Origin of the sequence: Mesorhizobium sp. M7A.F.Ca.CA.001.04.2.1, from assembly GCF_003998485.1 — a bacterium.
Classification (GTDB): Bacteria; Pseudomonadota; Alphaproteobacteria; order Rhizobiales; family Rhizobiaceae; genus Mesorhizobium; species Mesorhizobium ciceri.
This window is the reverse complement of record NZ_RZQT01000055.1, coordinates 1-40,521: the sequence shown is the minus strand read 5'-3', so window position 1 is coordinate 40,521 and position 40,521 is coordinate 1. Positions and strand designations below refer to the sequence as shown.

35 protein-coding genes, 2 pseudogenes and 1 riboswitch are annotated in these 40,521 nt (G+C 63.1%); of the genes and pseudogenes, 15 read left to right on the top strand and 22 right to left on the bottom strand.

The window, feature by feature from the left end:
• From EN955_RS18640 to EN955_RS18625, 4 genes and pseudogenes are all read left to right on the top strand, one after another.
• Nucleotides 1-1,482: pseudogene (locus EN955_RS18640) on the top strand (helicase); the annotation flags it as partial.
• A 16-nt stretch (nt 1,483-1,498) separates the two neighbouring features.
• Nucleotides 1,499-1,885 carry an RNA-binding S4 domain-containing protein gene (locus tag EN955_RS18635; RefSeq protein WP_013529181.1) on the top strand — a complete coding sequence of 129 codons (387 nt, stop codon included), beginning with the start codon at nt 1,499-1,501 and terminating at the stop codon, nt 1,883-1,885.
• Between the two features lie 234 nt (nt 1,886-2,119).
• Complete coding sequence (fdxA, locus tag EN955_RS18630) at nt 2,120-2,458, top strand: ferredoxin FdxA (RefSeq protein WP_013529180.1); 339 nt, start codon at nt 2,120-2,122, stop codon at nt 2,456-2,458.
• 367 nt (nt 2,459-2,825) lie between these two features.
• Nucleotides 2,826-3,407, top strand: coding sequence for a CarD family transcriptional regulator (locus tag EN955_RS18625; protein WP_013529179.1), 582 nt, complete (start codon nt 2,826-2,828; stop codon nt 3,405-3,407).
• 166 nt (nt 3,408-3,573) lie between these two features.
• Here EN955_RS18625 and EN955_RS18620 read toward each other — a convergent pair whose 3' ends face one another.
• Nucleotides 3,574-5,343 (bottom strand): ATP-binding protein, encoded by a 1,770-nt coding sequence (locus tag EN955_RS18620; protein ID WP_024502941.1) that lies wholly within the window; start codon nt 5,341-5,343, stop codon nt 3,574-3,576.
• A 130-nt stretch (nt 5,344-5,473) separates the two neighbouring features.
• On the opposite strand from EN955_RS18620, the gene EN955_RS18615 reads away from it, so the two are divergent.
• Together EN955_RS18615 and EN955_RS18610 are read left to right on the top strand one after the other, a co-directional pair.
• Complete coding sequence (locus tag EN955_RS18615) at nt 5,474-6,133, top strand: response regulator transcription factor (RefSeq protein WP_024502940.1); 660 nt, start codon at nt 5,474-5,476, stop codon at nt 6,131-6,133.
• A gap of 155 nt (nt 6,134-6,288) precedes the next feature.
• A complete protein-coding gene (locus tag EN955_RS18610; RefSeq protein WP_024502939.1) occupies nt 6,289-6,900 on the top strand; it encodes a LysE family translocator in 612 nt (203 codons plus the stop codon).
• 181 nt (nt 6,901-7,081) lie between these two features.
• Here EN955_RS18610 and EN955_RS18605 read toward each other — a convergent pair whose 3' ends face one another.
• From EN955_RS18605 to EN955_RS18595, 3 genes are all read right to left on the bottom strand, one after another.
• Nucleotides 7,082-7,852, bottom strand: coding sequence for an amino acid ABC transporter ATP-binding protein (locus tag EN955_RS18605; RefSeq protein ID WP_013529175.1), 771 nt, complete (start codon nt 7,850-7,852; stop codon nt 7,082-7,084).
• Entirely contained in the window at nt 7,849-8,529 is a 681-nt protein-coding gene (locus tag EN955_RS18600; RefSeq protein ID WP_013529174.1) for an amino acid ABC transporter permease, read from the bottom strand. Before EN955_RS18600 ends, EN955_RS18605 begins: the two co-directional genes overlap by 4 nt.
• A gap of 127 nt (nt 8,530-8,656) precedes the next feature.
• Complete coding sequence (locus tag EN955_RS18595; RefSeq protein WP_013529173.1) at nt 8,657-9,430, bottom strand: amino acid ABC transporter substrate-binding protein; 774 nt, start codon at nt 9,428-9,430, stop codon at nt 8,657-8,659.
• A 322-nt stretch (nt 9,431-9,752) separates the two neighbouring features.
• Here EN955_RS18595 and EN955_RS18590 point away from each other — a divergent pair, with 322 nt between their 5' ends.
• Entirely contained in the window at nt 9,753-10,616 is an 864-nt protein-coding gene (locus tag EN955_RS18590) for an RNA polymerase factor sigma-32 (protein WP_013529172.1), read from the top strand.
• A gap of 24 nt (nt 10,617-10,640) precedes the next feature.
• On the opposite strand, the gene EN955_RS18585 is transcribed toward EN955_RS18590, so the two are convergent.
• The 4 genes from EN955_RS18585 to thiB all read right to left on the bottom strand — a co-directional run bounded on the left by EN955_RS18585 (nt 10,641) and on the right by thiB (nt 15,785).
• Nucleotides 10,641-12,110 carry a M48 family metalloprotease gene (locus tag EN955_RS18585; protein WP_024502938.1) on the bottom strand — a complete coding sequence of 490 codons (1,470 nt, stop codon included), beginning with the start codon at nt 12,108-12,110 and terminating at the stop codon, nt 10,641-10,643.
• 258 nt (nt 12,111-12,368) lie between these two features.
• The gene (thiQ, locus tag EN955_RS18580) at nt 12,369-13,160 is read right to left on the bottom strand and encodes a thiamine ABC transporter ATP-binding protein (protein ID WP_024502937.1); all 792 of its coding nucleotides are present in this window, start codon (nt 13,158-13,160) and stop codon (nt 12,369-12,371) included.
• Nucleotides 13,153-14,778 carry a thiamine/thiamine pyrophosphate ABC transporter permease gene (gene thiP / locus EN955_RS18575; RefSeq protein WP_024502936.1) on the bottom strand — a complete coding sequence of 542 codons (1,626 nt, stop codon included), beginning with the start codon at nt 14,776-14,778 and terminating at the stop codon, nt 13,153-13,155. Before thiP ends, thiQ begins: the two co-directional genes overlap by 8 nt.
• Nucleotides 14,779-14,786: 8 nt before the next feature.
• Nucleotides 14,787-15,785: a thiamine ABC transporter substrate binding subunit gene (gene thiB, locus EN955_RS18570; RefSeq protein ID WP_013529168.1), complete on the bottom strand. Its 999-nt coding sequence runs from the start codon at nt 15,783-15,785 to the stop codon at nt 14,787-14,789.
• 43 nt (nt 15,786-15,828) lie between these two features.
• A riboswitch (TPP riboswitch) is annotated at nt 15,829-15,943 on the bottom strand.
• A gap of 87 nt (nt 15,944-16,030) precedes the next feature.
• Between thiB and EN955_RS18565 the strand changes: the two genes are divergently transcribed.
• The 4 genes from EN955_RS18565 to EN955_RS18550 all read left to right on the top strand — a co-directional run bounded on the left by EN955_RS18565 (nt 16,031) and on the right by EN955_RS18550 (nt 19,303).
• On the top strand, nt 16,031-16,690 hold the full coding sequence (locus tag EN955_RS18565; protein WP_024502935.1) for a thiamine diphosphokinase: 660 nt from the start codon (nt 16,031-16,033) through the stop codon (nt 16,688-16,690).
• Nucleotide 16,691: 1 nt separating this feature from the next.
• Nucleotides 16,692-18,512: an ABC-F family ATP-binding cassette domain-containing protein gene (locus EN955_RS18560; protein ID WP_024502934.1), complete on the top strand. Its 1,821-nt coding sequence runs from the start codon at nt 16,692-16,694 to the stop codon at nt 18,510-18,512.
• Between the two features lie 249 nt (nt 18,513-18,761).
• A complete protein-coding gene (locus EN955_RS18555; RefSeq protein WP_024502933.1) occupies nt 18,762-19,004 on the top strand; it encodes a type II toxin-antitoxin system CcdA family antitoxin in 243 nt (80 codons plus the stop codon).
• On the top strand, nt 19,004-19,303 hold the full coding sequence (locus EN955_RS18550) for a CcdB family protein (RefSeq protein WP_024502932.1): 300 nt from the start codon (nt 19,004-19,006) through the stop codon (nt 19,301-19,303). The genes EN955_RS18555 and EN955_RS18550 overlap by 1 nt, the downstream gene beginning before the upstream one ends.
• A 28-nt stretch (nt 19,304-19,331) precedes the next feature.
• Here EN955_RS18550 and EN955_RS18545 read toward each other — a convergent pair whose 3' ends face one another.
• Nucleotides 19,332-20,990: a hypothetical protein gene (locus EN955_RS18545; RefSeq protein ID WP_013529163.1), complete on the bottom strand. Its 1,659-nt coding sequence runs from the start codon at nt 20,988-20,990 to the stop codon at nt 19,332-19,334.
• Nucleotides 20,991-21,065: 75 nt separating this feature from the next.
• Nucleotides 21,066-22,364 (bottom strand): adenylosuccinate synthase, encoded by a 1,299-nt coding sequence (locus tag EN955_RS18540; RefSeq protein WP_024502931.1) that lies wholly within the window; start codon nt 22,362-22,364, stop codon nt 21,066-21,068.
• A 208-nt stretch (nt 22,365-22,572) separates the two neighbouring features.
• Here EN955_RS18540 and EN955_RS18535 point away from each other — a divergent pair, with 208 nt between their 5' ends.
• Nucleotides 22,573-23,478: a DMT family transporter gene (locus EN955_RS18535; RefSeq protein ID WP_024502930.1), complete on the top strand. Its 906-nt coding sequence runs from the start codon at nt 22,573-22,575 to the stop codon at nt 23,476-23,478.
• 149 nt (nt 23,479-23,627) lie between these two features.
• Nucleotides 23,628-24,092 (top strand): DUF2231 domain-containing protein, encoded by a 465-nt coding sequence (locus EN955_RS18530; protein ID WP_013529160.1) that lies wholly within the window; start codon nt 23,628-23,630, stop codon nt 24,090-24,092.
• 57 nt (nt 24,093-24,149) lie between these two features.
• Here the strand turns inward: EN955_RS18530 and serA are convergent, their stop codons facing one another.
• From serA to glmM, 5 genes are all read right to left on the bottom strand, one after another.
• Nucleotides 24,150-25,751, bottom strand: coding sequence for a phosphoglycerate dehydrogenase (gene serA, locus EN955_RS18525; RefSeq protein ID WP_024502929.1), 1,602 nt, complete (start codon nt 25,749-25,751; stop codon nt 24,150-24,152).
• Nucleotides 25,752-25,818: 67 nt separating this feature from the next.
• The gene (locus EN955_RS18520) at nt 25,819-26,994 is read right to left on the bottom strand and encodes a phosphoserine transaminase (protein WP_024502928.1); all 1,176 of its coding nucleotides are present in this window, start codon (nt 26,992-26,994) and stop codon (nt 25,819-25,821) included.
• 202 nt (nt 26,995-27,196) lie between these two features.
• The gene (locus EN955_RS18515; protein WP_318011902.1) at nt 27,197-28,036 is read right to left on the bottom strand and encodes an outer membrane beta-barrel protein; all 840 of its coding nucleotides are present in this window, start codon (nt 28,034-28,036) and stop codon (nt 27,197-27,199) included.
• A gap of 226 nt (nt 28,037-28,262) precedes the next feature.
• A complete protein-coding gene (locus EN955_RS18510) occupies nt 28,263-29,099 on the bottom strand; it encodes an outer membrane protein (RefSeq protein ID WP_013529156.1) in 837 nt (278 codons plus the stop codon).
• Nucleotides 29,100-29,348: 249 nt separating this feature from the next.
• Nucleotides 29,349-30,701 (bottom strand): phosphoglucosamine mutase, encoded by a 1,353-nt coding sequence (gene glmM, locus EN955_RS18505; protein ID WP_013529155.1) that lies wholly within the window; start codon nt 30,699-30,701, stop codon nt 29,349-29,351.
• Between the two features lie 368 nt (nt 30,702-31,069).
• Here glmM and EN955_RS18500 point away from each other — a divergent pair, with 368 nt between their 5' ends.
• Together EN955_RS18500 and EN955_RS18495 are read left to right on the top strand one after the other, a co-directional pair.
• Nucleotides 31,070-31,903 (top strand): hypothetical protein, encoded by an 834-nt coding sequence (locus tag EN955_RS18500; RefSeq protein ID WP_024502927.1) that lies wholly within the window; start codon nt 31,070-31,072, stop codon nt 31,901-31,903.
• A gap of 242 nt (nt 31,904-32,145) precedes the next feature.
• Nucleotides 32,146-32,598: a hypothetical protein gene (locus EN955_RS18495; RefSeq protein ID WP_050580452.1), complete on the top strand. Its 453-nt coding sequence runs from the start codon at nt 32,146-32,148 to the stop codon at nt 32,596-32,598.
• Nucleotides 32,599-32,844: 246 nt separating this feature from the next.
• On the opposite strand, the gene ftsH is transcribed toward EN955_RS18495, so the two are convergent.
• The 7 genes and pseudogenes from ftsH to EN955_RS18460 form a co-directional block, all read right to left on the bottom strand.
• Nucleotides 32,845-34,773, bottom strand: a complete 1,929-nt coding sequence (gene ftsH, locus EN955_RS18490; RefSeq protein WP_013529152.1) for an ATP-dependent zinc metalloprotease FtsH — start codon at nt 34,771-34,773, stop codon at nt 32,845-32,847.
• A 125-nt stretch (nt 34,774-34,898) separates the two neighbouring features.
• Nucleotides 34,899-36,272, bottom strand: coding sequence for a tRNA lysidine(34) synthetase TilS (gene tilS / locus EN955_RS18485; protein ID WP_024502925.1), 1,374 nt, complete (start codon nt 36,270-36,272; stop codon nt 34,899-34,901).
• Between the two features lie 56 nt (nt 36,273-36,328).
• Nucleotides 36,329-37,438, bottom strand: a complete 1,110-nt coding sequence (gene ybgF / locus EN955_RS18480; protein WP_024502924.1) for a tol-pal system protein YbgF — start codon at nt 37,436-37,438, stop codon at nt 36,329-36,331.
• Between the two features lie 220 nt (nt 37,439-37,658).
• A complete protein-coding gene (gene pal / locus EN955_RS18475) occupies nt 37,659-38,165 on the bottom strand; it encodes a peptidoglycan-associated lipoprotein Pal (RefSeq protein ID WP_013529149.1) in 507 nt (168 codons plus the stop codon).
• Nucleotides 38,166-38,409: 244 nt separating this feature from the next.
• Nucleotides 38,410-38,786 (bottom strand): annotated as a pseudogene (locus tag EN955_RS18470) (four helix bundle protein).
• 39 nt (nt 38,787-38,825) lie between these two features.
• A complete protein-coding gene (tolB, locus tag EN955_RS18465) occupies nt 38,826-40,136 on the bottom strand; it encodes a Tol-Pal system beta propeller repeat protein TolB (protein WP_013529148.1) in 1,311 nt (436 codons plus the stop codon).
• Between the two features lie 40 nt (nt 40,137-40,176).
• Nucleotides 40,177-40,521 (bottom strand): energy transducer TonB (locus EN955_RS18460; protein ID WP_164769892.1); only part of this gene is annotated, 345 nt, incomplete at its 5' end.

The following is a 40,521-nucleotide window of genomic DNA, read 5'->3' as shown; positions in this document are numbered from 1 at the left end:
GGCCGTGGCATCGCCTTCCAGCTGGTCGAGAATTTCGGCCTCATCAACCGCCGCGACATCGCCGAGGAGATGAAGTCGCTCGACCAGGAAGGTCGCGCAGCCCTTCGCCGGCTTGGCGTGCGCTTCGGCGCCTACCATGTCTTCGTGCCGGCGCTGATCAAGCCGGCGCCTGCCGGGCTGGTGACGCTGCTGTGGGCGCTGAAGAACGACGGCAAGGACAAGCCAGGTTTTGGCGACGTGGTCCATGCGCTCGCCTCGGGTCGCACCTCGGTGGTCATCGACCCGGCCTTCGACAAGACCTTCTACAAGCTTGCCGGCTACCGCAATCTCGGCCGTCGCGCCGTGCGCATCGACATCCTGGAACGGCTGGCGGATCTGATCCGCCCGGCGACCAACTGGAAGCCCGGTCTCGGCCAGCGCCCGGACGGCGCCTATGACGGCCAGTCCTTCATGGTGACGCCGCCGATGATGTCGATCCTCGGCGCCACCGCGGACGACATGGAAGAGATCCTCAAAGGTCTCGGCTACCGTGCCGAGCCGAAGCCGGCCGTCGAGGTCAAGGCGCGGCTCGAAGCACAGGACAATGCCGCGCGCGAAGCAGCGATGGCGAAGCTTGCGGCGGAAGAGGCTGCACGAGCCGAGCAGACCAAGGCGGCGGACGCCGCAGCAGAGGCAGCAGTCGAAGGGTCGGAGCCGGCATCGGACGCAGTGGCCGTTTCGGAAACGGCGACCGAAATCACCTCCGACGCCGCGGCGGAACCTGCTGCGCCTGCCGTGGAAGAACAGGCGGACGCTCCGGTCGAAACCGTGCAAGACGAAGCGCCTGTTGCCGAGGCTGCTCCTGAACCGGAACCGGTTGAACCGCAGGCAGAGGCTGAAGCTGCCGAGACTGAAGCCGCAGCGGCAGAAGAAGTTGCACCGGCCGAGCTGGTGTCAAATGCCGCGCCGGCAACGGACGCCGCGCCGGACGAACCCGTGACGGTGACTGAAGCAGCCACCGGGGAACCCGCTCCGGAAGCCGAAGCGCCAAAACCCATCCTGTTGTGGCGTCAGGGTCGTTTCGAACAGCGCCCGCGCAACCGCGACGACAACCGCAGGAACAATCGCCCACGCAACGGACAAGCGCGCGGCCGAAGCGATGCGCCTGCGGACGCCGGCGCACCGAACGCCGCTGCACCCGGAGAGCGTCCGGCCCATGAAGGACGGCGCGATGGAGCCGGCAAGCCGCGCTTCGACCGCTCGAAGTTCAAACCCAAGCCGCAGGCCGAAGGCGAACAGCGACGTGACAGGCCGCAGGGCGAGCGTCCCGACCGCCGCGAAGGCCGTCCCGACTGGAAGGGTGGCAGGCCGGATGGCAAGGGTGGTCCGCAAGGCGGCAAGCCCGCCTTCCAGCCAAAGCCGCGCGAGGAGCGCCCGGTGCGTTTCGATCCGGATTCGCCCTTCGCCAAGCTCGCCGCTCTGCGCGACCAATTGAAGAAGTAGAACCCGGCTCGCTTCGATGGTTGCCGAAGGCCGCCAGCGCATCGACAAATGGCTGTTCTTCTCCCGCGTCGTGAAATCGCGCTCGCTGGCGGCGAAGTTGGTCGTCGCCGGCCGGGTCCGCATCAATCGCGACAAAGCAGCGCAGGCCTCAGATCAGGTCAAGCCAGGCGACGTCCTGACCATCACGCTCGAGCGGCGCATCTTCATCTGGAAGGTCCTCGGCGCGGGTGCGCGACGCGGCCCGGCCGAGGAAGCCCGTACGCTCTACGAGGATATGTCGCCACCGCCCGCACCGAAGGGCGAAGCCCCTCCCGATGCAATTCCGGGGCTGCGCGAGGCCGGCAGCGGCCGCCCGACCAAGAAGGAACGTCGCCAGACCGACCGATTGCTCGGCGAAGATTGATGCCTGGCGTCCAAAAACAGGCGGCGCTTGCCAGGATAACCACGTGTTTGAAGCAAAACTGAACCCGACAAACAGGAAGCCCTGCATGAGGTCGCCGGCCTCTGGGGCGCCGGCTGCCTGGAATTCCATTTCGAAACGCTGATGCCGACAGGAATGGCTGCCCTTGCAAGCAGCGGCCAAAGGCGTTACCTGACGGAAAAAGCCCAACAAAATGGGACGTCCCGGAGCCGACCGATGACCTATGTCGTGACCGACAATTGCATCAAATGCAAATACATGGACTGCATCGAGGTCTGTCCGGTCGATTGTTTCTACGAAGGCGAGAACATGCTCGTCATCCATCCCGACGAGTGCATCGACTGCGGTGTTTGCGAGCCGGAATGCCCGGCCGACGCGATCAAGCCCGACACCGAGCCCGGCCTCGACAAATGGCTGCAGGTCAACACTGAATACGCCGAGAAATGGCCCAACATCACCGCCAAGAAGGAACCGCCGGCAGACGCGAAATCCTTCGACGGCGAGGCCGGCAAGTTCGAGAAATACTTCTCCGCCGAGCCCGGCGAAGGCGATTGACAATACGGCCGGAAAGGCCGGTATTACGCAGGGTAAGAGGCACGTCACATTAACCGGCTTGACAGCCGGCGCCGGGTTGTGGCCTTCGCGTATGCAGCAAAACCTTGATTCTTCCGACTTTTTGTGTTACATCAGCGAAACATGCCGGTGACACAACGTCGATTTATGGCGCAGACGCCCCAAATCACTGAAAGGTGAAAATCCCATTCGGACCAGAGCGATCTGGGCCAGGCGGTCGCGATGTTGCGGTTTGCCGGTCCGGCTTTTCCGATGGGTTCATCTGTTGTGCGGCTAACGGTCGGTTTCTCCGATCGCGCGAGTTCGGGCCGGCAGGACGCCGGTACCACAACAAGGAGTTCAGTGCGCAATGGCAACGATCACCCCGCAGAAGAAGTCCACCGCTGCGCGTCACGGTTTCAAGACCGGCGAGTACATCGTCTACCCGGCGCATGGCGTCGGCCAGATCGTCTCGATCGACGAGCAGGAAGTTGCTGGACACAAGCTGGAACTGTTCGTCATCGACTTCTCGAAGGACAAGATGCGCCTGAAGGTGCCGGTCGCCAAGGCGACCTCCATCGGCATGCGCAAGCTGTCGGAAGAGGATTATGTCGAACGCGCGCTGAAGGTCGTGCAGGGCCGCGCCCGCGTCAAGCGCACCATGTGGTCGCGCCGCGCCCAGGAATATGATGCGAAGATCAATTCGGGCGACCTGATCTCGATCTCGGAAGTCGTGCGTGACCTCTACCGCGCCGACAACCAGCCGGAGCAGTCCTATTCCGAGCGTCAGCTCTACGAGGCGGCGCTCGACCGCATGGCCCGCGAGATCGCGGCCGTCAACCGCATGTCGGAAACCGAAGCCGTGCGCTTGATCGAGGTCAACCTCAACAAGGGCCCTAAGCGTGGCGCCAAGGCCGACAATGAAGAGGCCGAGCAGGAAGAAGCTGCCTGATCTTTCTCACCTTTCGAGAAATCCTGCCAGAAACGATTGGAGGCTCCGGTTTGACCGGGGCCTCTTTTGCTTTCGGGCGGCAGCTTCGATGTTGGTAGGCCCTGCGCACCAGCGTGCTGCATCGCGGCTTGCCGGCGCGCCGAGCCGTCGAGCGCGCGTTTTCGTTTTAACGTGTGTCGCCACTTATCGCCTTGCCGCCAAAGCAGACCGCGGCAATGGTCTCGCGCAATTCCTCGTCGGCGATCGGCTTGTGCAGGATGCGGCTGCCGCTGGCGCTGATCTCCTTGAGGCGCGCCGGCGACGTATCGCCAGTAATGATGATGGTCGGGACAAGCCGGCCGATATGGGCGTGAAGCGCACGGATCGCGTCGGTGCCGGTGGTGTCATTCTCGAGACGGTAGTCTGCGATGATCAGGTCGACCGGCGCATCGCCGGCAGCCAGCGCCGCCGTATGGGCCTCCTGCGCCTCTGCGGCGGAGCGGCCGGGATAGACACGATGTCCCTCCAGGCTGAGCAAGCGCACCATGGCATCGAGAACGTCGCCCTCGTCCTCGACCACCATGATGCCGGCGGCACTGCTGGCCGGCGATGTCGTGTCGACCTCCAAGCGAGCTTGCACCGCGCCGGCCTTCGCGACGGTGATGGAAAACAGGGAACCGCGCCCGGACGTCGAAGCCAATTTCAGGGGGTGCCCCAACAGCTCGGCGGTGCGGCGAACGATGGCGAGCCCGAGTCCCAGGCCTTGCGTGCGGTCCCGCGCCGGGTTCTGCAACTGCACGAACTCCTCGAAGACCATCCCCTGCTGATCGGCGGGGATGCCGGGGCCGCTGTCGAGGACCTGTATCTCCACACATGCGCCGCGCCGGCGACAGCCCAGCAGGACACCACCTTGCTTGGTGTAGCGAAGGGCATTCGAGACCAGGTTGTTGAGGATGCGCTTCAACATCATCGGGTCGCTGTCGACGTAGAGACTGCTGTCTACCACGCGCCACGTAAGTCCGCGTTGTTTTGCCTCGGCGGCGAATTCATTGCGAAGATCACCAAAGAGGTCGCGCAGCGGCACCGCCTCGCTCGTGACCGTGACGATGCCCGCATCGAGCCGCGAGATATCGAGCAAAGCGTTGAGCAGCCCACTGAAGTTGCTGACAACCGATTTCGCCCGGCTGGCCAGATCGCGCGCCTCGCCGGAGGGTACGTCGCCGCGCTGCCCCAATATGGCAAGCGTCGAGACCAGCAGGCTCAGGGCATGGATCGGTTGGCGCAGATCGTGACTCGCCGCCGCCAGAAAACGCGTCTTGGCACGGTCGGCGGTCTGCGCCCTGTCGCGTTCCTCTTGCAGGTGCTCGACCAGCGTTTCGTTCTCCAGTCGCAGGCTGACGGTTTCGCGCAGCATGCGGTAGGTGATACGGCAGTAGTAGAAATTGATCGCCACCAGCGATGCGAGCAGGAACAGGAAGGCGCCGGAAATATCGCTTTGGGTGGTCAAGCAGCGCAAGGCGACCGGCACCACCGTGGCCAGGATGGAACCGACCAGCGCCGGCGGAAAGGCCGACAGCGACGGCACCGTACCGCAGACGAGACCAGTCAGGACGATGACCGTGAAGGACAGCACGATCGGCGCCTCGGGCATAAAGCCGACCCAGCCAAGCACCCCCCACAGAAGGCCCGACATACAGGAAAACGCCGTGGCCAGCCATGCCCAGCGCAAGATCGAGCCGCGATCCCTTGAGCGGCTGAAAAAACGGCGCGACGCCAGCACCCGGATAGCCGTCAGCAGATACAGCGCCACCAGCCAGCCGGTCAGCCAATTGGCGGAAACGGCCGTTCTCAGAACATAGACCGCCGCCATCGAGATCACGATGTTGGAGATGACCACGCCGTAGGAATTGCGATACAGGAGTTCGACCAGGGCCTGGCGTATCTTGTCTTCCTGCATCGAATCCCTCCAATTGTCCCAAGTAATTCTCCGGCCGGTCTTCCCCGGTACCGTTGATCTACCGGCAACCTGTTTCGCATAAGTTGGCGATCGATCCATATACGCCGCTGCAGCCCTGGATGGTGCCCCGATGAACCGCTCGCTCACCGCCATACTCGCCGACGACCATGCCATCGTGCGCGAGGGGCTGAAGCTGCTTATCTCGGCTATGGACAATGTCTCGGTCGTCGCCGAGGCTGCGGATGGCGAGGCGCTGCTTGGCCAGCTGCGAAGCACGCGCGCCGACCTTTTGATCCTCGACCTCGGCATGCCGGGTGTGGCCGGGATGCAGTTTATCGCCACCATCAGGACCTTGGCGCCACGCCTGCGGATCGTGGTGCTGACGGCCAATGTCGAGCCGAGGACAGTACGCGCCGCGCTCAGCGCCGGCGCCAACGCCTACCTGACCAAGGATGGCGATCCCGAGGAACTCGGCGCTGCCATCGAAGCGGTCAAGAACGGAGGCACCTATCTGGCGAAAACCGTTCGCTTCGCGGTCAGCGATATAGGCAGGGACAGCGAGCCGATAGCCGCGCAGGAAATCCTGTCCCCGGTACCGCTGACGCGGCGCGAACGGCAGATCCTTCAACTGGTGGCGCAAGGCATGATCACGCGCGACATCGCCGAACGACTGGGCATCAGCCTGCCGACCGCTCGCAAACATCGCGAAAATCTGATGGGCAAGCTCAGTCTCCACAACACCGCCGAACTGACCGCCTACGCGGTTCGTCTGGGATTGCCCACCGGCTGATATCGCAGCCGCGACAATGGGCAACCCGGCAACGTCCCCTTAACCATCGGCAGATTAGCCAAACCCGATCATCATCCAAATACGGCATCCGCCGTATGTTTTCGGCCTGCCCCCCGGCCTACTCCTCCCACGGCTTGATCATGGGAGGAGCTGTCATGCCATCGCTGGATCTCTGGATTCCGTTCGCCCTCGCAACGCTCGCCTTCGCCTGCATGCCAGGACCGGCGATTCTCTACATGACAGCGCAGACGCTGGCCCATGGCCGTCAGGCCGGATTGATGGCGGCACTGGGTGTCCATCTTGGTTGTTACGTGCACATCCTGGCCGCGGCGGTCGGGCTCGCCGCACTGATGGAACACGCGCCGGTCGCTTTCTTGGTGATCCGATGGGCGGGCGCCGCATATCTCATTTCGCTGGGCCTTGCCATGTTCCTGGGCTGGAACCGGATGGGTGAGGATGGTGCCAGGCCGGCCCCGAATACATTTCGCGACAGCATGGTCGTCGAGATCCTCAATCCCAAGACGGCACTGTTCTTCCTGACCTTCCTGCCGCAGTTCGTGGATCCGTCAGCCGGCATGGCCGTCGGGTTGCAGTTCCTCATCCTCGGCATCATCGTCAATCTCATCTTCTCGATGGCCGACCTTGCGGCGGTCGGCATCGCCTCGCTCGCCGTTGGCCGGTTCACTGGCGCCGGATGGGTGATCCCCAAGACATGCGGTTCGATCCTCATCGGACTTGGCGTGGCGCTCGTCAGCCATCATATCTGAACCTGCAAATGAAGAGCCGCGATTTCGGGGGAGATCTGACGGTGAAATTTCAGCGGCTGCTGGCGGCAAGGCCCGATATGCCGAAGGATGGCTGACGGCCTGCTCGCGCATCCGGCAAGATATACCGGAACCGGCGCGCCTTCGGGGCCATCGCCCGAATTCTACAGACCCTAGGCCGCGCCTACCCGCCGCCGCCTTCCTTCTCAGCCTCCTGCTTCAGCGTCGCAATGAACCGCTTCGTCCGTTGCTGCTCCGGATTGTTGAACAGCACCGCGGCCGGTCCCTTCTCGACGACGACGCCGGCATCGAGGAACACCACTTCCTTGGCGATCTTGGAGGCGAGGCGCAGATCATGCGTCGCCATCACCATGGTCGTGCCTTCACTGGCGAGCTTGCCAAGCACGTCGACCACCTCTTGCGCCAGTTCCGGGTCGAGTGCCGAGGTCGGCTCGTCGCAGAGCAGCACTTTCGGCGACGGCGCCAAGGCGCGGGCGATCGCCACGCGCTGCTGCTGGCCGCCCGACAGCGTCGCCGGCCAGGCGTCGGCCTTGTGCGCCATCCCCACCTTCTCCAGCAGAGCCAGCGCCCGCTCGCGTGCCCTCTCAGGCGCCCATTTCAGCACCGTCACCAGCCCTTCCATGACGTTCTCGATCGCGGTGCGATGCGGAAACAGCTGGAAGTTCTGGAACACCATGCCGGTCTGCAGCCGCAGGCGCTGGATATCCCTGGCCGGAACCCTGCCACCAGGATGGAATTCGAGCGTCTCGTCGCCGATGCGCACCGTGCCCGAGGTCGGGATCTCCAGGAGGTTGATGCAGCGCAGCAGGGTGCTCTTTCCCCCGCCCGACGGGCCGACCAGCGCCGTGACGCTGCCTTCGGCAATGGTGACCGTCACGCCCTTCAACACGAGATTGTCGCCAAAGCGCTTTTCGATGTTGCTGAGGCCGATCATGAGCGTGCCTCCAGGAAGCCGCCATAGCGGTTGAGCCGGGTCTCCAGCCGCGTCTGCAAGGCCGACAGCACCGAACTCAGCGCCAGATAGAGGATCGCCGCCTCGACATAGAGGATCAGCGGCTCATAGGTGGTGGCGACGATGCGCTGCGCCGCCTGGAACATCTCCGGCACGGTGATGGCGGCGGCCAGCGACGTATCCTTGACCAATGAGATGAAGGTGTTGGAAAGCGGCGGCACCGCGACCCGGCCGGCTTGCGGCAGGATGGTGCGCCGCATCGCCTGGCTCCAGGTCATGCCGATCGAATAGGCCGCTTCCCACTGGCCCTTCGGCACCGACCCTATGGCCGCGCGGATGATTTCCGACGTGTAGGCGCCGATGTTGAGCGTGAAGCCGATCAACGCCGCCGTGAAGGCGTCGAGCAGGATACCGACCGACGGCAGGCCGTAGAAGATAAGGAACAGCTGCACCAGCAGCGGCGTGCCGCGGAAGATCCAGACATAGAAGCGCACCAGCGCGACCAGCGGTTTCGGACCAAACAGCCGGGCAAGCGCCGCACCCAACCCAACGGTCAGTCCAAGGACGAAGGACAACAGCGTCAGCGGCACGGTGAAGATCAGCGCCGCCCACAACAGCGAAGGCAGCGACTCCAGCATCAGTTGCAGCCAGTGCGGCACGTAAGACCCTCCAAATAAGTCGAGGCTTTCGTCGAGGCGCGACATATCACGACAAAAGCGGCGGACCGTCAAAGACGACTCGCCGCTCGATATGTCCTGTGGGCCGCGGAGCGGCCCGCCTCATAGATTACTTCGAAACGTCCTGGCCGAAATAGGTGTCGGAGATTTTCTTATAGGTGCCGTCGGCCTTGATGTCGGCCAGCGCCTTGTTGATCGCCGCGACCAGCTCCGGATCGCCCTTGCGCACGATGACGCCGGAATAGTCGGCGTTTTCCTCTTGCGCGGCGATCTTCACATTGGCGTCGGGCTTGTGCTTCTTGAAGTCGAGGAACGACAGGCTGTCATTGATCGTGGCGTCGGCACGGCCTGTCAGAAGCAGCTGGATCGATTGGTCGAAGCCATCGGTGCCGACCAGCTCGGCGCCGTTCGTTTCGGCCAGCTTGCCGAAATTCGAGGTCAGCGACTGCGCCGACTTCTTGCCCTTGAGATCGGCAAAGGTCTTGATGTCTGTGTTGTCGCCGCGCACGATCAGCACCGCCTTGGAGGCGATGTAAGGATCGGAGAAGTCGTACTTGGCCTTGCGGGCATCGGTGATGCCGACCTCGTTGATGACGGCGTCATAGCGATTGGCGTCGAGGCCGGCGATCAGCCCGTCCCACTTGCCTTCGAGGAATTCGACCTTGACGCCGAGCTTGTCGGCGATCGCCTTGGCGATTTCGACGTCGAAGCCGACCAGTGCGCCCGAAGTGTCATGATAGGTGAATGGCGCATAAGTGCCTTCCGTGCCGACCTTGATGACCCCGGCCTGCTTGATCTGGTCGAGATTGGCGCCGGCATGGCCTGCGGTGACAGCCAAGGCCTGCAGCGTTCCGGCGATGATGAGCGACTTGAGCCATTTCATTTTTCTGTGATCCCGTCCTTGGCCGGCCGACCGGCATATTGTGAGCGATGGAAACTGACAGATGCAAGCCGAAAAAATAAGGAACAGAATTCCAAAAACAACCAGTTTCTGAAATCGGATACTCAAACTGGCGCTTTCCAGCCGGCACCAGAACTGTCGCGGATCATCCCCGGAGCCCGTCGGGCAACACATACCCGCAGCCACGGTCGCGGAACCTTTCCCGCGCATGGCAGTTCTGGCTGTTCTAGGGCACGACGCCGCCATTTCAACCCAGGCGCCAGCCAAGTTTGCAAAGTCATCCGCACCACCCAGGGAGCGCCTCATGATGGAAGACACGGCAGGACGGATCATGGTCCGCGCGGCGATGAAGGCTCCCTACCTCGAGCGTGACGAAGAGCATCGGCTTGCATTGCTCTGGAAAGAGGACAACGACCAGAACGCGCTGCACAGCATCACCGTCGCGCATATGCGGCTGGTCATTTCCATGGCCTCCAAATTCCGCCATTACGGCCTGCCGCTCGGCGACCTGGTCCAGGAGGGTCATGTCGGACTGCTCGAGGCCGCTGCCCGCTTCGAGCCGGAGCGCGAGGTGCGGTTCTCGACCTATGCGACATGGTGGATCCGGGCCTCGATGCAGGACTACATCCTGCGCAACTGGTCGATCGTGCGTGGCGGCACCAGCTCGGCGCAGAAGGCGCTGTTCTTCAACCTGCGACGCCTGCGCGCGCGGCTGGCGAATGGCGCCGAGCCACTGTCAAACGCAACGCTCTATCGCGAAGTATCGGAAGCACTCGGCGTCTCCGAAGCCGACGTGGCGATGATGGATTCGCGGCTGTCGGCTCCCGACTCCTCACTCAACATGCCGGTTGCCGACGATGCGGGTTCGACCGAGCGCATGGAATTCCTGGTCTCGGACGATCCGCTGCCCGACGAGATCGTCGGCGACAAGATCGATGTCGCGCGCCGCTCGCTCTGGCTGAGGGAGGCGCTTCGCGCGCTCAACGCACGGGAGTTGAGGATCATCGAGGAACGCCGGCTTAACGACGAGGGCGCGACGCTGGAAGCGCTCGGCGAAACCCTCGGCATCTCCAAGGAACGCGTCCGCCAGATCGAGGCCCGCGCCATGGAAAAGCTGAAGGTCGCGTTGGTGAAGCAGAATCCGGAGTTCATGGCGACTGCCGCCTGAACGGCGGCAGGCGTCCGGAGGTGCCTACTTGTCCGTGACGATCTTGACCTTGTCGCCGGCCGAAACCGCGGCACCAGGCGACAGCGCGTTGAGGACGCGGAACAGGTCGAGCTTACGGTCGACGCCGACCATCTGCGCCGAAAGCGAACCCATCGTCTGCCCAGGCTGGACAGTGACGACGCGGATGCGCAGCGGCTTCAGCGCCGCCTTTTCGGCGGCACTCAAGATCCGGAACGAGCCGCTGACCGAGCGGGCGATTGTGTCCAGCGACGTGCTGGCCGAAGGGGCCGCGGTCAGCAGCCGATAGACCTGGCCGCCGGCGCGGATCACCGCAATGTCGAACTGCCAGCCTTCGGCGCCGGCATGCGCGGTCGCTGCCTCGTTGCCGTTGATGGTTTCCTGCCTGACGCTGCTGTCGACGAGACCAGCCACCCAGCCGCTGCGGATATAGTCCGTCAGCGCCCGGTTCTTGTCGATCGACACGCCATCGAAACGGATCGCTATGTCGCCGGGGCCGGTGGCCGTCACCGCTGCCGCCGAATTGTCGATGATGAAGCCGTCCGGTACCGTGAACGAAACGCCAAGGCCCGGATGCAGGAAGGTTTCGCCGCGCACATAGCCTTCTTCCGGCGTGTCGCCATAGAGCAGGCCGTCTATGCCGGCGAGGAAGGAATCGCGGTCTCGCGTGCCGACGCCCGGCGCGCCGAACTGGCGGGCATGGCGCTGCGCCAGATCGATGCGCTGCGGCGTATTGGGGTGCGTGGCCAGGAAGTCGAGGCTGGCGTCGGTGGCGCCGCTGATCGAGCGGAAATCCGTGTAGGCCGACATTGATTGCAGGAAGCGGCCGGCGGCGAAAGGATCGTAGCCGGCCTCGCCGATCGACTTGATGCCGATGGCGTCGGCTTCCAGCTCCTGGTTGCGCGAGAATTGCGCGAGCCTCAGCTTGCCGCGGATCAACGCCGCCTTGGCGGTCGGGCTGTCGCCGAGCACATCGGAAACCACCTTGGTCGCCAGGCCTTCCTCTGCCTCGAGTTGCTGGCGCTGCAAGCCGTGATTGGCGGTGACGTGGCCCATCTCATGCGCGATGACAGCGGCAAGCTCGGCCGAATCATTGGCCAGCGCCAGGAGGCCGCGCGTGATGTAGAGATAGCCGCCCGGCAGCGCGAAGGCATTGACATTGGGCGAATTCAAAATGGTGATGCGATAGGTCTGTGTCGGGTTGGCGGACACCACCGTCAAACTACCGACCACCTTGGCGACCATGCGCTCGAGCTTGGGATCGGAATATTCGCCGCCATAGGTCGCCAGGATGCGCGGATGCTGCGCCCTGGCCAATTCGGCGAGCTTGTTGTTGGCGCCGACATTGTCCACCGTGATCGGCTTGTCGGAAGGCTGGAAGCCGGATTCCTGAACTTCCGGCGGCGTGAACATCTGGCAGCTTGCCAACGCCACGGCAAAGCCGGCCAGCGCGAGAAAGCGCGCCAGCGGTTTCATTCCCAATGTGTTAGCGCCGATCGCCAGAACGGCTTCCTTTCGGGTCCCGGCACATGACATTGAAAATCGGGGACGATCTTCAGAATGCTCACGTGCCATATCTCAAACTGCTGCAGTATCCGCGGCCCGTCCCAGGGGCGGGCGCCGGATACTGCAGGCAAATCACGGCCTGTGCCGGACCGGTAGGGCGGACCTAGCCACACTCCCCCGGTCATGGCAAGCAAACGCCACATCGCCTGGAGCCGGTTTGACCGTAAATTATGTCCGCTTCCGGGCAACATCGCGTGATGTGGAATATCCGGCACCCGCGCCGATATAGCGCCGGAACGCCTCCGGACCAGCCCCGGCAAAGAAATCATCAGCCTTGCCGGTCGCAGCGACCAACCCATTGTCGACAAACACCATATGCTCGCCGATGCGGCGTGCATCCTCCGGCTGGTGCGTGACGAACAGCACTGTCATGGCGCGTTCGGCATGAACGGCGGCAACCAGGTCCAGCATCTCGTCGCGCAAAGCCGGTCCGAGCGAAGCGAAGGGCTCGTCGAGCAGCAACACCGGTCGGTCGCGCACCAGCACGCGGGTCAGTGCGACGCGCTGGCGTTCGCCCCCCGAGAGCTCGCGCGGCAGGCGTTTCTCCTTGCCCGCAAGACCGGTGCGCGCAAGCGCCTCGGCGACCGCGGCGCGGTCCGCCTCGGTCAGCCGCAGGGATGGCGAACGGCCGAGCCCGACATTCTGCTCGACGGAAAGATGCGCGAAGAGATTGTTCTCCTGGAACACCATCGACACTGGCCGCGCCGAGGCCGGCTCGGCGCTGACATCGACACCGCCGATCAGCACGCGGCCCGACCGTGGGGTCTCGAAGCCGGCGACCAGATTGAGCAGCGTCGACTTGCCCGAACCGCTCGGCCCCATGATGGCGGTGATCGTCGCCGCGGCAAACTCGACATCGAAAACAAGCGGCGCCTCGCCATAGCTGCCATAGCTGAACGACACTTTGTCCAGCCGCACCGGCGCGCCCTTCGCGAGCCCGTTGGCCGCCTTTTCACGCATCACGGACCTCCTCCCTTCCCAGCCAGTGCGCCGCCACGATCAACGCGAGACAGACGAGGCCGAGCAGCAGTGCGAGGCCGGCGGCATCCTCGGTGCGGTAGCTGCCCATCCGAGCCAGAAGAAGGTAGGGCAATGTCTGCACGGAATCACTGCCGAACAAGGCAATGACACCGAGATCGCCGAGCGACAGCGCCATGGCGAAAGCGAAGGCCGTGGCGAGCGGTCGCCGCAGCGACGGCCAGTCGACCAGCATCAGCCGGTTCCAGCCCGCAATGCCGAGCTGTGCACAGAGCCGTTCGTGACGCTCGCTCGCCGCATCATAGGCGGGACGCACGGCGCGGAGCGCAAACGGCATCGCCATCACCGCGTTGACGGTGACGACCATGACCGGGGCGATGGCGAAGACATCGCCGACATGGCGCAACAACAGGAACCAGCCGGCGCCGACGACGATCGGCGGCACGACCAGGACAAAACCGGCGCCTGTATCGGTCGCGTGCTCGAGCAGTGTCTTTGCGCCGGCACGGCGGTTCAGCGCCAGTGCCCGCCGCGCCATGGTCAGCGCCAGCGACAGCATCACCGAAAGCAGCGCCGACAGGAAGGCGAGCGCCGCGCTGGTCAGCGTTGCCTGCCGGACAGTGGCCTCGCCGGCCAAGCGGGCGAGATCGGCACTCAATCCGGCCATCACGGTTGCCGCCATCGGCCCGACGACGAACAGCAGCGCCAGGACGATGAGTAGCGCGTTCAACCAGGTCTCGCTCCGATTGACCGAGAGATAGCGGCGTTGCGCGACCGGCAAATTGGTGTCGCCGACCACATTGGCGCCTAGCCGCGTCAGTGCCAGCACCACGATAAAGGTCAAGGCGATCTGCAGCAGCGTCAGTGCAACGGCCCGTGCGGGATCGAAATCGAAGCGCAGCGCCTGGTAGATGCCGACCTCAAGCGTCGTCGCGGCCGGCCCGCCGCCGAGCGTCAGCACGATCGTGAAGGATGTGATGCAGAGCATGAACACAAGCCCGGCGACGCCGGGCAGTGCGGCGCGCAGCGTTGGCCATTCGATCAGCCGGAACGCCGGCCGCGCCGCCATGCCGAGTTGGCTCGCCAGCCGCCATTGGTCGGCCGGTATGGTCTGCAGCGCCTCGAGGAACAGCCGCGTCGCCAGCGGCAGGTTGAAGAAGACATGGGCGACGAGAATGCCGGACAGGCCATAGATGCCCGGCCAGCTTCCGCCGCCGATAACGGCAAGCACGCCGGCGAAATAGCCGGCACGGCCATAAAGCGCCAGGATGCCGAGCGCTGCAACGATGGCCGGCAGCGCCAATGGCACGGCGAAGATCTGCAGGATGAAGGCGCGGCCGAAGAAACGTGGATGCCGCGACAGAGCGCGCGCCACAAACAGCCCCGGGATGACCGAAAGCAGCGTCGACAGGACCGCTTGCCAGAGCGTGAAGCGAATGACGCGAAGCAGATAGGGATCGAAGGCTGCCCAGGCGCCCGAGAAATCATGGGCGCCCTCGAAAAGCAGGCCGGCAAACGCGCCGCCGATCAGCAGCGCGATTGCAGCGAGCGCTACAATGCCGGCACTGACGCGGGAATCCGTGGAATGCGCCGGCGCCATCGCGCTGCCTATTTGCTCATCACCGCCAGCCATTCATCGACCCAGGCCTTGCGGTTGGCGGCGACCTCTTGCGGGCTGAACAGCAAGGTCTTCGTCGGCTTGACCAGTTTGTCGAAGGCCGGATTGAGCGGCTTGTCGGTCTTGCCTGCCGGGAACATCCAGTTGGTCTCGGGGATGGCATCCTGGAATTTCGGCCCGGTCATGAAGGCCATGAACTTGGCCGCCAGCGGATTCTTGGCTCCTGTCGTGGTGATACCCGCCACCTCGATCTGCAGATACTCGCCCTCCTCGAAGGAGGCCGCCTGGTAGCGCTCCGTGTTCTCGGCGACCATGTGGTAGGCTGGCGACGTCGTGTAGGACAGCACCATCGGCGCCTCGCCCTTGGTGAACAGCCCATAGGCCTCGCTCCAGCCCGGCGTCACGGTCAGCACCTTGGCCTTGAGCTTGGCCCAGGCCTCGGGTGCCTTGTCGCCATAGACCGACTTGACCCAAAGAAGCAGGCCGAGGCCTGGCGTCGAGGTGCGCGGATCCTGGATGACGATCTTGTCGTTGGCACTGCCTTCGATCAGCTCCTTCAGGCTCTTCGGCGGCGTCTTCATCTTCTGCGTGTCATAGACGACAGCGAAATAGCCGTAGTCGAAGGGGACAAAAGTGTCGTCGCTCCAGCCGCCCGGCACATTGACATCCGTCACCGCGCCATGCGGCGCGAACAAGCCTGACGCCTTGGCATCGGCGGTGAGATTGGTATCCAGGCCAAGCACGATATCGGCCTTGGTCGATGCGCCTTCCAATCTGACGCGGTTGAGCAGCGCGACGCCATCGGCGACCGAGACGAAGTCGACGTCGCAGCCGCATTCGGCCTCGAACTCCTTCTTCACCACGGGACCCGGCCCCCAGTCGGCGGTGAAACTCTCATAGGTGTAGACGGTGAGCTTGTCCTTGGCCAAGGCGGGCCCGGACAAGGCCACGACCGTTGCTGAAACAAGAGCGTATAAAAGCGTGCGCATCGGCGCCTCCTTCGTTCGAATTGAAAGGAATTGAGGCGTCGGACTGTCCGAAACGTCTAATCCCTCCGCCGGTACAAACCGGATCAGGTTCAGCGGGTTGGCGAGACTGCCTCTCAGCCGGTCCGCGAAGATCGCGTCCGGCACCCCGTTAGAGCGTTTCGACACATAGGCCGGGCCGATCCGCCATGCAAGCGGGAGTTTGCCGCCTTCCGTTTCCCGTGCCGGGCTGATAAGGGCCACACGATATGAGCACATTCACCATCCTGCTTGGCGGCGATCTCATCCGTACGCCACGGCTCGACCGTCAGGTCAAAGGCTCCCGCGTCATCGCCGCCGACGCCGGCATCGGTCATGCGCGGTTGCTGGGTCTCGTGCCGGAGCTGTGGGTGGGTGATTTCGATTCCGTGCCGGCGAACCTGCCGGACGATCTCGCTTCCGTGCCGCGCCGGACCTTCCCGGCCGAAAAAGACCAGACCGATGGCGAACTGGCCATCGCCGCCGCACTGGAGCGCGGCGCGACCCGCCTGGTGCTTGCCGGCGCCTTTGGCGGCAAGCGCGCCGACCACGCTTTTCTGCATCTGGCGCTTGCCTTGCGCCTGGCCGAAGCAGGGACCGATGTGCTTTTGACCAGCGGCGCCCAGGAAGGCATCCCCCTGCTGCGCGGAACGGCCGGCTTCGACTATGCCGACGGCACGCTGTTTTCGGTGCTCGGCTTTTCCGAGCTCGACGGCCTGACCGTCACCGGCGCCAAATGGCCGCTCGCTCACGTCAAGGTGGCCTTCGGTTCGTCGCTGACCATTTCCAACGAGGTCAAGTCCGACAAGACCGGGGGCCGCCTCGAAATCGCGCTCGGCCATGGCCGCGCGATGCTGCTCGCTCATCCCTATCCCTTACCTGAAAGCTGACATGGCCCCGCCCCTTCTCAACCTCGACGGGATAAAACTGACTTTCGGCGGCACGCCGCTGCTCGATGGCGCCGCCTTGACCGCCTCGGCCGGCGACAAGATCGCACTGGTCGGCCGCAACGGGTCCGGCAAGTCGACGCTGCTGAAGATCGCCGCCGGCCTGATCGAGCCGCAGGATGGCGAGGTGTTCCGCCAGCCTTCGGCGACCGTCCGCTATCTGCCGCAGATGCCCGACATGGAGGGTTTTGCCACTGTCCGCGCCTATGTCGAGGCCGGACTAGGCCCAGCCGACGATCCGTACCGCGCCAGCTATCTGATGGAGCATCTTGGACTGTCGGGCGAGGAACGTCCGAACGACCTGTCGGGCGGCGAGGCGAGGCGCGCCGCCCTTGCCCGCGTCATGGCGCCCGAGCCCGATATCCTGCTGCTCGATGAGCCGACCAACCATCTCGACCTCTCGGTCATCGAATGGCTGGAAGAAGAACTCATCCGCACCTCCTCGGCACTGATCGTCATCTCGCACGACCGCCGCTTCCTCGAGCGCGTGTCGCGCGCCACCGTCTGGCTCGATCGCGGCCAGACCCGCAGGCTAGACAAGGGCTTCGGCCATTTCGAGGAATGGCGCGACCTGGTGCTAGAAGAGGAAGAGCGCGAGCAGCACAAGCTCGGCCGCCAGATCGTGCGTGAGGAGCATTGGCTGCGCTACGGCGTGACGGCGCGGCGCAAGCGCAACATGCGCCGTCTCGGCGAATTGCAGACCATGCGCCAGCGTTTTCGCGGCCATCGCGGCGCCGAAGGGTCGGCGACCATGGTGGCGAGCGACGCCAACGAGTCCGGCAAGCTGGTGATCGAGGCCAAAAATATCGAAAAGAGCTTTGGCGATCTCACCGTGGTCAAGGGGTTTTCGACCCGCATCCAGCGCGGCGATCGCGTTGGCCTGGTCGGGCCGAACGGCGCTGGCAAGACCACGCTCTTGAAGATGTTGACCGGCGAGATGAAGCCGGACGCCGGTTCGGTGCGGCTCGGCACCAATCTGGAGATCGCCACGCTCGACCAGAAGCGCGAGGCGGTCGACCCGCAGGAGACGCTGGCGCAGTACCTCACCGATGGGCGCGGCGAGAACCTCGTCATCAATGGCGAGCAGCGCCACGTCGTCTCCTACATGAAGGATTTCCTGTTCAAGCCGGAGCAGGCGCGCACCCCGGTGCGCGAACTATCCGGCGGCGAGCGGGCGCGGCTCTTGCTGGCGCGCGTACTGGCGCGGCCGGCAAACCTTCTGGTGTTGGATGAGCCGACCAACGATCTCGACATGGAGACGCTGGAACTGCTGCAGGAGCTGGTTGCCGGTTTTGCCGGCACAGTCATCCTGGTCAGCCACGACCGCGATTTCCTCGACCGCACCGTGACCAGCCTGATCGCGCCGGATGGTGAAGGCCGCTGGATCGAATATGCCGGCGGCTATTCCGACATGCTGGCGCAGCGCGGCGGCACCAGGCTGGACGACCGCAAGGCGCGCGCGAAAGCCGAAAGCGGCGAAGCGCCAGCACCCGGCAAAAGCGAGGCCACTGCGCCAAAGGGACCAGCGAAGAAACTGTCGTTCAAGCAGAAGTTCGCGCTGGAATCGCTGCCCAAGAAAATCGAGGCTGTGATGGCGTCGATCTCAAGGCTGGAGAACAACATCGCCGATCCCGCCTATTACGAGCGCGACCCCGCCTCCTTCCAGAAAACCATCGCCGCCCTCGACAAGGAGCGCGCCACGCTGGCCGCGTTTGAAGAGGAGTGGCTGGAGCTGGAGATGCTGCGCGAAGAGATGGAGGGGTGAGGAGCGCTTGGCCGTAGGCCGATCAATCGACAACGATTTGTCGATTAAAGCGACGAACGGTGAAAGGCCGGTTCGCCTTCAGCGAATCGAAAGGTCCAGTGGACCTTTCGAAGGGATAGAACGCCCGAAGGGCTGGGAGCCATAGCGAAGGGCCGGGCGGGCCAAGTCCTATCACACCGCCGTCTTTATTTGCATTTGCGTGCGGGCTTTTATGCGCCTACATTATGCGCATAAAAGGAGGCAATCCCTATGCTTCAATCGACGCCGAAACCTCAGCGGCAATCAGTCAACACGTCCATTGATTCTCAGTTGATCAATGACGCTAAGGCGTTGGGTATCAACATTTCCCGCGCCGCGGAGGCGGGTATCGCGAAAGCGATTGCTGCGGAAAAAACACGTCGATGGCAGGAAGAAAACAAGCAAGCCATCGAAAGCTCCAATGAATATGTTAGGCGCAACGGACTTCCATTGGCCAAACACCGGCTGTTTTGATGGCACGTTACGATCTTTATCGGAATTCCGAGGGCAACGGTTATCTTCTCGATGTTCAGTCCGACCTTCTTGAGGGCCTGAGCACCAGGGTCGTAATTCCGTTGATGCCGCCCAACACAGCTCCGGTTCCGGGCCGCCGGCTAAACCCGACCTTCACTATCGATGGCAAGGATCATGTGATGGTCACGCAGTTCATGTCAGCCTTGATGGCCTCTGAGCTGCCGGATACCGAGGGGAATCTTTCCAGGCACCACGACGACATCGTCGCCGCACTCGACATGCTGTTCCAGGGCTTCTGAATCAAGAGGCTACGGGACAGCGGCTTTCTCAGCCAGCCGTCTTCGCCTGCCAGGCCTTGATCGCCTCGTCGAACACCTTCTCGCCGGGAATGCCCTTTTCCATGGTCAGCAACGCCCGCCGTCCGGTCTTGTAGACGACCGGCACGTCGATCCAGTCCTGGCCGCGCAGCAGGGTCATGTTGGCGTCTTCGTCGGCCTTGGTGTCGTTGAGCGCGACGAGGAAGAAGCCGTCGGCAATCTTGGCCGGAATGCCGATCAGCGGGCTGCCGGCATCCTGCTCCGAAGCCTTCATGGCAACGCGCAGGATGTTGTCGACACCGCCGCCCTCGAAGCCGTCGGGCGTCAGGAAGATCATCTCGATGATATGGCTGGCCGGCAGCGTCTGGTCGGTGTTGCGGCGGATGGTCATGCGCAACTGGATGTCCTTGCCGGGAATGGTCGCCTCGGCGCGGATCGCCGGCTCCGGCGGCAGGTCGCCACCGGGCGATTCCTGCACCAGCGACCAGACGATGTTGCCGGGCTCGGCGGAGCCCTGGGCGGTGCTGGTGCGCTCCTCATAGAAGATCGCCTTCTGGCCGACAGGCAGGGCGGCTTCCGCAGGCGCAGCCGCCGGGGCGGGCGGCGCGGCACCTGCCGGTGCTGGCGGCGTGCCAGCAGCACCGGCCGGCGCTGCAGGCGCTGCTCCGTTGGCAGGCGGCGTTGCGGGGGCGGCATCTGTCGCCGGAGGCGTAGTCGCGGCAGGCGTACCGGCGGCCGGTGCGGAAATCGCCGGTGCGTTCGTGGCCGAAGGCGGGGTGGTCAGCGCCGCGACCGATTCGCCTTCGCCGATGCCGCTTTGGCCACCGGCCGGACCCGGGTCGACTTCACCACCCTGCGGTGTCAGCCGCTGGGTGAATTTCGTGCTTTCGGCTTCCGTGCCGCCAGCCGCGGGCGCCGGCGGCGCTGCCGCGGCATCGGTTGCCGGCTTGGCCGGCGCCGGCTTCACGGGTTCGGTTTTCGCTACCTGATTGCCGCCAAGCCCCAGCATCTTGCCGAAGGCGTCCTTGTTCAGCCAGATGCCATAGCCGCCGCCGGCAACGACCAGCAGTGCGACGACGGCCGCGATCAGCCCGCCATAGCTGCGCTTGCGCTCGGCGGGACGCAGGCGCTGGAAGGTGTCCTGTACCGGCTCTTCATTGTCTTCGTTGCTGGAAAAGACATCGGCCTCGTCGTCCGCCTCCTCGGCGTTCATGCCTGGAAGAGGCGTGTCGGCGCGAGCCGGCTGGGCAGGCGCCGGCGTCGATCTTTGCCAGCTTGGCTCGACCTTGGCGGCAGGCGGCGGCGCGGGTTGATAGGGCTCGGGCTTGGCGACGGGCGGTGCCGGCCAGGCCGATTCCGCCTTCGCCGGCTGCCTCGTATGGCTTGGCTGGTTCTTGTTGCGATCGATCGACGAAAAGATGTGTTCCAGCTCCGCGAGCGGGTCGGTCTCCGGCACGCTCTTGGCATAATCGCGCTCGACGCTTGTAATGGCGTCTTCCAGCGAACGCATCTGCGTGGCTATGGCTTCGGGAGCCCACGGCGGCGAACGTTCACCAAGCTTCTTCGCCAGCATGGTGCGAACGCTGGCATAGATGCGCGTACGCTTTTCCGGCGTCTCGTCGCCATGCTTGTCGAGCGCGTTTTTCAGAATAGCAACGAAATCTGCCATGCTTCAGTCGACCTGTATTTTGCTTCCGCGCCGGCCCCCGCAAATCAGCCGCGATGCCCGGAAAGGCTTCAGAAACTAGTCTTGAAACGGATCGGTCACAAGTATCGTGTCGTCGCGTTCCGGGCTGGTGGAAAGGAGCGCGACCGGTGCGCCGATGAGCTCCTCGATGTAGCGGACATACTTGACCGCCTGGGCCGGCAGATCATTCCAGCTGCGCGCGCCGGCAGTGGTGCCTTTCCAGCCCTCGAGCGTCTCGTAGACCGGTTCGACACGTGCCTGCGCGCCCTGGCTGGCCGGCAGATAATCGATCATCTCGCCGTCGAGACGGTAACCGGTGCAGACCTTGATCTCGTCCAGCCCGTCAAGCACGTCGAGCTTGGTCAGCGCGATGCCCTTGATGCCGTTGACCGCGACGGCCTGGCGCACCAGCACCGCGTCGAACCAGCCGCAGCGGCGCTTGCGACCGGTGACGACGCCGAATTCATGGCCGCGCGTGCCGAGGAATTCGCCGACCTCGTTCTTCTGCTCGGTCGGGAACGGACCCTCGCCGACGCGTGTCGTATAGGCCTTGGTGATGCCGAGCACATAGCCGATGGCGCCCGGGCCAACGCCGGAGCCGGCGGCAGCCTGTCCGGCAACCGTGTTCGACGAGGTCACGAACGGATAGGTCCCGTGGTCGATATCGAGCAGTGTGCCCTGCGCGCCCTCGAACAGGATGCGCTCGCCAGCCCGGCGCTTGTCGTCGAGGATCTTCCAGACCCGGTCCATATAGGGCAGGATGTCGTCGGCGACCGAGGTTAGTTCCTGCATGATCGCGTCATGCGTGACTTCCGCATGACCAAGCCCGCGACGCAGCGCATTGTGGTGCGTCAGCAGCCTGTCGACTTTCAAGGGCAGTGTTTCCAAATCCGCCAAATCCATCACCCTGACCGCGCGCCGGCCCACCTTGTCCTCATAGGCGGGGCCGATGCCGCGACGGGTCGTGCCAATCTTCGTCCCGGAATTGGATGCGGCGTCCTCACGAAATCCGTCCAGCTCTCGATGCAGGGACAGGATAAGCGCTGTGTTTTCGGCTATTTTCAGGCGATCCGGCGCCACTTCGACACCTTGCGCCTTGAGTTTTGCCACCTCGGCGACGAAAGCGTGCGGGTCGAACACGACGCCATTGCCGATGATGGACAGCTTGCCCTGGCGCACGACGCCCGACGGAAGCAACGACAGCTTGTAGACCTTGCCGTCGACGACCAGCGTATGGCCGGCATTGTGGCCGCCCTGGAAACGCACCACGACATCGGCGCGCTCCGACAGCCAGTCGACGATCTTGCCCTTGCCTTCGTCACCCCACTGCGAGCCGACGACCACCACATTGGCCATGTTTCTTTTCCCTTGAGACGCCGCCAAGCGGCTTGAATATGGTTCGAAACGACAGGCCTCTATAACGTCAAGACCTCGCGAGCGCGACCTTTCTTTGCCGTCGAAAATGCCCTGAGGCACAACAATTTTCGGCTTTGACATCATTTACTTGGGCGAGCGAGGGCAATAGGCCGGCAAACACCGCAGCTCCGGCGACTGGAATCCCGCGATGCATCGAAGCGCCTACATATTCCTGCTGCTCACCACCTTGCTTTGGGGTGGAAATTCGGTGGCCGGCAAGCTGGCGGTCGATCACGTCTCGCCGATGACGCTGGTCTTCCTGCGCTGGGTGCTGGCCGTGGCGATCATGCTGCCCATCGGCTGGAAGACCATCCAGAAGGACTGGCCGATGGTCCGCAAGCACTGGTTCGTGCTGGTCGCCCTCGGCGCCAGCGGCTTCACCCTGTTCAACACCATCTTCTACACGGCGCTCAACTACACGACAGCGATCAATGTCTCGATCGAACAGGCGGCGATGCCGATCCTGATCATGACTGCCAATTTCGTCTTCTTCCGCCTGCGCGTGAACTGGGCGCAGATTGTCGGCGTCGTGCTGACCATCGCCGGCGTGATCCTCACCGCCTGCCATGGCGACCCGCGCCGGCTGTTGACGCTGGAACTCAATTTCGGTGACGCCATCATGCTGGTCGCCGTCTTTCTCTACAGCGGCTATTCGGTCGGGTTGCGGCTGAAGCCGGTGATGCACTGGCAGAGCCTGATGCTGGCCCTGTCGGTTTCGGCACTCGTCACCTCGTTGCCGTTCTTCCTGTGGGAGGTCCTCGCCGGCAAGGTCGTCATACCCGACGCGCGCGGCTGGACCGTCATCGTCTATACGGCGATCGGCGCCTCGGTCGTTTCGCAGATCTTCTACATCAGGGGCAACGAGCTGATCGGCGCCAACCGCGCCGGCCTGTTCATCAATCTGGTGCCGATCTTCGGCACGCTGCTGTCGGTGCTGATCGTCGGCGAGACGTTCCAGCTCTATCAGGCGCTGGCCTTGGTGCTCGTGCTGGGCGGCATCGGGCTTGCCGAATACAGCGGGCGCAAGATGGCAATGGCGGACCACCGCGGATGACATTTGGCGGCTGACGCCCTCCGCCGTCGCGGCAACGCGAACGGCCTGGACTTCGCCAATGGCGCGGAAACAGCGGCATGAATCCTGCCGCGTCCCCTACTTGGAACATTTCACCTCCAGCGGAGTTTGAACGCCAGGGAGGCGACATGATGAGCCACAACCCTCGCAGCACGGCAAGCATTGCTGGTCACCCTATCCACCCGATGCTGATTCCGTTTCCGATTGCCTTTTTTGTCGGCACCTTCGTTTGCGACCTTATCTTCTGGCGAACAGCCGATCCCGGATGGGTCACCGGGTCGCTTTGGCTTCTCGGCGCAGGCCTGATCATGGCTGCCCTGGCCGCGCTTGCTGGCTTGACGGACGTTCTCGGCGATGTTCAGGTCCGCAATCTCACGACGGCATGGCTCCATGCCGGCGGCAATGTACTCGTCGTGTTGATCGAGCTTTACAACTGGTACTCGCGGTATGCCGGCGGAGCGGCGGCCGTGATGCCAACCGGCATCGTCCTATCGCTGATCGTGGTTCTCATCCTGCTGTTTACGGGCTGGAAGGGCTGGGAACTGGTCTACCGACATCGCGTGGGTGTTTCCGATGGCTCGGACGAGTTGACATGAACCGGCCGCCGCGGCGGCCGGCGTCAACGAGGTGGGTCGGCGACCGCCTGTCCTCAATCACATCGCGTTGACGTCGAACTGCAGCCGCTTGGCCGAGTCGATCGACTTGTGCGCCTTGACCTTTTCCAGCACGGCTTCCGGGAACGGCGCGTCGAGATAGAGCAGCGCTATGGCATCGCCGCCCGGCCGGTTGCGGCCGAGCTGGAAGTTGGCGATGTTGACGCCATTCTCGCCGCAGACGGTGCCGAGCAGGCCGATGATGCCCGGCGCGTCCGCATTGGTGGTGTAGAGCATGTGCTGGCCGACCTCGGCATCGAGGTTGATGCCCTTGATCTGGATGAAGCGTGGCTTGCCATCCGAGAAGCATGTGCCGGCGATCGAGCGCGTCATGTGCTCGGTCTTCACCGTCAGCTTGATATAGCCGTCGAACACGCCCGACTTGTCGCGCTTGACCTCGGCCACGATGATGCCGCGCTCCTTCACCATGATCGGCGCCGACACCATGTTGACGTCCGAGACCTGAGGCCGGATCAGCCCGGCGAGTGCTGCACTGATCAGCGCGCGCGTGTTCATCGTCGCGGTCGAGCCGTCGAACAGGATCTCCACCTCCTTGATCGGATCCTCGGTGACCTGGCCGACAAAGGCGCCGAGCACCTCGGCGAGCTTGACGAACGGCTTCAGCCGCGGCGCCTCCTCGGCGGTGATCGACGGCATGTTGATGGCGTTGGAGACGGCGCCCTTGATCAGATAGTCGGCCATCTGCTCGGCAACCTGCAGCGCGACATTCTCCTGGGCCTCCGTCGTCGAGGCGCCGAGATGCGGCGTCGCCACCACATTCTCCATGCCGAACAGTTCGTTGTTCTCGGCCGGTTCGACCTCGAAGACGTCGACCCCGGCGCCGGCCACCTTGCCGCTCTTCAGCGCTGCGACCAGATCGGCCTCGACGATCAGACCGCCGCGTGCGCAATTGATGATGCGCACGCCCTTCTTCATCTTGGCGATCGCCGCGGCATCGATGATGTTGCGCGTCTTGTCGGTCAGCGGCGTGTGCAGGGTGATGAAATCGGCGCGGGCGAACAGCTCGTCGAGCTCGACCTTGTCGACGCCAAGCTCCTCGGCACGGCTGTCCGACAGGAACGGATCGAAGGCGATGACGTGCATCTTGAGGCCAACGCCGCGCGTCGCGACGATCGAACCGATGTTGCCGCAGCCGATGACGCCCAGCGTCTTGCCGGTGATCTCGACGCCCATGAAGCGGTTCTTTTCCCATTTGCCGGCATGGGTCGAGGCGTTGGCTTCAGGGATCTGGCGCGCCAGCGCAAAGATCATCGCCACCGCATGTTCGGCTGTGGTGATCGAGTTGCCGAAGGGCGTGTTCATCACGATGATGCCCTTGCGGCTTGCCGCCGGGATATCGACATTGTCGACGCCGATGCCGGCGCGGCCGATGACTTTGAGATTGGTAGCGGCGTTGATCAGCTTTTCGGTGACCTTGGTCGCCGAGCGGATGGCGAGGCCATCATACTGGCCGATCACTTCGGCGAGCTTATCCTTGTCCTTGCCGAGATCGGGCAGATAGTCGACCTCGACGCCACGATCCTTGAAGATTTGCACGGCGGTGGGGGAGAGTTTGTCTGAGACGAGAACGCGGGGCGCCATGGCGGCCTCCTTGAAGTGGATTTGATCCTGATGGGAGTGGGCGGCCCGAAGGCCGCCGCGAACGATCTCAGGCCGCCGCTTTGAGCGACGCCTTCTGTGCGGCGAATGCCCAGTCGAGCCAGGGCAGCAGCGCTTCGAGATCCGACGTCTCGACCGTCGCGCCGCACCAGATGCGCAGGCCGGGCGGTGCGTCGCGATAGGCACCGATATCATAGGCGACGCCTTCCTTGTCGAGCACCGACACCAGCCCCTTGGCGAAGGCCGCCTGCCCGTCGGCATCGAGTGCGGACACGTCCGGATCGGTGAAGGACAGGCAGACGGACGTGTTCGACCGTGTCGCCGGCTGGACGGCGAGATGACCGAGCCAGGAGGACTTGCCGACAAAGCGATCGAGGACGGCCGCATTGGCATCCGCCCTGGCGATCAGCGCGTCGAGGCCGCCGGTCGACTTCGCCCAGTTGAGCGCATCGAGGTAATCCTCGACGCACAGCATTGAGGGCGTGTTGATGGTCTCGCCCTTGAAGATACCTTCGATCAGCTTGCCGCCTGAGGTCAGGCGGAAAATTTTCGGCAGCGGCCATGAGGGCTTGTAGGTTTCCAGCCGCTCGACGGCGCGAGGCGACAGGATCAGCATGCCGTGAGCGCCCTCGCCGCCCAGCACCTTTTGCCAGGAGAAAGTGACGACATCGAGTTTTTCGAAGTCGAGCCTCTGCGCGAATGCGGCGGAAGTCGCATCGCAGACGGTCAGGCCCTTGCGGTCCGCGGGAATGAAATCGCCGTTCGGCACGCGAACGCCCGACGTGGTGCCGTTCCAGGTGAACACCACATCGCGGTCGAAATCGATCTTGGTGAGATCAGGCAGCTCGCCGTAGCCGGCTTCGATCTTGCGCACGTCGGCGAGCTTCAATTGCTTGACCACGTCGGTGACCCAGCCGGAGCCAAAGCTCTCCCAGGCAACCATGTCGACGCCGCGCTCGCCGAGCAGCGACCACAGCGCCATCTCGACCGCACCGGTGTCCGACGCCGGCACGATGCCGATGCGGTAACCCGCCGGGACCTGGAGAATCTCCCGCGTCAGCTCGATCGCCTGTTCGAGCTTGGTCTTGCCGATCTTGGCGCGGTGGGAACGGCCGAGCGCGGCAGCCTTCAGCGCCTCGACCGACCAGCCGGGGCGCTTTGCGCAGGGACCTGAGGAGAAATTGGGGTTTGCCGGACGGAGTCCGGGCTTCGTATGCGTCGTCATCGTGGTCTATCCTTCCAGATAGTGGCCCCTCGTTGGGGAGGGGTGGCCCACGGACGGCGATATTCGTTCGGGCTTCAGGCGTCAAGAGGAAAGTTTTTGTCGTTGCCGGGATACCGGCGATCCCTGATCAGGATGTCGTGACTTCAAACGCAAACGGCGGATCCCGAAAGATCCGCCGTCCTGGTCCTCGTACTCGCCGCGCCTACCAGAGATCGTAGCGTAGCCCGACCTTGACCTGATGATAATCGAGCCCCTTTTTGAACTCAGGGTTGCCGACAGCGTCTGCTGTCACGTATTTCGCGGAAGGCAGAGCCGTGTATTGATAGCCGACATCGACTGCAACATTCTTGCTGACCTGATAAGCAAAGCCGGCGCCGAGCGTATAGGCGAAGCTGAACTGCTTCTCCGACTGCGTCGTCCCATCATAGCCATTTGGATCGTCGCATTCAAAGATGGTCGTGGTTGTACCTGATGTTGTCGATGAATTCTGACAGTTGCGAGCGCCTTGAGCGTACTTGTAGGTGCTGTACGCTATGCCGACACCGCCTCCGACATAGGGCGTGAAGCCGACATAAGTGCCCAGGTCGACAAAGGCGCTGGCCATCACATCGTAGGCCTTGTTGTTGCCGTCGTTGGAGCCTTCGCATCCACGGGTGCTTGGGCCGGCGAACGCGCTTGTGCTGCCACCGCTGGTGACAGTCACCGTCTGCGTTCCATCGCAAGTACTGTCGAATTTGCTGGCGAATTTGCTTGTCGGCAGCAGACCGAAATTCAATTCACCACGGAAGTAATCGTTGAAATGGTAGCCCATACCTATCGAACCAGACAGCGGGCTGGTATCCGTAACCAGACCGGCCGGAGTTTCCGAAAATTCATAGGGCTTGTTGAAGGCATAGCCGAGATCACCGCGCAGATACCAGCCGGAGCCGACCTCGACCGGGACGTAGTCGGGCGCCTGGTCGACATAGATCGGCGGATCGTAGTCGGCCGCGTGCACCGGCGTCAGCGGCAGGAGGGCTAGTGCACCGAGCGCCAGCGCCATACGCGATGTAAGTTTCATGGTCCCCGACTCCCGAATTTGGCGCAGCCCGCAATCGCAGCGGCAGCCATCGTTTCAAGGAGCATTGTTAACCATAGTGGTTAAGTGGCGGTTAAGGCTAACAGAGCGTTAGCGAATTCATTTCCCCTGTCGATTCCAGGCGGCCAACGAAAAACCGCCCGGCTTGAGGCCGGGCGGTTTGTGAAGAATTCAAGTAATGTAGATGCTGTTACTTGGTGTAGATCGGCTCGGGTTCGGGCTGGTAGGCAACGACCGGCGCGGCGCAACCGTTGTTGCCACCGAACTGGTAACGCAGGCCACCGCGCACTTCGTGTGTGTTGATGCCACGATCGAAGCCGGGACCGGAGCTGGTGATGTTCCAGTCAAACATGCGGCCGCCCTGGATATGGGAGAAGCGGTAGCCGGCATCAAGAATGATCTTGTCGGTCAGGCAGTACGAAGCGCCGGCCATCAGACCGTAGGCGAAACGCCAGCTTGATCTGCCGGGATTGAACTCGGTGGTGTTCGGGTCGTAGACATCATCCCACTTGACGCGGGCGCCGCCGATGCCGGCGCCAACGTAAGGCGTGATGCCATGGTAGGTGCCGAGATCGACATAGGCGTTGGCAAGCAGTAGCAGGGCGCTCATCTTCGATACTTCGGTCGAAGTACCGTTGATGTCCGAGGTGCCGCCGTTGAAGTTCGACTTGAACCAATAGTCGGCGGTCAAATCGGTCCGGAAGTGATCGTTGATCTTGTAGCCGACGCCGGCGCCGAGCGAGAAACCGCCCTTGAGCTTGCCGAAATCGAAGCTTCTGGTGCCGGGCGTAACCGTACAGTTACAGGGATCGACGGTGTAGGTCATATAGTCGATGCCGCGCACGGTCGACTTGTGATAGTCGATGTCGCCACGGATATACCAGCCGCCGACTTCTACCGGCTGCTCGTAGACGGCCTGAGGCGGAGCCTCTTCGACGATCGGTTCCGGCAGGTCGGCCGCGAACAACGGCCCCGCCAGGCCTGCGAACAGTAAGGCGAGCAGGGCCTTTCTTGCTGTCTTGAACATGCTTGTCACCCCTGAGAAGCTCGGAACGGCAAACCCGCCCGAAATGCGATTGGCTTTCAGTCGTGGATAATGAATTGCAAAGGTTAAAAGGCGTTTAACCCTGTTGCTTAACCACGAATCTCGAAGCTTCTGGGGACCGGCGCGAGATTTCCGAACAGCGAACAGACTGGGAGCCGACAAGAAAAAGCCCGCCGAGAGGCGGGCCTTGGACAGGTTCAGGCGACGACGTCCTGCCGGGCGCTGTGGGGGTCAGGCGGCGCTGCGCGTTTCCGAGATGATGTCCACGATGCCATTCACCACGGACTCGACCAGTTGCGGGTCGTCGCCCTCGGCCATCACGCGGATCAGCGGCTCTGTCCCGGATGGCCGGATAACCAGCCGTCCGGTCTTGCCGAGCCGGCTACGCGCGTCTTCGATGGCGGCCTTGACCGGCGCCTCCTCGAGCGGCTTGCCGCCGGAAATGTGAACGTTCTTCAGGAGTTGCGGCACGGGTTCGAATTTCTTCGACAGTTCGCTGACCGGCCGGCCCTGCCGCTTGATGCAGGCCAGCACCTGCAGCGCCGAAACCAGGCCGTCGCCGGTGGTCGAAAAGTCGGACAGCACGATATGGCCCGACTGTTCGCCGCCGACATTCAGCCCGTGCGCGCGCATATGCTCGACGACATAACGGTCGCCGACCTTGGTCCGGTGCAATTGCAGCTTCATGTCGCCGAGGAAGCGTTCGAGGCCCAGATTGGACATGACGGTTGAGACGACACCGCCGCCGGCGAGCCGCCCGCTCTGGTGCCAGGATTCGGCGATCAGCGCCATGATCTGGTCACCATCGACGATCGCGCCGTTTTCATCGACGATGACGACGCGATCGGCGTCGCCATCGAGCGCGATGCCGATATCGGCGCGCACTTCGTGCACCTTCTTTTGCAGGCCGGCCGGGTGGGTCGAGCCGCATTCCTTGTTGATGTTGAAGCCGTTGGGCTCGACATTGATGGCGACGACTTCGGCGCCCAGTTCCCACAGCGCCTCGGGCGCCACCTTGTAGGCCGCGCCATTGGCGCAATCGACGACGATCCTCAAGCCCGCGAGCGACATCGAGCGCGGCAAGGTGCGCTTGGCGAATTCGATGTAGCGGTCATGCACGCCGTCGACGCGCTTGGCGCGGCCAAGCCCGTCGGAATCGGCGAGCGCCAGTTCGATATCCCTGTCGAGCATGCTCTCGATGCGCTCCTCGATCTCGTCGGAGAGCTTGTAGCCGTCGGGTCCGAACAGCTTGATGCCGTTGTCGTAATAAGGGTTGTGCGAGGCCGAGATCATGACGCCGATATCGGCGCGCAGCGAACGCACCAGCATGGCGACAGCCGGCGTCGGGATCGGGCCGAGCAGGAACACGTCCATGCCGGCGGCACAAAGACCGGCGACCATGGCATTCTCGATCATATAACCGGAAAGCCTGGTGTCCTTGCCGAGCACGACACGATGTCGATGGCTGCCGCGCTGGAAAGAAAGGCCGGCGGCCATGCCGACCCGCATCGCGATTTCAGCGGTCATCGGAAACTTGTTGGCGCGTCCGCGAATGCCGTCCGTGCCGAAATAATTCCCTGCCATGCCAGTCAGCTTCCTCGACGTTTCTTCCCCGGCACGTCATGCCACAAGTGGCCAGGGCGCTATGATCACATTGTGTGATTATACGTTACCAATCCTTAGAAAACCATTGTTGTGCACTGCACACAACGTGGCCGCAACCTGACATGCCCAGACTGCCATGCTGCAATATACAAGTCATTCGAGCCTTTCAGCGCGGATGCACCAGGAAAATCTTGCTCTGAACCAGGCAACGGACAACGATTTCATCACCTTATCGGGAGAAGCCGATTTTCGGCGATATATACGCCACTTAGCATCTGGCGCAACCGACCGTTGAGCGTTATTGATTTGCAGGGACGTATCATGGGCTGCTGCAACGGAGAAACGCTATGCTCATCCACCGACTTGCCACTTTGACCGGCCTCGCCGTCGCGACCTTGTTCCTGGCCGCGCCAGCCAACGCACTGACGATGGCCGAGTGCAGCACGAAGTATAACGCCGCCAAGGATGCGGGGACACTGGCCGGAGCGACTTGGAACCAGTTCCGCAAGGCTCAGTGCGGCACCGACGCCACAGCGACGACCGACGCCAAGCCGGCCGATGCCAAGAAAGCGACCAACACCACGAAGGCTGCCGCGTCGGACGACAGCACGGCCAAGGGCCTGACGGCGAAGGAATGCAGCACCAAGTATCAGGCGGCGAAGGCTGCCGGCACGCTGAACGGCATGAAGTGGAACGACTTCCGCAAATCCGAATGCGCCGCCGGTGCATCCGCCGCTGCCGCCGCCAAGCCGGCGACCACCAAGGCCGCCGCGGCTCCCGCCGCTCCCGCAGACAATGGCGGCAAGGGCCTGAGCATGGCCGAATGCAGCACCAAGTATCAGGCCGCCAAGACGGCCAACACGCTGAACGGCATGAAGTGGAACGACTTCCGCAAGACCGAGTGCGGCGCAGCCGCCTCGGATGACGACACCGTGCCGGCCGCCGACGAGGCGAGCTACACCAAGGAGCCGGCGAAGCCGACGACGGCTGCGCCCAAGGGCGTCACCTTCCCGTCCGCGATCTCGCCGAAATATACCAGCGAGACCCCCGGAAAGGGCCGTATGCACACCTGCCTCGACCAGTACTATGCCCTCAAGGACGCCAATTCGCTTGGCGGCCTGAAGTGGATCCAGAAGGGCGGCGGCTTCTACAGCCTGTGCAACGCCAAGCTGAAGAGCTGATCGCTTAGCCATAGTCTCCAAACAAAGGCCCGCGCATCGCAAGATGCGCGGGCCTTTTTTGTTGCGCGAAGACGCACACTGCCTTGCTCGCATCTGCACGTCGCCGGGCTGCCGGCATCATCAATTCGCCTACACTGCCCACCGCCAAGCTCATCGGAAGTCCGTAAAGATTCTGGTTGAACATATAGAGAACAAACCATATACAAAAAGACGTCAAACTTATTATCAACCAGGAGGGTCTTATGCACGGTTTGAAATTGGCGGTATTGGCTGCGACCGCATTTGTCGCTTGGAGCGTCGCCCCCGCAAGCGCACTGACGATGAAGGAATGCGGCGAGACCTATCGAACAGCCAAGGAAGGCGGCACTCTGAACGGCATGGACTGGACGGCTTTTCGCAAGGAGAAGTGCGCGACATCAGCAGCGGACAGTGTCAGCGAGGATACGGTCAAAACCGAGCCGCAGACGAAAAAAGAAACCAACGCGGCGGTCGCCCCCACTGTAGCGCCCGCGGGCGTGACATTTCCGACCACGCTGGCCGCCGAGTTCAAGACCGAAAAGCCCGCGAAGGCGCGCATGAAGACCTGTCTCCAAGGCTACCATGGCAACAAGGACGCGGGCACGTTGAACGGCCTTCGCTGGATCCAGAAGGGCGGCGGTTATTACAGCCTGTGCAATGCCAAGCTGAAGAGCTGAGCGACAAGACATCTGAAGAAGAGAAGGCCTGCGAACCGCAGGGTTCGCGGGCCTTTTTGTTGCCTTCGAGGGCACGCCAGCGGCGACGTTGCCAATCTCCCCCTTGTGGGGGAGATTGGCTATCACCTAGGCTTTCGCCAATCGTCACCGTCGCAGATGCGAGGTCGCGGACAACTCCTCCCCAACGCCAAAAACAAAGAACGCCGCGGAGCAAGCCGCGGCGTTCGATGAAATCGGTGGCCGAACTCAGCTCGACGGCTGTGGTTCCATACCGCCTTCGGGCTCAGGACCCTTCTTGCGGCGGCCGCCGGACTTCGGCACGGCCGAGCCACGACTTGGCGGCGTATCGTCGCCGAGGTCGCGTGCGGGCTTGTGGCCGGCGATCAACTGCTTGATCTCCTCGCCGGACAGCGTCTCGTATTCCAGCAGGCCCTGAGCCAGCGCGATCCATTCCTTCTTCTTCTTGGTCAGGATGGACTTCGCCGACGAATAGGCCTCATCGATCAGGCGGCGCACTTCGGCGTCGATGATCTGCGCCGTTTCTTCCGAGACGTTCTGCGTGCGCGCCACCGAATGGCCAAGGAACACTTCTTCCTGGTTGTCGCCATAGGCGACATGGCCGAGCTTGTCGGAAAAGCCCCAGCGCGTGACCATGGCACGCGCCAGCTTGGTCGCCTGCTCGATATCCGAAGAAGCTCCGGAGGTGATGTTCTCCTTGCCGAACTTGAACTCCTCGGCGACACGGCCGCCCATCATGATGGCGAGCCGCGAGATCATGTATTTGTAGCTCATCGAATAGCGGTCGCCTTCGGGCAACTGCATGACCATGCCGAGCGCACGGCCGCGCGGGATGATGGTGGCCTTGTGCAGCGGATCGGCCGACGGCACGTTGAGCGCGAGGATGGCGTGGCCGGCCTCATGGTAGGCGGTCAGCTCCTTCTCGGCCTGCGTCATGGCCGACGAGCGGCGCTCGGCGCCCATCATGATCTTGTCCTTGGCGTCCTCGAATTCAGCCATGGTGACGAGGCGCTTGTTGCGTCGTGCCGCCATCAGCGCGGATTCGTTGACGAGGTTCATCAGGTCGGCGCCGGAGAAGCCAGGCGTGCCGCGCGCGATCACCTTGAGGTCGACATTGGGCGCCAGCGGCACGTTGCGCACATGCACCTTGAGGATCTTCTCGCGGCCGACGATGTCAGGGTTCGGCACCACGACCTGGCGGTCGAAGCGGCCTGGCCGGAGCAGCGCCGGATCGAGCACGTCGGGCCGGTTGGTGGCTGCGATCAGGATGATGCTTTCGTTGGATTCGAAGCCGTCCATCTCGACCAGCAGCTGGTTCAGCGTCTGCTCGCGTTCGTCATTGCCGCCGCCGAGTCCGGCGCCGCGATGACGGCCGACTGCATCGATTTCGTCGATGAAGATGATGCAGGGCGCGTTCTTCTTGGCCTGATCGAACATGTCGCGGACGCGGCTTGCACCGACGCCGACGAACATCTCGACGAAGTCAGAACCGGAAATGGTGAAGAACGGCACATTGGCTTCGCCGGCAACCGAGCGCGCGAGCAGCGTCTTGCCGGTTCCCGGAGGGCCGACGAGCAGCACGCCGCGCGGAATCTTGCCGCCGAGCCGCTGGAACTTCTGCGGATCGCGCAGGAACTCGACGATCTCTTCCAGATCTTCCTTGGCTTCGTCGACGCCGGCAACGTCCTGGAAAGTGACGCGGCCATGCGCTTCGGTGAGCAGCTTGGCCTTCGATTTGCCGAAGCCCATCGCGCGGCCGGAGCCGGACTGCATCTGGCGCATGAAGAATATCCAGACGCCGAGGATGAGGATCATCGGCAGCCAGGAGATCAAATAGCCGAACAGCGAATTGGAACCGTCCGTTTCAGGCCGTGCATTGATGGTGACGTTCTTGTCCTGCAGCCGCGAGACCAGCGAAGGATCGCCGGGCGAATAGGTCTGGAAACCGCTGGAATTGTCGGTGTAGGTGCCGCTGATACGAGCGCCAGCAATGGTCACCGTCTTGACCCGCCCCGCCGCGACATCCTGCAGGAACTGCGAATAAGGCACATCGCTGGAAGCCCCTCGCGTCTGCGGCGTCTGGAACAGATTGAACAGGGCTATGAGCAGGACCGCTATGATCGCCCAAAGCGCGAGGTTGCGATAGTTCGGATTCATCAATTGTCCCGTTGGCGTCCGCGAGGCAGACACGCGTCATGAGAGGAAACTTGCGCCTAACATAGGGAGAGCGTCCCCCCTTGCCAAGCAGAACAGCACGTCTGGGTTAAGCTTTCGCGCAACCCTCAGCCGGCACTGTGGCCGCTGAAAGGCAAGGGCGGGACCGGGGCCGCGCCGATCAGCCCGGCGACGGCCCGCGCCGGCGCTAGGTCGAAGGATGGCAGGAAGCGGCCGAAGGGGGCAACGACCGGCCGCGCTTCCACCGTCGCGGACTTCAGTCCATATCCAGGCAAACCAAGGCATTCACCGGCCTGCCACACCGCCGGTTCGGCCGCGAGCGCGGCGCGCATCAGGCTCGACGGGGTTTTTCCTTCACCCGTCGCCAGCCGCTTCGCCGCTGCCGCGCCTAACGGGGCAATCAACAATGCGCTGCTGCTGTCGTTCAATGTGATGTGCCGGCGGCCGTCCCACAGGGTGCTGCCGGTGGCGGCAGCGGCGGCGGGCAGTCCGCGCGCCTCGCGGCGCAGGAATATGCCGGAGCGCCGGGAATCGACAACCGTCCGCGACAATGTGGCGCAAAGAAATCCAGCCCTCAGCCGCCCGAACAGAGCCTCGCTGCGGGCCTGATCCGGCAGGAAGGCAATCCCGCCGGTCGTGGCCAGAAGGATGCGCAACGCATAGACGGCCGCCTGCTCGTCACCGGAGGAGAGCAGGCACGGGTCGAGGCGGATGAGGCCGATGGCTGGCTGGCTGGCGAAGCCATCGATCAAATCGGCTGCGCTGGCGCCAAGCTGCCTGCGCTCGAGGGCGGCCTGGCCCGCGAGCATCAACATGCCCTTCACATGCTCGACACTCTCGCCGGCAAGTGCGGCCCGCACACGCGGCCGCTCGAAAGCCGCGTCGACATTGGTCGGATCGTCAGCCCAGCCGACATTTTGACGGCGCAGGACGTCGCGCAATACCGCGCGCCGCACGCCGAGGAGCGGCCGCACGATCCAGATGCGCCAGTCATAGAGGGTGGCCGGCGCCATGCCGGCAAGTCCCCGGCCGGCCATGCCGGCATGGCCTTGGCCCGCGTCCCGCGCGTGCCGCATCAGCACCGTTTCCGCCTGGTCGTCGGCGGTATGGCCGGTGAGGATCATGCCGATGCCTTCCGCTTGTGCCGCCTCGGCTAGCAGCCGGTAGCGCGCCTCGCGAGCGGCGGCGGGCAGACCGGTCGATGGCTTTGGACCCGACCATGTCAGGATGCGGTGTGAAATTCCGATCCTGGCGCACAGCTTCGCCACTGTTTGCGCTTCCGCAGCCGAACCGGACCGCAAACCGTGGTCGATCGTCACCGCCAGCAGCCTGGTTGCCGGCGCCCTACGTTCGAGATGGTGTTTGAGAAGAAGGAGCAGGGCGGTCGAGTCGCTGCCGCCGGACACGGCCGCAACAGCGCCGCTGGTAAAATCGATACGCGAAAAAGGGTTAGTCGAAAGGTCCGGCTCGGTGTCGAGCATAATGCATGTCGCCCAAAAGTGATCCCGGTTCAGGACAACGACATGTATGACAAGGATCAGCAGGCAGCCAGAGCCTTCTCCTGCTTGACGCGTTCCTTGAGCGCGCTGGAAATATCGGGGTAGCGCTTGCCGACCTCGCTGAAAGTGGCGCAGGCAACGTCATGCTGCTTGAGGCCGACCAGCGACACGCCGAGCTTCAGCAACATGTCGGGAGCTTTCTTGGCCTTGGGGTAGTCCTTGCTGGCGGCAAGGAACGTCTCGGCCGCATCGCGGTATTTCTGCTGGCCGAGCAATGACTCGCCCAGCCAGTAATGCGCATCCGCGGCCTTCGCATCCTTGGGGAAGCGGGCGATGTGGTCGCGAAAACCCTGCTCGGCGGTGCCGTAGTCGCCCGAGAGGATGAACTGGTATGAGTTGCGGTAGAGTTCTTCCGGATTGTTGGTGGCGGGCAACGCCGCGACCACCGTATCGGATTTGCCGGCCTTGGGCGCCGCCCCGGCGACTGGCGCGGTATCCTGCGCCGGCGCGGTCGATTGTGTGTTGCCGCCGGCATCGATGACATTGCCGTTCTTGTCGACGGTGATGCTGCCGAAGGTCTTTTCCGGCGCTCCCGTACCGGGAATAACCTTGCCGGGGTCGCCATCCGGAGATTCGACGATGACGTCCTCGACCGTCTTGCCGACTGCCGATTGATCGTTGGCGGGCTCGGCGCCGGCATCGGCCGGCGCCCGTGTTGCCGGGGCCGCCGCCACGTTGTTGTCGGTGCCGGTGGTGGCGTCCGATTTCTTCTGCGCCGGCGGCTGTCCGCCTTGCGTGCCGCCACCTTCCAGCTGCTGGAAGCGGAATTCATTATCTTCCTGCTGCTTGCGGATCTGCTCCTGCATTTGCAGGACCTGGAAATTGAGTTCCTCGATCTTGCCGTTCATCTGCCGCAGCTGCTCTTCCAGGCTGGTGACAGCGGTAGGATCGGACTGCACCAGCTGAACCTGGTCCGGTTTCTTCTTTTGACCAAAAAAGCTGGGCAATTCGATAGTGGGAAGATGGAAGGTAAAGCCGCTGTCGGTTGATTGCCCTGTGCCGCTCGCCCCGGTGCCGCTAGCCAGGGCGGTGACGCCTGATAGGAGCAGCAGCGCAAGCGTGCCGCTCAGAACCGATCTCAAATGCATGTGCCTCTCGCAGTGATTTCGTTAGCTTGTTCGCGCCTTCCAATCAGAATGGGACCAGCCAAGCGCCCTCGGCTCATAGCAGGAGCCGAGACTTCGGCCAAATTTTGTTTCGGGCATCCGGATATGAAAAAGGCGGCCCCAAGGCCGCCTTTCGCACAAGTATGTTGCATTTTTACCGCTAGACGGCCACGCGTCCTTTGACGCGCCGGTCCATGATGCCTCAGGAGCCAGCGCCGCTAAGCGTAGTGACCGCGCGGCGATTCTGCGACCAGCAAGAGATGTCGTCGCAAACCGCGACCGGACGTTCCTTGCCGTAGGAAATGGTCTTGAGACGGCTGGCCGAGACGCCCTTTGCGACAAGGAAGTCACGGGTAGCGGCTGCGCGGCGGGCGCCGAGCGCCAGATTGTATTCGCGCGTTCCGCGTTCGTCGGCATGGCCTTCGACGACGATGGCATACTGCTTGTACTGGTTCAGCCACTGTGCCTGGCGCGAGAGCGTCGTCTGCGCGTCGGCACGGATCGAGGTCGAGTCCGTATCGAAGAAGATGCGGTCGCCAATGTTGACGGTGAAGTCCTGCGCCGATCCGGGTGTTGCGGCGCCGGCGCCGTTAAGGCCAAGATCGGCCGCGTTGTTCGGCGTCTTTTTCGAGGCGCAACCGGCGATGGCGAGCATCGCCACCAGCGCGATCATGACCGGGTTTCTGGTAAGTGCTGCAATACGGCCCATGCCGCCTCTCCTTCGTAATTCGAGTGGTCTAATTTGAGTGATTTCGTTGATCACCCAGTAACCACGTTTGGGTTAACCGGCATTCAAGAAACACGGTTAAATTTTGGTTTAAGCTGCCCGTCCGCAGCCATTGGCCATGAGCCACAGTTGGCGCGGACCCTAGGCGGAAATACGGCCAAAACGCGACAAAGAGATGGAAAAGAGGAATTGAAGAGTTGGGGAATTGAGGAACTGAAGAGAGAATTCACTTCAGCTTTTCTCTCAGATTGATCAGCATGCCGTAGATATGGGCATAGGATCGCAGCCAATCGTCGTGTTGTGCCTGGCTGATGTATCCAAGGTCGAACGCGTAGGAAATCCACGTCTCCACTTCGCTGCATGACCCATTGCCATTGAAATGAACCGCGCGAATTCGGGTTTGGAGTGAGTCTGCTTGGCAAATCCCTCAGCCAAATTGGCGCAGATTCCCTTGCTGGAGCGACGCAACTGATCAGCCAGTGCGTATTGCTCCATTTTCGGGAAGGCGAGCGTAGCTTTATGCACGTCAAGAGAGACCACATAAGCGCGCTTATAAACCTCTAGATCCTTCGCACGCTTGATGTGGCCGCCCGCCTTCTCCATTCTTCAGTTCTTCAATTCCCCAGTTCCTCAGTTCGTCTCTTACTCCAGCAGCGGCGACCAGGCAGGGTCCGAAGCGAAGTTCGCCGTCGGGATCGATTGCTCGTTGCGTCCGGTCAGATCGACCGAAACCAGTTTGGGGCCACCGGCGGAATCGCGGAAGAACATCAGCACGCGGCCATTCGGCGCCCAGGTCGGTCCCTCCTGCTGGAAGCCGGAGGAGAGGATGCGCTCACCCGATCCATCGGTCTTCATGACCCCGATCTGGAATTCGCCGCCGGTCTGCTTGGTGAAGGCAATCAGGTCGCCGCGCGGCGACCATACCGGTGTCGAATAGACGCCATCGCCAAAGGAGATACGGGTCTGGCCCGAGCCGTCGGCGCCCATCACGTAGATCTGCGCGCGGCCGCCACGGTCGGAGGTGAACACCACCTTGCTGCCGTCGGGCGAATAGGACGGCGAGGTGTCGATGGCGGTCGAGTTGGTCAGCCGCGTCGTCGAGCGGCTGCGCAGGTCCATGGCGAAGATGTTGGAATTGCCGTCGTCGCGCAGCAGGCTCATGATCACCTTCTGGCCATCGGGCGAAAAGCGCGGCGCAAAGGTCATGCCTGGGAAATTGCCGACCAGTTCGCGTTGGCCGGTCTCGATCTGCAGCAGGTACACCCGCGGCTGGCCGCTTTCATAGGACATGTAGGTGATTTCCTGCCGGTTCGGCGAGAAACGCGGCGTCAGCACGATCGACCTGCCGTCCGAGAGATAGCGCACATTGGCGCCGTCCTGGTCCATGATCGCGAGGCGCTTCTTGCGCGCATTCTTGGCGCCGGATTCGTCGATGAAGACGACGCGGGTGTCGAAATAGCCTTTTTCGCCGGTCAGCCGCTCATAGATGGCGTCGGCGATGATATGGGCGACACGCCTCTGATTGGCATCGTTGGCGAAGAACTGCTCGCCAGCCATCTGCTGGCCGGCAAAGGTATCCCACAACCGGTACTGGGCGCGGATGCGGCCGTCGGCTTCCTTGCTGACGCTGCCCGTGACCAGCGCCTGCGCGTTGATCACCTTCCAGTCGTCGAAGCGCGGTGCTGCATCGGGGTTGGTGATTTTCTCGATAAAGGCGCTCTTGTCGATCGGAGCGAACAGACCCGAACGCTTCAAATCGGCGGTGACGATCTGCGAAATCTGCGCCCCAAGCGCGTCGCCGCCCTGGAAATCCGTGATGGCGATCGGCAGCGGCTCGACGTTGCCCTTGTTGACGTTGAGCTCGACGAGCGCCAGCGCCGGCAACGTGCCTGCCGCGGTCATGCCCATCGCCATTGCTGCGACCATCAGGAGCGGCTTGAGGATTGATTTCATGTCTTCTCGCTTCTCGTACTGATTTTCGGATGACAGGGCCTTAGAGGCCGAGCATCTCCCTTGGATCGAAGGTGACGCGGACGTCGGCCCAGATGTCCTGCTTGCCGGCGGGAACTTGCAGGCCGGTGACATCGCATTTTTGCACCGCACGAACGGCACTTTCGTCGAACTGGCGATTTCCGCTCGACTTTTCGACCGCCGGGCGCCCGTCCAGCTTACCGGATGCATCCAGGTTGAACCGCACCACGACGAGGAAGTTCTCGGAACCTTCAAGGCCGACAGGAAGGGTCCAGCAGCCGCCGAGCTGGCTTTCCAGGGCACCCATTTCGGACCTGGAAAGCTTCTGACCTTGGTCCTTGTCGCCGCCGAGCGACGCCTGCTGGGT

Coding starts and splice junctions, on each gene's coding strand:
- EN955_RS18635 (WP_013529181.1), top strand. CDS start 1,499: ATGGTTGCCGAAGGCCGCCAGCGCATCGACAAATGGCTGTTCTTCTCC.
- fdxA (WP_013529180.1), top strand. CDS start 2,120: ATGACCTATGTCGTGACCGACAATTGCATCAAATGCAAATACATGGAC.
- EN955_RS18625 (WP_013529179.1), top strand. CDS start 2,826: ATGGCAACGATCACCCCGCAGAAGAAGTCCACCGCTGCGCGTCACGGT.
- EN955_RS18620 (WP_024502941.1), bottom strand. CDS start 5,343: ATGCAGGAAGACAAGATACGCCAGGCCCTGGTCGAACTCCTGTATCGC.
- EN955_RS18615 (WP_024502940.1), top strand. CDS start 5,474: ATGAACCGCTCGCTCACCGCCATACTCGCCGACGACCATGCCATCGTG.
- EN955_RS18610 (WP_024502939.1), top strand. CDS start 6,289: ATGCCATCGCTGGATCTCTGGATTCCGTTCGCCCTCGCAACGCTCGCC.
- EN955_RS18605 (WP_013529175.1), bottom strand. CDS start 7,852: ATGATCGGCCTCAGCAACATCGAAAAGCGCTTTGGCGACAATCTCGTG.
- EN955_RS18595 (WP_013529173.1), bottom strand. CDS start 9,430: ATGAAATGGCTCAAGTCGCTCATCATCGCCGGAACGCTGCAGGCCTTG.
- EN955_RS18590 (WP_013529172.1), top strand. CDS start 9,753: ATGATGGAAGACACGGCAGGACGGATCATGGTCCGCGCGGCGATGAAG.
- EN955_RS18585 (WP_024502938.1), bottom strand. CDS start 12,110: ATGAAACCGCTGGCGCGCTTTCTCGCGCTGGCCGGCTTTGCCGTGGCG.
- thiQ (WP_024502937.1), bottom strand. CDS start 13,160: ATGCGTGAAAAGGCGGCCAACGGGCTCGCGAAGGGCGCGCCGGTGCGG.
- thiP (WP_024502936.1), bottom strand. CDS start 14,778: ATGGCGCCGGCGCATTCCACGGATTCCCGCGTCAGTGCCGGCATTGTA.
- thiB (WP_013529168.1), bottom strand. CDS start 15,785: ATGCGCACGCTTTTATACGCTCTTGTTTCAGCAACGGTCGTGGCCTTG.
- EN955_RS18565 (WP_024502935.1), top strand. CDS start 16,031: ATGAGCACATTCACCATCCTGCTTGGCGGCGATCTCATCCGTACGCCA.
- EN955_RS18560 (WP_024502934.1), top strand. CDS start 16,692: ATGGCCCCGCCCCTTCTCAACCTCGACGGGATAAAACTGACTTTCGGC.
- EN955_RS18555 (WP_024502933.1), top strand. CDS start 18,762: ATGCTTCAATCGACGCCGAAACCTCAGCGGCAATCAGTCAACACGTCC.
- EN955_RS18550 (WP_024502932.1), top strand. CDS start 19,004: ATGGCACGTTACGATCTTTATCGGAATTCCGAGGGCAACGGTTATCTT.
- EN955_RS18545 (WP_013529163.1), bottom strand. CDS start 20,990: ATGGCAGATTTCGTTGCTATTCTGAAAAACGCGCTCGACAAGCATGGC.
- EN955_RS18540 (WP_024502931.1), bottom strand. CDS start 22,364: ATGGCCAATGTGGTGGTCGTCGGCTCGCAGTGGGGTGACGAAGGCAAG.
- EN955_RS18535 (WP_024502930.1), top strand. CDS start 22,573: ATGCATCGAAGCGCCTACATATTCCTGCTGCTCACCACCTTGCTTTGG.
- EN955_RS18530 (WP_013529160.1), top strand. CDS start 23,628: ATGAGCCACAACCCTCGCAGCACGGCAAGCATTGCTGGTCACCCTATC.
- serA (WP_024502929.1), bottom strand. CDS start 25,751: ATGGCGCCCCGCGTTCTCGTCTCAGACAAACTCTCCCCCACCGCCGTG.
- EN955_RS18520 (WP_024502928.1), bottom strand. CDS start 26,994: ATGACGACGCATACGAAGCCCGGACTCCGTCCGGCAAACCCCAATTTC.
- EN955_RS18515 (WP_318011902.1), bottom strand. CDS start 28,036: ATGGCGCTGGCGCTCGGTGCACTAGCCCTCCTGCCGCTGACGCCGGTG.
- EN955_RS18510 (WP_013529156.1), bottom strand. CDS start 29,099: ATGTTCAAGACAGCAAGAAAGGCCCTGCTCGCCTTACTGTTCGCAGGC.
- glmM (WP_013529155.1), bottom strand. CDS start 30,701: ATGGCAGGGAATTATTTCGGCACGGACGGCATTCGCGGACGCGCCAAC.
- EN955_RS18500 (WP_024502927.1), top strand. CDS start 31,070: ATGCTCATCCACCGACTTGCCACTTTGACCGGCCTCGCCGTCGCGACC.
- EN955_RS18495 (WP_050580452.1), top strand. CDS start 32,146: ATGCACGGTTTGAAATTGGCGGTATTGGCTGCGACCGCATTTGTCGCT.
- ftsH (WP_013529152.1), bottom strand. CDS start 34,773: ATGAATCCGAACTATCGCAACCTCGCGCTTTGGGCGATCATAGCGGTC.
- tilS (WP_024502925.1), bottom strand. CDS start 36,272: ATGCTCGACACCGAGCCGGACCTTTCGACTAACCCTTTTTCGCGTATC.
- ybgF (WP_024502924.1), bottom strand. CDS start 37,438: ATGCATTTGAGATCGGTTCTGAGCGGCACGCTTGCGCTGCTGCTCCTA.
- pal (WP_013529149.1), bottom strand. CDS start 38,165: ATGGGCCGTATTGCAGCACTTACCAGAAACCCGGTCATGATCGCGCTG.
- tolB (WP_013529148.1), bottom strand. CDS start 40,136: ATGAAATCAATCCTCAAGCCGCTCCTGATGGTCGCAGCAATGGCGATG.